Source organism: Puniceicoccus vermicola (assembly GCF_014230055.1).
Classification (GTDB): Bacteria; Verrucomicrobiota; Verrucomicrobiia; order Opitutales; family Puniceicoccaceae; genus Puniceicoccus; species Puniceicoccus vermicola.
The window spans coordinates 57,672-115,342 of the sequence record NZ_JACHVA010000102.1 but is presented as its reverse complement, the minus strand read 5'-3'; the positions used below and the strand labels follow the sequence as shown (position 1 = coordinate 115,342).

The window sequence follows — 57,671 nt, the reverse complement described above, 5'->3', positions numbered from 1 at the left end:
GCCCTTTTTGCGGAGTTCGCGCAAGGGGGCGAGGGCATTGCGGGTGGGGGAAATGATGATACCGGCGACTTTCTCTTGGAGCATTTGATCGAGGTAGTGGGCTTCCTTTTCGGGGTCTTCATCCGTATTGCAGATGAAGACATTGAGACCTTGGGAATGGGAGTGTTTTTCGATGGCGCGGGAAAGCTTTCCAAAAAACGGGTTTTGGATGTCGGAGACAATGAGGGCGAGAATGCGCGAGTGGCGTTCGCGGAGTCGTTGGGCGACCCGGTTGGGGCGGTAGTCCAGATCGTCGACGGCCTTCTGGACCCGGGCCCGGGTGGCTTCGCTGATGTAGCCTTTATTGGCCATCATGCGTGATACGGTTGCGGTCGAGACGCCCGCGCGTTGGGCGACATCCTTGATACTGGCCATGTTGTTAAGGTTTTGGGGTTAGGTAATCGATTAAACCCCTGAATAGAAAATCTTTCATGGATTAAGTCTATGAAAAACAAGGGGATGGTATCTCTATTGATTTGGTTTTTTCGGAAAATTGTCAATAAATCCTTGCAATATATGTAAACGATTACATGTTTAGTTTTGTAATTTTCGTATAACCCCAACTGACTACCCCCATGCTTGAAATTGCACCCTCGGATATTCGCCTCGGTCAAACTTTTGCCTCCAAGGAGGAGGCTGTGCGCGCTGTGGCCTCTTTTCTCGCCGAACTAGGAGCGGTTGAGGAAGAGTACGCGAACAGCATGCTGGCCCGTGAAAAGGCAGCGAACACGTACTTGGAGAATGGAGTGGCGATCCCGCATGGTCGACCCGAGGAAGCGAACCTGATCAAACAGACGCGAGTGGTTCTCCTGCAGGTGCCGGAGGGGGTGAAGTGGAAAGGTCGCGAGAAAGCACGTCTCATTTTTGGGATTGCCGCTCGAAGCGACGAGCACATTGGACTCCTCGGGCAGCTGACCTCGGTGACGGCGGACGATGAGCTGGCTGATCGGCTGGCACGATCCACGGATGCGAACGAGATTGCGGAAGAGCTGAAGAAGAAGCCGGAGGATCTCGATGCAAATGCGGCGGAAGACTTTACGGGTTTGCGGAAGGTGGTGGAGTTCACCAACCCCAGAGGATTTCACCTCCGTCCCGCAACCCAGTTGGCCGACGCGACTGAATGCATGGATGGGAAACTCTCCTTCGTTGTCGATGGCAAGGAGGCGGATGCCCGGCGCGCCATGAGCATTGTCGGTCTCGGGATTGGCCCGGGGAGTCAGATCGAGATTCGATCTGATTCGGTTTACGCCGAAGATCACTTGGACCAGTTGAGTCGCTTGGTGGAGTTGATCAACGAGGAGCCGGAGGAGGTGAAAGAACGCTCGGAGCGGCGGCTGAATTGGCAGCCTATTCAAACCGAGCATTCGGAGATCATTGACGGTGCGACGGCGGCCCCGGGGATTGCACTGGGCCCGGTCGTTCGATGGGAAGAAGCCCTTTCCACTCCCAAGGAGCGGCAGCGGGGCGATGATGAATCGGAACGGGAAGCACTCCGCCTGGCGGTGGACAGTGCGGTGCAGACGCTCCGGGAGCTGGCGGTGGACGAGCAGATGAATCAAGTGCAGTGCGATCTCCTCAATGCCCATGCCGGATTGATCTCAGACGAAGCTCTTCTCGCGGAGGCCATGGATCAAATCGGTCCAGATACCGATGCCTTGGCCGCTTGGGATGCTGTGGTGGACGGCAAAGTTACGCAGATGGCGGCTTTGAAGGAGGCCAATTTAGCTCAGCGGGCGGTTGATCTCAAGGATGCGGGTTCCCGAGTGAGCCGGATTTTGATGGGCGAGAGTCACGAAATCTTGTCGGGAGTGACGGAACCCTCGATCCTCATCGGGAAGGATCTCGAGCCTTCGGACGCCGCTCAGCTGAATCAGTCGAAGGTCTGTGGAATCTGCCTGGAAGAGGGGAGCCCGAATGCCCACGCGGCCATCGTTGCCCGTTCTCTGGGGATTCCGATGCTTGTGGCGGCCGGAGCGGGGATTGAGTCGGCGAACACCGGAGATTCCGTTATTCTCGACGCAGATGGTGGGCGCTTGATTTTGAAGCCATCCTGCGAGGATCAGGAATCGGCCTGTAAGGCGCTGAAGGAGATCGATCTTCACCGGAAGCATGCATGGACCGACCGCTTCAAGCCGGCCATCACGATGGATGGTCATCGCGTTGAGGTCGTTGGCAACATTTCCCGCGTGGTGGAAGCGGAGGACGCCTTGAAAAGTGGCGCCGAAGGTGTCGGGCTGGTCCGGACTGAATTCTTGTTCCTCGACCGCGATGAGCCTCCCACTGAGGACGAGCAATACGAGAGCTACAAGGCGATGGTCGAGTCTCTCGACGGACTGCCAATGGTGTTGCGAACGATCGATATCGGCGGAGACAAACCGGTAGACTATCTCGGGTTGAATCAGCGGGATCTCTCATTCCTGGGCCTGCGAGGGATTCGTATCGGTTTGGCGCGACCGGATCTGGTGACAACCCAGCTGAGGGCGGTTTATCGGGCGGCCTCTCATGGGCCGATCAAATTGCTCTTTCCGATGATCGCGACCTCCAACGATTTTCGGAGGATCCGTCATCTGGCAGAAACGGTTCGCCAGGAAGTTGGCGGGCCCCGCCTCGATCTCGGGGTGATGATTGAAGTCCCCTCGGCGGCCATCATGGCTGCGGATCTGGCCCGGGTGGCAGACTTCTTCTCGGTCGGGACCGATGATCTTACCCAGTACGCTCTGGCGGTCGACCGGACTCATCCCTTGTTGGCCAAGCGGGCCGATGCTCTTCATCCCGTAGTGTTGCGGTTGATTGACCAGGCCACTCGGGCCGCGCATGAGGCGGGGAAATGGATTGGAGTCTGCGGTGGAGTTGCGGCAGATCCCAAAGGGGCGCAAATTCTCACCGGGCTGGGCGTTGATGAGTTGAGCATGCCCCCGTCGGTCGTTCCCGGGATTAAGGAAAAGATCCGGAATTCGCATTTTGAAGAACTGCAAGAGTTGGCGCGTCGCGCCCTGGAACAAGAAGACGCGACAGCGGTTCGGCTCCTCCCTCTATAAAAATCTCTGCCAAGGAAACCTATGAAAACCATCGACTTTACGACCATCACTCTCAATCCCGCGGTCGACCATACCCTGTTTGTGGATGGAATGACATTGGGGAGTGTAAATCGAGCGATTGACTTCCAGCGGCAGGCGGGGGGCAAAGGAATTAACGTGGCAACCATGCTGGCCCTGGGTGGCGCTACAGTCGCGGTCTCCGGGTTTCTCGGGAGAAACAATCCTTCGATTTTCGATCGGCATTTTCGGGATCACGGTCTCTTGGATCATTTTATTCGCGTCGGTGGAGAAACCCGAACGGGAATCAAGATCGTGGATACGAAGACGGATGAGACGACTGATATCAACTTGAATGGGCCGGCGGCAGCGGAATCCCAGCAGGCGGAGCTCCTTGCCAAGGTGAAGGAGTTGGTTCGCCCGGGGAAATGGGTCGTGATCGCCGGAAGTATGCCAAAGGGGGTTGCCCCCGAGTTCATCGGAGAGCTGATCCGGGTCGTCCATTCCGGGGAGGGGCTGGTGGCAGTCGATTCCAGTGGTGCAGCTTTAAAAGCGGCGATGGATGCGGGTGCCGATCTGGCCAAGCCGAACGAGCATGAGCTCGCCGAATATTTTAATAAGGATCTCCGTGATTTTGATGATCTGGTGCATGCGGCTCGCTCTTTGCAGAAAGAGAAAGTTGCAAACCTTGTAGTCTCTCTCGGAAGTGAGGGCGTTCTGTTTTTGACCCCGGAGTCCGAGTGGAAGGCTTCGGCTCCGAATGTGAAAGTGGTTTCTACCGTAGGAGCTGGAGATTCGATGATGGCGGGATTCCTTCGAGGCCTCGCCGATGGAGAGACCCCCGAGGACTGTGCAAGAATGGGCACGGTCTACGCGTGGAATCGCTTGGAGAGTCTCCTTCCGAAACTTCCTTCCGGCAATGTGTTGAAGTCGCAAATGCGGCAAATCGCAGTTCAGCCGCTGACGGAGGCCGAGGCCGAAGTTTCCTCATTATCGGGCGGTGGCCCACGGCAAAACTGATTTTTTATCTCTTCAGAAATTCTAACCCCAAACCCCAGCTATGAAATCGTTACTCGTCTTGATTCAATCTTCGGAGAATGCCCCGGTGGCACAGCTCGCGAAGGCCGCTCTATCAGCGGAGTTATCCACAAAGGAAATTGATTATTCAGTCATCTGTGAAGAAGACATCGATTTTCTCTTGAACTGGAAAAAGTTCGGAGAGGAAAGAAGTGCTCTGATTCTTGCGGCACCCTTAGCTCCGGAGAAACCGAGCGAAGTGGAAGTGCCTGTTTGCACGGTCGCGTTGCCGAGGCTCGCAAGGGAAACCCGTTCGGTTTTGGGGCAGCTCTTCCCCAAGGAAATGGGAGTGAAAGAGGAGGATAAAGCCACCGACTCTGGAGGAACATTTCTCGTCGGAGTTACCTCCTGCCCCACGGGGATTGCGCACACGTTCATGGCGGCTGAGGCGCTGCAGCGCGCAGCCAAGGCGATGGGGTATGAGATGAAGGTGGAGACCCGAGGATCCGTCGGGGCCAAAAACGAGCTCACCGAGGAAGAAATCGAGCGGGCCGATGCCGTGGTGGTCGCCGCCGACGCCAACGTCGAAACCACTCGATTTGCTGGGAAGAAGCTTTTGGAGACCGGAACGAAAGCCGCGATCCACGATGCGAAGGGGTTGATCAATCAGGCGCTGGCCCTCGAGGTGGAGCCGGCTGGCGCGAAATCTTCCATGCCCGGAGGACTCAAGCGTCCTCCGAAAAAGGCGCGGACCGGAGCCTACAAGCACCTGATGACCGGGGTTTCCCACATGCTCCCTCTCATTGTCGCCGGAGGTCTTTTGATCGCTTTGGCTTTTGCAGTCGGAGGAATCTACGCGGGAGAAGAAGAAGGCACCCTGGGTGCAGCGCTGATGCAGATCGGTGCAAAATCAGCCTTTGCCTTATTCGTTCCCGTCCTGGCCGGCTATATCGCCTACTCGATTGCGGATCGCCCGGGGCTGACTCCCGGTCTGGTCGGCGGAATGCTGGCCGTGCAGTTGGGCTCTGGATTCTTGGGAGGGCTCGCGGCAGGGTTCCTCGCCGGTTACCTGGCCCTTTGGTTGAATCGAGCCATCAAGCTCCCCGACTCGCTTCAGGGGCTGAAGCCGGTTCTGATTCTTCCGCTCCTCTCAACACTGATCGTCGGGTTGGCTATGATCTATGTCGTCGGACCTCCGGTGAAGGTCGTTCTCGAAGCTTTGTCGGGATGGTTGAGCAACATGCAAGAGGGCAGTGCGATTACCCTGGGGCTGATTCTCGGTGGAATGATGGCCTTCGATATGGGTGGGCCGGTGAATAAGGCGGCCTACACCTTTAGTATCGGTCTCTTGGCGACGGACATTTACGGACCTATGGCCGCGGTCATGGCGGGCGGAATGGTGCCACCTCTGGCCTGTGCGGCCGCCGCTAACATTGCTCGAAGCCGATTCACTCCCGAGGAACGTCAAGCCTCCAAGGCGACCGCAGTGCTCGGGCTCTCTTTCATCACGGAGGGAGCGATTCCCTTTGCGGCCGCGGATCCATTGCGGGTGATTCCCTGCATGGTCCTTGGGTCGGCGGTAACCGGAGGGCTCTCCATGTATTTCGGATGCGAACTGGTCGTCCCCCATGGAGGAATCTTCGTCATGCTCATCCCGAATGCGATCACGAATGGTCTCGCCTACCTAGGGGCCATCGCCGCCGGATGTGTGGTTTCCACCGTAGCGCTTTGTTTTGCCAAGAAACCCTTGAAAGCGGAGAAAAGCGTTTCCGCCTCGAGTGTGCCCTCAGCGGCTTAGTTCCCCATCTGTCTCCCATCGTTTCTCCATAAACTCTTCGGCCTCGTCCCAAGAGCGTGGGGGGACCTTCGAAAAATTTCACCGGGGCTGCTGTCCCTGACCCTCAAAATATCTCGTAAAACCTACTATATCCCATGAATGCAAAACCTACTTGTTCCCTAATCCTATCCGCTTTGCTTCTCGCGGCCTCGGCCTCGATGGGCTATGAGAATTATGATCCCTACGAAGACGAGCCTTACAGTGACCGATTGACGGGTGACTGGGGAGGCTATCGCTCGAAATTAGTCGATGAAGGCGTGGAGGTCTTCGCTTACTTTAACGCCATTTATGCCGGGAACGTTTCCGGTGGATTGGAGAAAACCAGTGATTTCGCGAGTGACAGCTTTTTCGGCGCGGAGTTCGATCTCGAGAAGTTGATCGGCTGGGAGGATACCGAGTTTGTCGTGTCGGGAATCTACCGACAGGGTGACGATCTTACCGAAGCGATCGGGAGCCAATACAGCGTCATGCAACTGGTCGGCGGTCAGACGATCTTCCTCTACAACGTGACGCTGGAAAAGCTCTTTCGGGACGGGGATATCTCCGTGAAAGGCGGGCGGATGACGGCGACCGATGACTTTGTCGGTTCTCCTTACTATGGCTATTCGCTGAACAATGCGGTGAACGGGCAGATCCGGGCGGTTCTCTTTGACGGGGTCATGACCTCTTATCCTTATGCCGTTTGGGGTGGACGCGTTCGGGTAAATCTTCCCCAGGATAGCAAAGTTCAGGTCGGGGTTTTCCAACTATCTCCGGATATGTTTGATCCCGATAAGCATGGGGTGGATTTGAACATTGGCAGTGACGACGGAGTCTCGATCTTCACTCAGTATGATTGGACGCCGGAGCTCGCCGGGAAACCTTTCCGGTTCTATGCGGGGGTGAACCAAACCTTCGGATATGACATCGACGAGTTCAATTCCGACAGCACGACCGATGCTTTTACCCGGTTCTACATGGGCACGGATTATCAGGTTTATCGGGAGAGGGAAGAGAGTGATGAAGGACTGGTCCTTCTCGCAACCTTCGCCTATACCGCCCAGCAGGAAGTCGCCATTGTGCCAATTCAAAGCAGTGTGGGCGCCAACTACAAAGGTCTGCTTCCCGGACGTCCCGATGACCAAGCGGTTCTGTTCTTCACCTATGGTCAATTCAGTGACGACTATTCGGATCAATTGGTCGCCGCCGGGGGCGCGAGTGTGGACAATGAAATGGTGCTCGAAACCGGATATCGGGTTGCCATCACCGACTACATTTATGCCCAACCAGATGTCCAGTATATCATCAATCCGGGCGGCACCGGCGATATCGATAACGCCGTCGTCCTAGGAGTTCAGTTCGGCGCAAGGTTCTAGTCAGGAAGTCATCATCATTGAAGGGCTCTGGATCGAAAGATTCAGGGCCCTTCTTTTTGGGGGAACTGTCATCGACGAGGCGCCGATGCTAGCGGATCCGCCGTAGCATCGAGCCTTGCTCGATGACCGACAGTTCGTTGGCGTCATGAGATGTGGCGATGATGAGGCTTTTGGTTATCGGAAGATGAGGAAGACTCCCATGAGTCTGAGGAAGGAGAATGCGGGGCGTACCCGACGGGGTTGGCTAGTTTTCCACCTTTTTGGGCTGGTGGCTCTCGGGGGAATGGGGAGTGAGCGATCGCTTTAACTCTCGCGGGGTGAGTCCGGTTTCGCGACGAATGAAGCGGGTGAAAACGGAGAGGGAATGGAAGCCGCAACGTTCGGCGATCTGGCTGAGGTTGTCGGAGGAGCCGTTCATAAGTTCCATGGCGCGGTGGACTTGGTAGTTGGCGCGGTAGCGGCGGAGGCTGACTCCCGTTTGTTCTTGGAAAAGAGTTCGCAGGCGTCGTCCGGAGAGGTTGAGTTGTTCGGCAATCTGCTCGACGGACCCGTTGTTGTGGATCGATTGGATGAGCAGCTGCTCCACCTGGGTGATCCATGAGGACTTTCCGGAGGTCGGCGTGGAGATCGGGCGGATCTGGTTCTCTTGGACCAGCTGCATGAGGAGGAGATCCAGCATGGGGAGAGCCGTGGCCCGTCTGGCCGAGTCGGGTGAGGTCCAAGTGTTCGCGATATCGGACCAGAGTTGAAGGGTGGTGGGCTTGGGATTGAGAACTCGATAGTCGAGCCCGGGCAGTTGGGTCCCTCCAGCTCCTAGGTCGAAGGTGATGAAGAGCCAGCAGAGACGAGTTTTCTCCAAGTTGATGTAATGGTGAAACTGGAAGGGGCGAACGAGAAGACCTTGACCCGGTTTGAGTGATAACTCCGTGCTGTCGACGATGACGGATCCGGCGGTCTCGATCGATAGCATCAAGACGTGGCGGTGGTGGGATTGATTGGAAAAGTTGTTCTGTTGGAGACTCTTGTCGCGGTTTCGAAGGAAAACGATGAGGTTGCGGGTGCGCGGGCGGTAGGGGGCGTCGAGTCCTCGATAGAGGTTATCCGGTTCCTGTATGGAACGTGGAAAGGTGTCTAAATTCATCGTTCTAAGGATCGAATTTCCGAATATGTCAAAAATTTGCCGTAATTGGCAAATTTTTATTCCTTTTGATTCGGTATAGTAGGAATCACTGAACGACCATGAACGAATTTACCGAAAGAGAGCAGATCACGACGAACATCTATGAGGATGCGGACCGGGCTTGTGGGTTCGTTGCTGACGCCATTGAGCGTTTGCTGCGCGAGCGGCAATCCCAGGGAAAGTCAGCAGTTCTCGGTCTGGCGACCGGGTCGACTCCGGTGCGGTTGTACCGGGAGCTGATTCGACGTCATCGCGAAGAGGGCCTGAGCTTTGCCAATGTGGTTACGTTCAATCTGGACGAGTATTACGGTCTCGAGGGAACTCATCCCGAGAGTTATCGCCGTTTTATGCAGGATCAGCTTTTTGATCATGTGGATCTGGATCCTGAGAAGACCCACGTGCCGGATGGGACTGTGGAGCGGGAGGACGTTTTTGCCTCCTGCAGGCGCTACGAGGAGAAGATTGAAGAGGTTGGGGGCATCGATATCCAGATTCTTGGAATCGGGCGGACCGGGCATATTGGGTTCAATGAGCCAGGCTCAGGACCGGAGTCGAGAACTCGGTTGGTGACTCTGGATACTTTGACCCGTCGGGATGCCGCCCGGGACTTCCTGGGGGAGGAAAATGTTCCGCGGCACGCGATTACCATGGGGGTCGGGACGATTCTCGATGCGCGGGTGGTTTACCTCTTGGCTTGGGGGGATTCCAAGGCTGGCGTGATTTCCGAATCCGTCGAAGGGCAGCCGAGTGCGAGCATTCCGGCCAGTTTTCTTCAGCTGCACAAAGATTGTGTTTTCTGTGTCGACGGCGGCGCTGCAAGTCAATTGACGCGAGTGCGCTACCCTTGGCTGGTCGGTCCGGTCGAGTGGAGTCCTTCTCTCGTGCGTAAGGCCGTCACTTGGCTCGCACAGAAGGTGCAGAAACCTGTCTTGAAGCTGGTCGATGAGGATTATTCGGAGAATGGGATGGCGGACCTGCTTACTGAGAGGGGATCGTCCTACGAGCTGAATATCGATTTGTTCAATCAGACCCAGCACACCATTACGGGGTGGCCGGGAGGTAAGCCCGGGGCCGATGATACCAATCGCCCGGAGAGTGCGAGTCCGTATCCGAAGCGGGTCTTGGTCTTGAGCCCGGAGCCGCTCGATGATGTCAGCTGCATGGGAGGGACGCTTCACCGTCTGGCGAATCAGGGGCACGAGGTCACGGTGGCTTATATGACCTCTGGAAATCTTGCTGTTCCCGATACTGAAGTCCGCCGAACGATTGAGTTGATTATCGAGTTGGGCGAAGGTCATGAAGATCAGGCAGAAGTTTCATTTGCTCGCTGCGTGCAGAGACAGCTCGAAGAGAAGGGGCAATTTGGGTTGGATACCGCGGAAATCCGGCGTTTGAAGGGGTTGATTCGACGGGGTGAAGTTCGCTCCTCGGCTCTCATGCTTGGGCTCACCGTGGACCATCTTACCTTTTTGGACCTCCCGTTTTACGAGGAGGGGCGGTATCGTCGCTTCAATGTCGGGGAGGAAGATGTGAATCGAATGCATGCTTTGCTGGAAGAAGTGCAGCCTCATCAGATTTTCGTCACGGGTGAGAATCATGATCCCCTTTCGATTCCGGCTCTCTGCTTTGGGGTTCTTCGGGATGCTATGGAGAAATCCTCCGATTCCGAATGGCGTGCGAGTTGCAATGTCTGGCTCTATCGTGGGCCGGGAGGAGAGTGGGAGGCTCATGAAATTGATATGGCGGTTCCGCTTTCTCCTTCCGAGTTTGAGAACAAAATTCAGGGCATTTACCAGCATCAGTCTCAGCGGAGTCAGTCTCCTAGTCTTGCAAAAAATGGTGCCGGGAATACCTGGAACGTTGCGAGTGAGCTGAATCACTCCACCGCGCAAGTTTACGATCAGTTGGGCCTTCCGGAATACGAGGCGATCGAGGGATTTAAAAAGTGGAGCCTTAATCGATAGGAAATTAGATGTTGATAGTAGAGCCAAAGTTTAAGCCCGAGTTGGATACGAAGTTCTTGCCGGCTTCATTGTGGAACCGGGAGTTTCGTCGGTTGGTCGACGAATGTGTCGGGAAGCGAATGGTTACCCTGCAGGTTACGCGCCCAGACCAGACCTCGTATGAACGGACGGAAATGATTCTGCCGGACGAGGAAAAGTTTCGGGAATTGAACTGGCGCTTCTGCGAGCGACTCGTGAAGTCCTTGTTGTGGATCTGGGGCGGAAGCCGGATTCGCATTGCGGGCGCTCCAGAAATTATGGAGCGTTTGAAGGCGTGTTACTCTCCCGGAGGAGAGAGAGCTTTTGATGCAGAGTTCATGGGGATGTCGGTATTTCGGGAGCCCTTTGAGGTGTCTTCCAATCTCTTGGTCTCGGGGAACGATCAGGAATCTCCCTCTTCAGTGAGTCGGGTCCGTGGAGGTTGTCGGATCGGATTCGATCTCGGTGGAAGTGACCGCAAATGTGCGGCCCTGATTGATGGCGAGGTGGTTTTCTCTGAGGAGGTAGCGTGGGATCCGTATTTTCAGACAGATCCGAATTATCATTTGGAGGGGATCGCCGATAGTCTTGAGCGGGCGGCCCGCCATTTGCCCCGGGTGGATGCGATTGGCGGAAGCGCGGCGGGAGTCTATATCGATAATGAGCCTCGCCTTGGCTCGTTGTTTCGGGGTGTTGCGAAAAAGGACTTTGAGGCGAAGGTTCGTCCTGTCTTTCATGAGCTCCAGAAAAAGTGGGGCGGGATCCCTTTCGTGGTTGCGAACGATGGCGATGTGACGGCTCTGGCCGGCGCCATCTCTCTCGGGCGAAATCGGGTTTTGGGTCTTTCGTTTGGCACCAGTGAAGCAGCGGGTTATGTGGATCGTTCTGGAAGAATCACCGGATGGTTGAACGAGCTTGCATTTGTTCCGGTCGATTATCGCAAGATCGCCCCGACCGATGAGTGGAGTGGCGATCGAGGGTGCGGGGTGCAGTATCTTTCGCAGCAGGGAGTCGGACGACTTCTGCCCGAAACCGGAATTCCGGTGAAGGAAGGAACTTCTCTGCCGGATCGTTTAGTCCGTGTCCAGGAATGCATGGAAAAAGGGGACGATCGGGCGGCTGCAGTCTATCGCACGCTCGGGGTCTATCTTGGGTATTCGGTTGCTCATTACGCTGATTTCTATGATATCGAGAAATTGATCATGGTGGGGCGAGTGACCTCCGGTGAGGGTGGTCAAGTTATGCAGGCGCATGCGGAGAAGGTTCTCGAGACCGAGTTTCCTCAATTAGCGCGCAAGATTTCCATCTCGATGCCGGATGAGAAAATGAAACGACACGGGCAGGCCGTCGCCGCGGCTAGCCTTCCCGTAGTTGAAGGCGTTTTATTGTAGTTTTTTTTGATTCTGACTAAATTGGTATCAAAATAGCTGTTACATATCTTCTTGGTTTGATTTGTAGAAGATAGTTATTGTTGTTCATGTTTTGAGGTTGTTTTGCCTGATTTGCCGCCTCTTCCATTTCTGCAGACGAGGATACCCGGGGGGGTAGAGTCGTTTCCCTGAGAGGGGTGTGGGAGAGGCGGTTCATCGGCAAAACATCACTCTGGTTCTTCGGGCCACATATCTGCATGGGGGTGAAGTTACTCTTATGCAGATATGTGGCCCGTTTTTTTGAGAAGGGTTATTCTGACTTTTGAGCCGGTTTGAAACCTGGTCGGGCCCTGCCGACCTTTCATGGATGCCGAAAGGACGAAATAGGAATCGGTTTGTTTCAAAATTTTCCCCACTGGAGTTGCCCCGCTGAGGGCGCTCTAAAATAAGACTTTCTCTCCCGTACCTATTTGTTAGGGTTATTGAGTATGATGTCTGCCCTGACCCGATTTCTCCCTTTTATGACCATCCTTCTGCTCTGTGCCTGCAGGGACGATCGCTCTGATTTCGAGAATCATCCGGGCCGCGATCCGGATCGGGCCTTGGAGTCCTCGCATGGAAATCGAGGCGGTCCGGTCGAGCATATTGATGCGAATGAGCGAAGGGAGGCTGCTTTGCTGGAGCAGCGGCTGGGGCCTGTTCAGCGCGAGATTCGGCTCTACCGGGCCGATATCCGATCGGCTTTCGAGGAAGAGAATTTTGAGTTTTTGGAAGAACAAGCCCAAGAGGCCCGCGAGAGTAGGTCCGTTTTCGGAGATGGTTCCTTCCAAATTTCCCAGTTCTATGAAGGGCTGGCGGATCGCTTCGGGAGGAGCGATGATCAGTTGATTCTCGATAGCGAACGGTTGGATCGATGGCTGGAAGAAATGCCGTATTCGGATACGGCAAAGATTGCCTACGGGCGACTTTTGACGGACTGGGCGTGGTATGTCCGAGGCTCGGGATTTTCGAGGACGGTGAGCAATCGCCAATGGAAGCAATTTTATCAGCTACTGGCGGCTGCCCGCAGTCGGGTGGGCCCGCTGGTCAATGAAGATTTGGAGGATCCTTACGCAGGTATGGTCATGCTCCGGGTTGCTCTCGGGCAAGGTTGGTCTCCCTCCGAATATGCTGAGCTTATGGCGCTACTCGAAGAAAAGTTTCCAGATTATTGGGGTTTTTATGTGCAACGCGCCTATTCTCTCCTGCCGCGTTGGAATGGCGAGGAGGGAGATTGGGAGGCCTACGCTTTAGAGATTGCGAATTCCCGCGGCGAGTTTGGGAAAGAAGCCTACGTGCGGATCCTTTTCAACCTGGTGGGATTTTATGGAAATATCTTTCGGGACTCCGGGGCGCAGTGGCCTCCGGCGCAGGAGGGTCTCCATGATCTGCTGGAGGATTATCCGGAATCTCTCGAACTCCTCTCTTCGTCGGCCCGACTGGCAACCTTGGGCCGTGATCGCAAATTGGCGGAACAACTCTTCGAGAAGCTGGGTGACTCCTATACGGAGGAGAGTTGGTTGAATCCCGAGCAGTTCGTGCATTTCCGCACTTGGGCTCGAACGGGACAGTGGTAGCCCGGTCTTTCACGGGTGCAGTTGTAGGCCGAGATGAAGGACGGCGGTGAAGACGAGCCAGACGATCGGGATGATGACGAGAAGCCACCGGATTGGGGATCCCTGAGTGATGAGGAGGATTCCCAAAGTTCCAAGGGCGGTTTCGGTTGGCCCCCATCCCCATAGGGTGGTCGCATTGAAGGGATTGCCGAGAAGGATCCCGATGGGAAGAATGCTGGCGAGAGCGTAAAGTCCGCATCCGGTCCAGAATCGTGGGGAATTCTGGCGGGTGATCTGCAGATTGCCGGGGCCGAGGGCGGGGATCAGGCAGGCAGTTCCTTGGATGACAAAGAGGGCCGAGGCCCATTGCGCTTGGGGTAGGATCTGAAGCAGATATTGTTGGAGGTAGACGAGGCCCGTCCACCACCAGGCAAAGGCGAGAAAGATTCCGGGGAGGAGGAAGTTTCGCTTGGAGCGAACGGCGATAGAAATGAGAAGGACGGCCGCTACCGCGAGAAACAGAATTTGAAGGGGCCAGATCTGCTCATTGTAGTAGGCAATTAGCGATTCGTAGACCTCTCGGGAGAAGGGAATGAAATCCGAGAGAGCGTAGGTCTGGAGCTCGGAAATCACAGGTCTGCGACGTATCGCGCCATCCGCTCGCGTTGCGATGGGTCCGGGAGAGGCCCGTAGCAGGCGCCCATATTTTCTCGCATGTGGGACACTTTTGAGGTGGCGGGAATGGCGCAGGTTATCGCGGGGTGGGAGACAATGAACTTGAGTAAAAACTCCGCCCAGTTGCGGACTCCGACTTCTTTCGCCCATGGAGGGAGGTTTCCTTGGCGCTGAACCTGATTGATGAGGGCACCGCCGCCGAAGGGTCGGTTGGCGATGACGGCGATCCCCCTCTCTTGTGCGAGAGGAAGGAGGCGCTCTTCGGCTTCGCGGCGCTGAATATTGTAGGTCAGTTGAATGAAATCGAGAGGTTCATTCTTCATGATCGTCTCAATTTCGTTGTGGCGTCGGCCATGAGAAGTGGTGATTCCCACATAGCGAATGGTGCCTTCATCTTTAAGCCTTCTGAGGGTTTTTAGATGACCTTGCCAGTTTACGAGGTTGTGGACTTGTTCGAGGTCGAGCCGTGGCTCTCCCCATAGCCGCATCGAGTCACGCACTTGTTTCAACCCATCATCGGTCGAAGAGGTCCAGACTTTCGTCGCTGAAAACAGGTTCTTGGGGGTGCCGAGATTTTCGAGGCATTGACCCACCACTTTTTCGGCCGAGCCGTACATGGGAGAGGAGTCGATCATGGCACCTCCGTGGGCGAAAAACTCTTTCAAGATCTCTATTCGTGTCTGGATGAGCGAAGGGATCGGGCCGACGTTGAAGGTGATCCAGGTTCCCATCCCGATGACAGGCAGCTTGCCCCCGCTACTAGGGATGAGGCGGGTGATCAAATTTTGATACGCTTCGGAAGCAAAGAGCGAACGAGGGCGTAGGGCGATGAGTCCGGTTCCTGCCAGAATGGATTGCAGGAATTTACGTCTTTCCATGGGGAGAGCATAGTCGCTTTCGCCCTCCACACAAACGGAGGACTGATTTTGCCGGATGGAGTTTTCTTGACTAGGTGATCCAGAGGATACCGGCGATTAGGATTCCACTGATGATTGCCGACACGGTTGTGAGTCGCATCGTTTTGGAAATGTCGGTCGCTTCCGCGGGATGGCCTTCGGCGTTGAGCCATGGTTTGTCGACAGTTCCGTATGGGTAGGGGGTTGGTCCACCGAGGGCAATGTCGAGGGCCCCGGCGACGGTGCTCTCTCCATGGGCGGAATTCGGTGACGGGTGGTTTTTGCGGTCCCGGCATCCGGTCCGTATGGCCTTTCGAGCATCATTTCCGGAGATAAGGGCGGCCAGGCTGATCAACGGAATCGAAAGGCGGGCGGGAATAAAGTTCAGGAGATCGTCGCAGCGCGCGGAGGCGCATCCCAGCTTCCGGTATCGTTCATTGCGGTAGCCGACCATGGCGTCGAGGGTGTTCGCAACCCGGTGGACCAGAATCGCCAGACCGCCTCCGAGTAGAGGATCTCCACCGGTATGAGCGAAGAGTATGGCTCCGCAGCCAAACCAGAAAACGGGAGCTAAGAAAGCATCGACGAAGTTTTCGGCAACACTCTCAATGGCGGCCCGGGCGATTCCGGATTCGTACAGCTGGGAAACGTCCCGGCCGACGATCCAGGAAACCCGTTCTCGGGCAAGCGGGAGGTCGTGGCGTTCTAGTGCTTTTGCGATGGGTCGGGCATGGCGAATGAGATCTCCCATCCCGAGACAAGAGTAGACGAGGAATATCGTCCAGAGTTCGGGGAGCCAGTTGATGTCAGAGAATAGGAAATACAGAGAGCTCCAAGTCGACACCGGAATCACCGTGGAGAGGATGAGTAGCAGACCTCCTCCAATATAGGAATCGAGTCCGAGGCGCCGAAGGATCTTTTCCAGAAGGTGAATGAGATGCCCGATCAACCGCACCGGATGCAGGGGATAGCGCGGGTCGCCAATGATCAGGTCGAGAGAAATCGCGACAAGAAGAATCGTAGCGGACACCGCGGTCATGAGGGGATAGGGGCAGCTTGAAGGCTCGATTTCAAGGCGTGGAGGAACTTTTGGTTACGCTCGGGAGTGTCGAGACAGATTCGAAAGTGCCCTTCCGATAGCCCTTCGAAGTTTCGGCAGCAACGCACGTGAAAGCCTCTTTGCAGGAGTTCTCGAAGCACGGAATCGTAGCGATCAGGAGACGTTAGGCGAAGGAGACGGAAATTCGTTTGAGAAGGGTAGGAATGTACACTGGGGATCCGAGCGATCTTACGGTCGAAGGAAGTGCAGGCGGTGCGGAGCCATTGATGAGTCCGGCTTTCGTAGTCGCGATCCTCGAGGAGGATTTGCGCACAGCGTTCGGCAAGCCCATTGACCAGCCATGGGGGGCGTTGGCGCTGCAATTTTTGAATAATACTGGGGACGGCGATCACTGCGCCGAGGCGGAGGCCGGCGAGGGCATAGAATTTGGTTAGGGAGGAGAAAACGATCAGATTGGGGAGAAGGCTGTCGTTTCGAAGGAGGGAGTAGCGTTCCTCATCGAGAAATTGAACAAAAGCCTGATCGACAAAAAACAAAGTGTCGGGATTGGATCGGCACACATGCAGAAGCGTTTCGCGGGGGACCGCTTGCCCGTCGGGATTATTTGGGCTTCCGAGAAAAACCGAGTCCACCGTAGTCAGCGCCTTCTGGAAGCACTCGCCGGTCAGGAACTCGTCAACGGGTTCTTCGAGGTTGCGCGGAATGGGAAGCACCTCTCCGCCGCTCGTCCTCACGGCTTGCTCATAGTCGTGGAAAGAGGGGGTGAGGATCAAGGTGCGGCGGGGGCGGAGCGTTTGTGTGGCCGCATACATCAATTCGATCGAACCGTTTCCGGGTAGAATTCTGTCCGGGCTGAGCGCGAAGCGTTCTTGGTAAAAACGGCGGATTCCTTCCCCGTCAGAGGACGGGTAGGGAGTTAGGGATTCGATGAGTTGAGGCCAAGCCTTTCGAATGGAGTCAGGGATCCCGAGAGGGTTCAGGTTGACGCTGAGATCCACGACATCTCTCTCGGCAAGGCCATAGCGCGCGAAGAGATTTCCGGGCTTTCCCCCGTGGGCGTGGGAGGCCGGCATTTTTGCTTCTGGCTCAGCAGATTTCACAGTGAAGTTTTCCGATTGCGATGAGTTTCTCCACATCGATGCATTTCTCGATATGGTCTCCGAGGCGGTCGTATTGCCGGGCTTTGAAATTCTCGAAGTCTTCCCCAGGAGCGAGGTGTAAGGGGTTCTGCTGAGCGGGAGGCTGCCAGTCGGGACGAAGATTGGAAAGGAACTCTTGCCGAAAGGGTCCAGAGTCGAAGAGCCCGTGCAGATAGGTGCCCCAGATTTTGCCATCGGGCGTCGACAGGCCGTCGGAATTGGCCTCCGCGGTCGCGCTCTCGGCGCTCCATGCAATTGCGGGTCGCAGTTCTTCGGAAGAACTACGGGTGCGGCCCATATGAATCTCGTATCCATGGACCGGGCGACGGTTGCCAATCCAGGTGCCGTGGTTGCGGGTCAGTCGCTTCTCGGGAGCGAGAACCGTTTCGGTGGGGAGTAAGCCGAGTCCCGACTCAGCTCCGGGAGATCCTTCGACCCCGTGAGGGTCTTGGATGGATTGGCCCATCATTTGGTAACCACCGCAGATTCCGCCAATACTTCCTCCAGACTGTGCGAAGGCGTTGATCCTTTCTTCCCAGCCATTCTTCCTCATCCACTCAAGATCACTGCGCACGTTTTTGGAACCGGGAAGGATGAGGAGGTCATAGCCGACGAGGGACTTGGGACGGGTCAGAAAATGAACCTCCACGCCCGGTTCACATTGGAGCGCGGCGAGGTCCGTGTGATTCGAGATACGGGGAAAAAGTATGGTCGCGATGTTGATCTTGTCGGGGTCCAGAGCGCCGGAGGGATTGATCTGGGTCTGCACATCCATTCCGTCTTCGGAGTCGATGAGTATCTCGCGGTTGTAGGAGATGACTCCGAGAACTGGGAGTCCCGTCCGCTCCTCGATCCAACGCACTCCGTCTTCGAAGAGAGAAATGTCCCCCCGGAAGCGATTGATGAGGATTCCGGCGATGCGGGCTCGATCTTCAGGGGGAATTACTTCGAGGGTCCCGACGATTTGAGCAAATACCCCGCCGCGGTCGATGTCGGCGATGAGGATGACCGGGGCATCCGTTTCATGGGCAGGTCGGAAGTTAACGATATCTCGACTCCGTAGGTTGACCTCTGAGCAAGAGCCCGCCCCCTCCATGACGATGACATCGTGACGCTCACGGAGTCGGTTCAGCGACTCCATCGCCTTGGCAAAGAGGGCATCCGTTTGCTTGTAATAATCCTTCGCATGGCGTGAGCCAACGACCTTTCCCTGGAGGACGACTTGCGAGCGGCAGTCTCCCGACGGTTTGAGGAGGACCGGGTTCATATCGACCTCCGGTTCGATTCCCGAGGCTTCCGCCTGAACTACTTGTGCCCGTCCCATTTCCAAGCCGTCTAAAGTGACGAAGGAGTTGTTGGACATGTTTTGCGCCTTGAACGGGGCGACGGAGAAGCCTCGGTTCTTGAGGGCTCGACAGATTCCCGCGACGACAAAGCTTTTTCCGACGTCCGAGCCGGTTCCGAGGAAGGAGAGACAGGTTGCGTGTTTCATCGTGGTGTCAGAGTAATGCGATGACGAGAAGACCTCCGAGTTCCGAGAGTTCGCAGGCAGCTCCGAAAACGTCACCGGTAACTCCTTGGATGCGCGAGCGGGCGAGGAATCCCAGGCTTACCGCAATCAAGAGGCCGACAAAGAATATCGGCAGAACTGCGAGAGGTGCGTAAATCCCGAGGAGGAGGGTGAGAGCGGTCGCTCCCAGTAGATGCCGAAGGTGGGCGCCTTGGACGATGGTCGCAGCAGTTCCGACCTTGCGCGGGTAGCGAAAGCAAAGTGCCAAGACGGTGAGCGTGAAGCGGGAGACTGCGAATGCGAGGGGGATTAGCCAGTAATTCTCTTCGGTAAAGATCCGTGTGTAGAAGACTGATTTGGCAAGGAGGATGAGAATCAATGCGATGACCCCGAACGCGCCAGTCCTCGAGTCTTTCATGATCTCCAAGCGCCTTTCTGGGGTGTGCTCGCCCCAGAATCCATCCGCGCAGTCGGCCACCCCGTCGAGATGGAGGCCGCGGGTCACGATGACGGTGCAGGCGAGGGCGACAAACGCGGAGAGTTCCGGCCATTGGGGGACTACCAAGAGGATGGACCAGGAAACACCGGTTACCAGTGCGCCGAGAATGAAACCAGCGAGCGGATACCAATAAAGTCCGTCACAGAAGTTCCGTGCCTCCCGTCCGGGAATCGGCAGGATGCTTAGTAGACGCAGGGCTGTGACGAGGCCGGAAAGCATCGGGCGTGATTGGTGTTTTCGACTTTGAAGGAACTGAAGGTCGGCATCTCCGTATACATTTTCAGCGAGGCTTCGATGATGTTCATTGCGAGTGCGGCTCCAGTTCCCTCGCCGAGGCGCATGCCCAGTTGAAGGATGGGCTCGACTCCCAATTCACGGGCAAAGGTGTCGTGACCCGGTTCTGCTGAACGGTGCGAGTAGAAAAGGTAGTCGGCAACGCTGCTGCTGAGACGAAAAGCAACGAGAGCGGCAGCGGAAGCGATGAAGCCATCGATGACAACCGGCAGCCGCCGGGCTGCGGCTCCGAGGCAGAGTCCGGTGAGTGCGGCGATCTCCAGTCCGCCCACGGCGGCCAAAGTTTGGAAAGGATCCTGAAGCGCTTTTTGATGGAGGAGAAGCGCACGCTCGATGACCTCGATCTTGTGCTCCAGCGCTTCGTCATTCTTGAGCCCGGCCCCAGGGCCGGTCACTTCCCGGACGGAACTGGGGAGGAGGGCGGCCAGAATCGCAGAGGACGGAGTGGTGTTGCCGATACCCATCTCTCCGGTTCCCAAGAGTTGGATGCCGTCATCGGCAGCGGCATTGGCCCTTTCGATGCCCACTGCGATGGCACGTGCGCACTCATCCGAGGTCATCGCGGGCTCCCGGGCGAGATTACGGGTTCCAAGAGCGATCTTGCGCTGCAGGAGCTTCTTCATACCGCTGACGTCGGCGTTGATCCCCACGTCGACCACCTCCAGTTCGGATCCCACGTGCTGGCTGAAAATGCTGACTCCGGATTTTCCCTCAATCATGTTGCCAACGATCAGCGGCGTAAATTCGGATCCGGTAAAAGTGAGCCCTTCGTCGACCACTCCGTGATCGGCGGCGAAGACGCAGATCCGCTTTTTCTTGGCAGACGGATGCGGGTTCCCCGTGGCGAGGACGAATCGTTTGGCCAATCGCTCGAGCATCCCCAGGCTGCCCCGTGGTTTTATCAGGTCGTCGAGATGATTCTGAACCGCGGGTGCCAGAGTGGAATCAACCGGCTGAATTTTGGCGATGGTTTCTTGGATCATGGTTTGGCTATTTCAATTGAAGAGGTATCCCGCTCACAGTGACATAGGCTTCGCTCGCGACTGCGGCAACTCGTTGATTGAGGCGTCCGGCGACATCGCGAAAACGGCGAGCCAGTGCATTCTCAGGGACAATGCCCATTCCGAGTTCGTTGCTAACGAGGATGATCGAGCAGGGTGGGTCCTGAAGCAGCTTGAGAAGTGCATGGATCTCTTGGCAGTCTTCCGAGAAGTCTTCACCCCGATGGTGCATTAGGTTTCCGAGCCAGACCGTTAGGCAGTCAACGAGAGCAACGTTGGTTGCGGCGGGTAGTGAACGCAGAGCTTCGGCGAGGCGGACCGGGGCCTCGACCGTGTGGAATGCATTGCCGCGCTGCTCGCGGTGGAGGCGGACCCTCTCCCGCATTTCCTCGTCGAAGATCTCGGCGGTGGCGATATAGGCCCGTGGCGCAGCGAACTCGTTCGCGCGTGTTTCAGCATAGCGGCTCTTTCCGCTGCGGCAGCCTCCGGAAATGTAGATAACAGGATTCATCGGGTGACTTCTTTCGGTCGGAGTCGGTTCATCTCCGCAAGCATCGCATTCAAAGTTCTCACGGAGGATTCCCAGCGATCCCGGTGGAATAGTTCCAGGGTAAGGGTCCTGTTCGGGGGTCCTTCCGGGGAGCCGAAGATTTCCAGAACTTCTTGGAGTAGATGGGGGGGGAGTTCAGACAAAGGGTGATGATCCCTCCCCTCTTTGACCCCATGAAGATGGAGGACCCGGCAGTGCGGCAGCCATTGTCGCAGCTCTTGGAGCACAGGTTGATCACGAAGTATAGCGTGGCCGAGGTCGTAGCAGATCGAGGCTCCGCTATCTTGAAGCGCCGGTCGGAGAGTGTCGTGGGATTCGCGGACGTTCTCGACACAGATCCGGGAAGCATCTCCGCAGCATTCTCCCAGGCGGATGAGAGATCGGGAGAGGGCGGTGAGTTCAGATCGATTGAGAGGCTGTTCTGAATCCCCATCGGCATGGCAGACATAGGCCTTGGGTTGGAGTGGAGCCAGCATTCGCATGATGGTCTCACAGGAGGCTATCGCTTGGGCTCGAAGAGATTCCCGGGTCGATGCCAGGCGTATGTCGGCTGGCAGGTGCACCGTGAACGTTAAGTCATGGCGGTCTTGAAGGGTGCGGGCTTCTTCAAGCCAGCTCAGTTCAGTGTTCGGTTTGAGAGACTCGAAGAAGAGGAGGGCGATGTCCTCGGTCTTCCCCGCAAGGAACTGAATATTGGGTCCGTAGTCGGCCGGGATGATGAAGGAGGTCGTCCCCACGCGAAATGGTGGAGGCGCATTCATCGCTCAATTCCCTTTCGCGCCGGAACTCCGGCTTGATAGTAGTGCTTTAAGGGTTGGATCTCGGAGACCAGGTCTGCTCTCTCGATGAGCCAATCCGGGGCATAGCGTCCGGTAAATATTAGCTCGGCCCGGGTGCTGCAGGTATCCGCCAGGTGGAGCACCGCAGATGGGCTGATCAACTCGTATTTCAAAGCGATCAGGAGCTCGTCAGCGACGATCATTCGGTGCTCTTCGGCTTCGGCTACCTTTTGCAGTCTTTGCAAGCCGTTCACCGCTGCCTCGAGGTCTGCGGGCTCGGGCGCACGGCGGAGAAAGAAGCCTCTACCGAATTGTTCGACCGTCACCTCCGGAAAGCGCTCTCTCAATAAGGAGATCTCTCCGCTCGGGCTGTTCTTGATGAATTGGCCGAAAAATACCTTCCACCCTTGTGCGACCCCGCGCAGAACTAAACCGGAGGCAGCGGTTGTTTTGCCCTTACCGTTGCCCGTGTAGAGATGCAGGTAGTGACGTTTTGATTCCGCGCTCATACGGGGGCTTCGGTTCGGGATAAGGCTTCGACCCAAGCATCAAGCGCCTCCGGGTTGGAGGCGAAATGGGGATGAAAATAGGAGGCGGAGATCGAATCGTATTGAATTCCCACTTCCGGCTCCGGGATTCCCCGCGCGCTTTCGAGGTGGAAAAGAGGGTCGATGCCCGAATCAAGGATGACTTCCGACCAGTGGAAACGATGACCCCTCAATCGGGTGCCCATGGGGCCGAAGAGGCTCCCAGTCCGTGTCGTCGCTTGACTGTATCCGAGACGCTGGCGTTTCTCTCGCATCAAGCAGTCCCCTGGGATGATTCCCGAGAGAGGCCAGGTTGTTCCATCCGGCATCCGGATTTCCCGGCACAGGTACATAAACCCTCCACATTCGGCGAAGATGGGTCGATCCTGCTGGGCAAAATTTCGGATACTTTCCAGCATCGGCTGGTTGCTCGAGAGCTCCTGGGCAAACTGTTCGGGAAAGCCCCCGCCGAAGTAGAGACCATTCAAATCACGGGGGAGGGATCCATCTTGCAGGGGAGAAAACTCGATCAGTTCGACTCCCTTCGACCGGAGGGCATCGAGATTGTCTTCGTAGTAGAAGTGAAAGGCCGGATCACGGGCGAGACCGAGCCGGAGGTCGCGGGTAGGACGGGGCGGATGGGGATTCAGGAGGCTGGGCCTGCTTCCGCTTGTCGTGGAGAGAAGGAGATCGAGATCGATGTAACGCTCCATTGCCTTCGCGAGAACCTCGATTCGCTCTTGGAGGGAATTCGCCTCGGTGTCGGCAATCAATCCGAGGTGTCTTTCGGGCAGTGAAAACTGTGGATCACGAGGGAGCCATCCGAGCAGAGGAGGGAGACTTGAAGAAGCGAGGGCTTCACGAAGAAGCGAGGCATGGTGTTCGCTGCCGACTTGGTTAGCGATGACTCCGCAGATATTCACTCCCGGCTCGAAATGGGTGAAGCCCGCCACCAGAGCCGCGATTGATCGGGACATGGCCCGGGCGTTGACGACTAGGACGACCGGGGAATCGATCAGCTTGGCGATTTCTGCTGAGCTGCCACTGAGTTCGGTCGGGCTGGCCCCGTCGAAAAGACCCATGACCCCCTCACAGATTGCGACGTCTGCCTGGGTGCTCCCTCTGGCGAATGAATCTCTCACCGCTTTTGCGGGCATCATCCAGCTATCTAGATTGCGGGAACGCACCCCAGCGGCGTGGCGATGATGACCCGTGTCGATATAATCGGGGCCACATTTGAACGGTTGAACCCGAAATCCTCGTTTTCGCAGGGCGGCCATGAGCCCGAGAGAGACGGTAGTCTTTCCCGCACCGGATTGGGTGCCGGCGATGCAAAAACGATGGAAGGCCGGGGTCATGAATCAGTAACTTTCTTTTTTCTCGTATCCGCGGCGCGTGTAGAAGCGACCATTGCTGATGAGGGATTGCTCATTTCCGATCAGGACCATGGTGGTCATGTTGATTTCTTCGATTGGCATATCGCAAAGGGGGCCCACCCAGGACCACTCCTTCGGACGACCCGCATCGCGAACAATCGCGGTGGGTGTCTGCTCTCCGCGGGCGGCGGAGAACTTTGCCAAGACCTCGTCGAGGAGCGCTTGCCGTTTTCGACTGCGGGGATTGTAGAGAGCGCAGGCCATACCGGAAGTGACGACGGCATCGATACGCTTTTCGATGATTTCGCGGGGTGTTAGCAGATCGGAGAGACTCACCGTGGCGAAGTCATTCATCAACGGTGCTCCGACAGCTGCTGCTGCGGAACAGGAGGACGTCACTCCGGCGATGACTTCCACGTCGACTCTTTGAAGTTCGCCGAGAACCTCGACTCGTTCCAGAGCCAATCCGGCCATGCCATATACTCCAGCATCTCCGGAACAGATGAGGGCCACCGTCTTTCCGTCAGCGGCACGGCGAACGGCTTCATCACAACGTTCGATTTCCGAGCGCATGCCGGTCGAGAAGACATTTTCTTTGCCGGTGAGCCACTCGACTTGGCGGCAGTAAGAACTGTATCCGACAACGCAGTCGGCGTAGCGAATGGCATCTTCCGCTTCATGGGTCATACCCGCCCGCGTTCCTGGGCCGATTCCGATGGCCACGATCTTTCCTCGGGCGTCCGCCGAGTTGGATGCTGCGCCCTGGCGGAGGGTCAGTGGCCCCATTGTGCCGATCGAGATGGTAACGGGTCCCAGCTTTTGCTTGGGTGCGAGTAATCGACCTTGGCCGACTGCAAGGCACGCGGCTTCGGCAACGGATGGGGTCGATACGGTTTTCGCTACGAAGTTTGAAGGGTTTGGGGAAGCCTGCTTCTCGAGTTCGGAAGAGGGGAGGAAATGAGTTTTCCACCCGTTGGCCTCGGCGACTGCGAGGATCCCTGGTTCCTCCTTCTTGAGTTCGACGGAAGCCAACTGCTCGATTCGCGGCTCGTCCAGACCGTATCGGGCACAAGTTTCACGAATTGCCGATGCGATCATTTCGGAGGGGACTCCTTTTCGGCAGCCTACTCCAACGACCAAGGGTAGGCGGGTGAGGCGAAGGCAAGGGCCGGCAAAATCCGGGAGCGGTTCGGCATCCAGGGTGACCAGCGCGTCGACTTCGGCGAGCTGGGATTCCTCTGTGATCGGGTGGAGGTTCGATTGATCTTCGTAGACAGCTCTTTCTGACTCACTGAAACCAAGAAGTCCGATGGATTTTCCTTCGACGAGGGCCGAGTTAAGATCCTTGAGCGAATCCATGTTCTCAATACGCCATCCGCGGGTAGCGGAGAGCTCGTCAAATGCCGTGTGTCCGTGGACGTCGGATGCAGTAGATAAGACGGCCTGGGCTCCGGTGAGCTGGGAGATGTCCTGGCAGAGGCGGTTGGCTCCTCCGATATGCCCACTGACGAGGCTCTGCGCATAGGTCTTCTGCTCGTCGAGGACCACGACGGCGGGATCGGTCTCCTTGGATTCGAGGAGAGGGGCGATTTTCCGTACGACGATGCCCGAAGCCATAACACAGACGTGAGCATCAAAGCGTCGCCAATTCCGGGCAATCAGTGGGGCCAATCGGCGTGGGTCAAAGCAAATCTCGTTCTCCATCTCCTGGTAGTGCTTTTTGCTGGTAAAGGCGGTGGCATTCAGCAGGCGGGACAATGAGCGTGCGGTCTCGCATCCGGTTTCGGTGAGCCCGTAGAGAGCGATCCGCCCTCCGAAGCGAAGAAACGGGGTCACGAGGGAAGGGGAGAGCGAGACGGGCTCGCTGCTGCGGTTGCGATAGCCGTGGGCAAAATTCTTGGCGTAGAGAAGGGAATCCTCCCCCTGGCCGAGAAGAGCTGCACCGACGAGGATTATGGCTTGGCGTCGGATGCCCGCAGTTTGCACTTTTTCGGCAATATCGGCGAGGGTTCCACGGACGATGGTTTCATCCGGCCAGCTGGCCCGGTAGACGACAGCGGCGGGGGTCTCGGGAGTAAAGGCTCCGGGCGCGAGCAGGTCTTGGACTACTCCGGCCATGTCGCTGATGCTCAGATACAGAGCTAAGGAGGATCCGTGCGCGGCAAAAGAAGAGAGCTCCTCCCCGTCGGGGACGGGAGTGCGTCCGGCCCGGCGGGTGATAGTCATACTCTGGCTGATGCCCGGTTGGGTCAGTTCCACATTCAGTGCGGCGGCGGCGGCGAAGGCGGCGCTGACGCCGGGGATGGTTTCGTAAGTGATGCCGGCTTGATCGAGAATCCGCATTTGCTCGGCCGTCGCCCCGTAGATTGAGGGATCACCGGTATGGAGCCGAAGGACTTTTTTGCCCTCCTTCGCGGCGTTGATCATGAGATCAGTAATTTGCTCAAGATTCAGCGGAGCGCTGTCATGCTTTGCGCAGTCCGGCCGGGCGTGGGCCATGACCTCGGGGCTGACGAGAGAACCGGCGTAGACGATGAGGTCCGCTTCGGCGATAGCCGTGTGGACGCGAACGGTGAGCAGGTCGGGAGCGCCAGGGCCGGCTCCGGCGAAAGTAATGGTTCCAGGTTTCACGAGGCTATTGGTTTTTCGAAGACGAAGAGGTTAATGGGATTGTCGAGTTGCATGATCGAGCTGTGCGCCAGGGGCTTGGCTCGGCGGACGGAGACCTCGAGCCATTCGAGGCGAGAGTCCGGTAGGGTGGAAGAGAGTTGGGCAACGCTGTCGGCGAGGATTGCGGTGGCGACGATTCGCCCTCCGGGTTGCAGACGCTCAAATGCGGTTTCAACGAGATGACGAATCTCCCGTCCTCCGCCTCCGATAAAGACCGAGGAAGGGTCGGGGAGCTGGGGAAGGGCGACGCTGATCTTCTCATTCCATACCGTAAAGTCGCTCAAGCCCTGGGTGGTGCGGTTGGTCTCGATCATCGCCGTGCGTTGGGGATCTTTCTCAACGCTGTGAACCGAGAGTTGACCGACCAGGCCCGCGGCCTCCAATCCGACCGAACCACTTCCGGCGCCGAGATCCCAGAGGACTCCCGGTCGTAGCTGCAGTTTGGCTAAAGCAATAGCCCGAATCTCCGGGTGGGTGATCAGGTTGTTTTCGTGTTCGTAGGTTTCATCGGGGAGACCCAAGCTCAAGGGGGCGAATTGACGAGAGTTCTTTCCTTCGAGGATTAGCATCGATAGGCCCCTGGTTTCCTGCTCGGGGATCTTCCCGAGGGGGAGGCTGAGGATCCGTTCTGCGGGAGATCCCACATTCTCTGCGATATGTGCCTGCCGGTTGGCAGATTCGGGGTAGCGCCTGAGGAGCTCTTGGGCGATCCAGGACGGGGAGCGTTGGTTGTCGCCGTAGATCACGGCGAGGGGACTTTGTAGGATAGGCCTCCAGGGAAGAGGAATGTTCCGACCGTGAATGCTGAAAAATCGTGCCTGATGCCAATCGAGGGCCAGCCGGGAGGATGCGGCTTGCATCGCACTGATTCCGGGGTGGATGACAAGCTGATCGAGAGGAACGCTTGCGCGCAGTCGACTTGCGATTCCGAAGAAGAGGGAGTCTCCCGAAGCCAAAACGGCGATTGGGTGGTCCTCACTGAGGTCTCGCAGATCTTGTATCTCGGCGTCGAGGGATGCAGTCAGGGGGATCTTGCGAAAACCGGGTTCGTCGAACCAGTCCAGCAATCGCTTACCCCCATAGAGAATGTCACAGTGCCGGACGGCTTCGGCCGAAGCTTGAGTCAGATCTTCACGGCAGGTGCCGCAACTGATGATGTGGATGGGGTGTGCCATGGTCTCATGCGGCACAGGGCGCAAGGTTCCTCACGAACCGTCGCAGCGCGAGAGCTTCGAGAGTTTCCAGATCGAGAATCATCGGAGCCTCCGGGTTGGGAGAACGGGAGCCGCCGAGGTCGTGGAGACGATGGAGAACCTCGTCGGGGGCGTCGTCCGGAAGTTGAAATTTCTCTCCGGCAAGGGGGCCGAATTTGGGCCAAAGACCGTGGGTGACTCCCTCGCCAAGATAGACCAGTCCTGTCCGGCGGGGTAGTTGGTCGACGATGTCGGGGAGGGTCTCGACGGTTCCTTCGATGATCTCTTCGCTGGGGGTTCCGGCGTCGTAGATGATAGCGGCGGGGGTATGGGCCTTGAGGCCATTCTTGCGGAGATTCTCGATCGACTCGCGAACAATGTGAGAGGCCATGAAGAGGATGATGGGCAAATCCATCGAAGACGGGTTGAGTTCTCCGATTACTCCGCCCGCACATCGCGGGGTCATGACCGTGAATCCGCGGTGGCATCCTCGGCGGGTGAGGAGGAGACCGCTTCCCGTAGTCGCGACGGAGAGACTACTCACTGCCGGTTGGACGTGAAAGGGAAGTCCGTGGTCGGTCAGCGCGTCGGTTTCCTCGCAGAGGCGCCCGTAGATTCCCGGATCCCCCGCTTTGAGGCGGGCGACTCGAAGACCCATCCGCGCATGGTTGAGGATGAGGCGGTTGATGTCGGACTGACGCACCGCGTGTTTGCCACAGCGTTTGCCGACGTTGAAGAGGGTTGCCCCAGGTTTCAGCTTTCGAAGGATGCTCGGGTCGAAAAGGGTATCGTGGAGGCAGACATCGGCCTCCTCAATGGCTTCAATGGCTTCGAGAGTGCATTGTTTGAGACTGGGTGCTGCTCCGACGAAGGTTACGCAATGAACGAAGAGTTGGCGGAGGGCAATTCCGAGCGGATCCCCATGGCGAAAGCAGAGGGTGCCGTCCACAGCGATGAAGCCGTCGATTCCCTCTTTCCAGATTTGCGGATTGGGAGGGCTGTCCAGCAGGACGAGATCCGCTTCGTGGCGGATCAGGATGGTGCGTAGGCTGTCGTCCCATTCCGGTGCGCGGTGGAGCCGATGGGAATCGAGTGCGTTGAGTACGGTTTGGAGTTTCATGGAAGTTCTCTCTTTCCGGTGGTGTCGAGTACGTGCAGGTGGATACGCGAGGGGTGTGCCCAGGCCTGGAGTTGTTTCGCGGCGAGTGACTTTAAGATTTGAATGGCTTGACGGCGGTTTTCGGTCTCAAGCCCATCGAGGAGCTCGCGGACGCTACGGCAATCCGATGCGTGCTGGAGACTCTCTGACTCCATTCCCTCGCTGATGAGTAAATCGGCCACCCGGGTCGGGGATTGTGCGGCTTTATCGGCATGAGTGTTCGTGATGCCGAGAGCGTATTTGGCGAGTTTGCCGGCCATGCAAACGATCCGGATGCATGGGATTCCGTGGCGTTGGCAGATCGCGAGCGATTGTTCGATGAAATCACCAAAGCGAACGATGGCCGTGTCCTCGAAATCGGGATACTGGGTTTTGAGCCAGCGGTGACTGCGTCCTCCGGTGACCAGGGCGATTTCAGAAAAATGATTGAGGGCCGCCCCGCGGATGAGGATCTCGATGGTGGCCACATAGGCGGCATGGGAGCATGGGATCACTTGGCCGGAGGTGCCCAGTATCGATAGCCCTCCGACAACTCCGAGAGTTGGGTTTAAGGTCCTTCGAGCCACTTTCTCGCCGCCTTCAATGCTTACCTCGATCCAGACCGTCCGCCAGTTGCCATGGGGGAGCTCGGAAAGGTTCTCCAGCAGCATCTTTCGCGGTGTTGGATTGATGGCTGGCTTTCCGGGAGGAACGTCAAGCCCTTTGCGGGTAACGAGTCCGACTCCTTTTCCGCCTCGAAGGACGACGGTCAGGCTTCCGGTAACTTCTACGAAATCCGTTTCCCGGGTATCTTCGGGCCGGAGGGGCAACGTGCTGCGTTGAAGCTGGGAGCGGATGATCAGGCCATGGGTTTTATCCACATCCTCGCCGGCATCTTTCGCGGCCCAGGCTGCATGTCCATTTGCAGAGAGAGGTTCTTCTCCGTCGATGTTCACACTTCGTAACTCTCCATCGGGAAAGAGGATGGAGATCGAATCTTTGACAGCTCTCCCTTCGAGGCGCAGCCAGGCGGCCACCGCGGTCGCACTCAAATACGCGCCAGTGCTGAACCCTGTCCGAAGCCCAGGCCCGGGTGCGGTGGTCGGCAAGACCGGCGTTGGGAGGTTTTTGTTCACAGGCCGCTCTCCATGATCCCGTGCAGGGCGCTGACTGCGAGAGGGCTGCCCCCGAGTCGCCCGTGGAGAACGATGTGAGGGACATCCGTACGGGCCAGCCATCGTTTGGATTCGATGACGTTGACGAATCCAACGGGCATTCCAATGACGAGACGAGGCATGAGTTCGCCCGCCTCGATCATTCTGCAAATCCCAGCGAGGGCGAGGGGCGCATTCCCGATGAGCACGATCCCTCCGTCGATGATTGGACGACCTTTCTCAATGGCGGCCAAAGCACGGGTGGTGTTGTTTCGGGCGGCAAGGGAGGCTACCTCCGGGTCCGAAACGTAGCAATGGATGCTCTCCCGTTCGTAGTCCGAATTGAATTTCTTCAGCTTGGGGACGGAGATGCCCGAGCGAATCATGTTGGAGTCGCAATAAATGGAGGCACCGTCGCGGAGGGCGGTGAGAGCTGCGGGGACAGGGCTTCCGTGAAAGGACAGGTTTTCGACGAGACGGAAGTCGGTGCAGGTATGGATCATCCGGCGGCCGACCCGCCAGTGCTCGGGAGAGAGCCCGTGGTCGCCGATCTCCGCTTCGATGCGGCGAAAACTCTCTGCCTCGACCTGGGCCCCGGACCAGTTCCAGGTGATACTCTCTTCTCTCGTATTCATGAGGCGATGACCATGTAGGTTCCGACCATACTCACGGCGAGGAGGAGGCGAACTCCTTGGCTGACCCCGATGATCCAGAATCCGGTTGTGTCGGGAAAGATGCTGACGGCCGAGGGGAGGCTTCGGCGTAGAACTTTTACCGGAAGTGCGAGACAGTAGCCGGCGAGAAGGGTGAAGAACACTTGGGTGCCGCTGAGGGCTCCGCTTTCGAGAAGGCTTTTCGTCGTCGAGACGGCGGCAGTGGTTCCGGAAAGTTGAGCCACAATAATGCTCATGCTTTGAACCGGGAAGATCGCATCAACCCAGGAGGGGAGAATGCTGGCGATCCATTTGAATCCGCCTTCGGCCTGAATCCAGTCCACGGCTGCGTAAACGGGGATCGCGACGAGAAGGACGCGGAGGGTCATCTTCCACCAACGGTCCCACATCATCCGAGCGGCGATCTTCGGGGTTGGCCGAACGGAGACCGCCTTCAAGTCTTCGGCATCCACGGTGTTGATCGTTGGCGAGACCAGAAGGCGGGAGAGGATGACCGCGACCAGGAATACGAGAACTGCAGCCCCGATGACGAAACCAACATAGGCGGCCCCGACTGCGCCCAGAACACTGATCATGAGGGGTGCAAAAAACTTCAAATGCAAGAGGGTGCTGGGCAGCGAGTTGGCTACGGCGCTGAGAACTAGCTCTCGGCGTTGGATCTTTCCTCCCCGGTAGGCGGAGGCCAGCATGGCGTGGGCGGCTTTCGTCGATCCAAAGGACGCGACAAAGGCAGCGCCGGACTCGGGGGAAAATCGGCCGAGGGAGAGGAGGGGGCCTGCGTACTTGGCCAGTTTCTTAAGGCATCCGGATACTTCCAGAAGGACGCCGATGAAGACGCCCAGACTCAGGGTCAGGGTTAGGTCCCAGACTTGGGGGAGGACTTTCGTCCACAGGAGGTCAAAGGTCATGGTTGCGGCGTTTGGCGATGAAGAGAGAGAGGTAGGTGTCCGGGAGAGACTCGGCTTCGGACGGGTCCTGGGTCACGGCTTCGTCCGGTTGTTCAAGCCGGGTTGCGTAGAGGAAAGACTGAGTTTGGAGTGACTCATCGATCTCAGCAAAGAGGCTCGGCTTATTGCGCGAAGCCTTCAAAACGACAGCGGTATCCGTCCCTGGGAGGACTTGTTTTCGTTTCTCCGGAGAGGCGGTGGCCGGCATCAGAGTGAGGATCTCTTCGTTCTCCAAAAGGGTTTCTCCAGTGCGTGAGGCGGCGGCTTGAAAGGAGGTGATTCCCGGGATAGCGCGAATGCGAGCGGTGGGTTCGAGGGCGAGAACCGCCCTTCGCAGGTAGCCGAAGGTGCTGTAGATCAAGGGATCGCCAAGGGTGACGTAGGCGATCTTCTTTCCCTCGCGGAGCCAGTTGGCCGTCGTGCGTGCGTGCTTTTGCCAATTGACTTCACGCTTGGCGAGATCTCTCGACATCGGTGTGATGAAATGGACTCGCTCGCCGGGGCACTCTCCGAGTTCATCGATGACGCGCATCGAAACGCTTTCCGATGATTGAGCGCTGGCGATGTCGATGAGGATGTCCGCGTTGCGCAGGGCCTCGACGGCTTCAAGAGTCAAATACCGGACAGCCCCAGGGCCGATACCGACACCGGCTAGCTCTCCCGTGGCAGGGCTCTTAATGTCAGTGGGCTGCGACATGTTCGTTGGCTCCTAGTTGGTTCATGGCTTCGTCGAGGTGGCTGAGCCAGATTTCGACGATCTCGGGTGATTCGCCCATGCCTTGCAGCACGGCGGTACACTCGATTCCCCGGCTTTCCAGCTGGGATTTCCAGGAATCAGGTTCGTCGCCCGCCATGTCGTTGTGGGCGTGATCCCCCGCGACGGACATAAAGGGGAAGAGAGTGACGCTTTCCGGATTCTGTTCTTCGATTTTAGAAAGAACCTGATCAAAGGTGGGATGCCCTTCGACGGTTCCCAGGCAAGCCGTGGGATCTTGGGCACGGATGATAGCATTGGTGGCCACGTAGGTGATATCGGCAGGATGATCACCGGAACCGTGCCCCATGAGGATGAGCATGTCTCCGGGTTTGCGAAACTCTGCCGCATTCGCGAGGATCGCTTCGGAGGTTTTTTCAATGTCGGCTGCGCTGAACAGGAGAGGCCCGCCGATCTCGACTCGGCCGAATTGGAGATGGGTGGATTGAAAAGCGGCGACCGCATCCAGGATCTCCTCGTATTCTATTCCGGCGATCACGTGCAGCGATTGGATGGCCACTTCGTCGATGCCCGCATCCCTCATGCGTGAGAGAGCCGCCAGCGGCGAATCTAGTTCCACTCCCTGCCGGGCCATTTTCTTGCGGATGAAATCGCTGGTGTAGGCCCAGTAGATTGGAACCCCCGGAAAACGTTCGCGAGTCATCGTGGCAATATTCTCAAACGCAGCGAGGGCGTCTGGATCGCTCGTGCCGAAAGTTGCGAGAAGAATGCCCTGCTGGGGAGCGGCTTCCTTTTCCCCGGCAGAAGCACCGAAGACGCTCGTGATTGCGCAGATTGTTAAAGTAGTGAGTCTAATTATGTGTATTTTTAGCATTAGTAGAAGTTGGATTTTTGTCCGTAGTCTGCGAGTGGGGTAGGATTAGGCAATTTTCTTATTGGCAGTAGGTCGCCAATTGCAGAAACAGAAGATGGGTTAATGGAGGGGATAAGCCGCCCTTGGGAATTTGTTTGGGAACTCGGAATTTTCCCCAGTTGGACCCGATTCCGACGAGAATCCTGTGGGTTAAGGTTGCCACGATGGTCTCTGTCCCGAGGAAGAAGCCTCGGAAATTCTATCTAAGAGCCTGTGAAGCCTGACTGCGTCTGAAAAGTTGGGGGTTTGGTGTCCGCCGTCTTGAATGTCCTTCGAATGAGAGGCGTACAGATTGGCCATTTCGAGGGCGCTGGAAGGCAGATTGGACGGAGGGAGCCAGTTGTAGCGGTCCGGGATGGGAAGATCCTTCATCGGTTGTCCAGATCCTTGCGCTCCGAGAATGCGATTGTCCTCCTCGTTGTGAAAGGCCGCAGAGTTTAGAACCTGAAGATCGCCATTGGTTCCGGTGATGGATAACTCCAACCCGTATCCATTGCGCTTTCCTCCTTCGATCTGAATCGAGAGGGCGATCTCTTCGTCCAATTGTCCATGGAGGAGCAGTTCGTTGGGAGCGTCGGTTTCGACGGTCTCTCCTGTTTCGACGAGGGTGACCTGCTTGAACTGATTGATGAGGAGAGACGAGAATTCCTTTGGATGTCCGACGGCGGTGAACAGGGCGTCCATAAAGTGACCTCCGAACGTTGCGGCGACATGGGTGAAGTTCTCCGAGGGAATGGTGAAAGCGACCGCTTTGGACCTGAGGACGTAGTAATCCGGCTCGCTTACGCTCATCCGAATCGAGCGAATTGTTCCGACATAACCGTCGACTAAGAGGTCACGCAAGTAGCGAAAGCTCGGACTGAGCCGTCTTTGCAACCCCATGAGATGCCGAACTCCGGATTCTTCGGCGAGTCGAAGCAGTTCGAGGGATTGCTGGGTGCTCGGAGTTAGTGGCCATTCGCAGAATACGTCCTTTCCAGCTGAGATCGCCGCTCGAACGATTTTCTCGTGCTGAGGAGCGATCGTGAGGACAACGACGAGATCAACTTCCGAGTGTCGCACGAGTTCTTCGAAGTTTCCGAAGGCATGGGGAATTCCGTGCTCCCGGGCATAGGCTTCCGCGGTGTCTTGATGTCGGGTCGCAACGGCCGTAATCTCATACTCCGGGAGGAGCTTGAGGGCGGGAATGTGAGCGTAGGTCGCCCAATTGCCGACCCCAACGATTCCAACGCGAATTGGATGTTGGTGAGAGGTGGTTTTCTTGGTTTGGTTCTTCATAGGAACGGCACCTTGGGGGTTGACACAATGTTAAGGTCAAGGAACGTTTTTCGGCTTATGCTGATCGGTGAGTTATCGAAGCAAACGGGGGCGAGTGCCCGCTCCATCCGCCATTACGAAAAGTTAGGGATCATCGGATCGCATCGCGCAGAGAATGGCTACCGACGTTACTCCGAAGAGACGGTCGAGTGGGTGAAAGCAATCCGGTTTCTTCTTTGCGGCGGTTTATCCTTGAGCACGATCGCCAGGATCCTTCCCGCTCTGATGAACATAAACTGCAAGCTTGAAGATCCGGAAATTCGGAGAGTGATCGAAGAAGAAGCCATCAACGTGAAGTCTCGAATGGAGCAGTTGGATCAGAGCCATCGGATCCTGACTGCGGCCTTGGAGAAAGGCTATCTCCGTCGACCTTCCGAGTGACGATTCGCAGGGCAATTAGTCTCGATAGCGAAGACGGTAATCGTCGATAGCGCGGGCGAGGGCATCTTCCCGGCTCCCTTCTGGGGCTGTGTGCGTTGCCTTCTTACGAGCCCTTTCCCAGCCGTGGGGCATGGCGTAGGAGATGCCTGCCCATTCGAACATCGGGATGTCGTTTTCGCCGTCGCCAAACACGACTGCCGCACCCGGATCGATGCCCAATCGTTTGGAAAGCTGCGAAAGAGCTGCTCCCTTGCTGGTAGTGTGTGGCATAAACTCGCACATCGTCGAAAAAGTCTGAACGATTTGGGACTCGTGGGCTTGGGCGCGGTGATCCAGGAGAATTTGGTCGATTAGACTGGATTCTCCGATCCAAATGACTTTGAGAATATCTTCTCCTAGGAGCGCGTTGGCACTGACTTGCTTGGGCACGAGGCCCTCGAGATCGCTATAACTCTGAATATGAGAATCCATTTCCATATGGGTGATGGTCCCTTCAGCAGTATAGCAAACACTGGAGATTCCGTAGCATTCCCGCTCGCGGGCGATGCGCTGGAGCTCGCCGGGATGGATAAAGTTGCGATGGACGATTTCCTCGCGGTCACGGCTGCAAAGTTCTCCTCCTTGGGCGGAGATGACCCAGCGCACCATGGGCAAGGATTCGACGAATGGGTGCATAGACTGGTAGTGACGACCCGATGCGAGAACCACTTCGATCCCTTCTTCGGCAAGACTCTCCAGGGCTCGACGGTTGGTCGGAGAAATGGTGAGGTCCGGCCCTAGTAGGGTGCCGTCGAGGTCGATGGCTGCGAGGCGGACAGTATGCTTCGGGTTTTTTGTGCTCATGAGTTCAATCTTCAACGAAGAGTTCCGTTACTCCGCGCGCACTGCTTGCTGCAGATAAGGCCAGACGGTCTCGGCGATGATCTCCTGTCCTTTGGCGTTGGGGTGGATCTGGTCGCTCTGATTGAGGGCTGGGGCTCCGGCGACGTCTTTGAGGAGGAAAGGGATGAGGGTGACTCCGTTTTCCTCGGCGACTGTGGGATAAACCGCGGCAAAATTTTGCTGGTACTGCTTCCCCATCGAGGCGGGCATTTGCATGCCGGCGAGGAGGATTTGGATGTCGGGATATTTTGAGCGGGCGGTTTCGATGATAGCGGTCAGGTTTTCGGCCAAGGCTTCGGTCGGTTGTCCGCGAAGGCCGTCGTTGCCGCCGAGGGCGACGAGGAGGACGTCGGTCGGTTGGCTGAGGACCCAGTTGACTCGGCGAAGGCCTCCGGCGGACGTGTCGCCGCTAACGCCGGCGTTGACGACCGTGGCCTCGATCCCTTCGTCGCTGAGTCGCGACTCTAAGAGAGCCGGGTAGGCCTGCTCAGGGTCGAGTCCGTATCCGGCGGTGAGGCTGTCTCCGAGAAAAACAATCCGGGATTCCCCGCCTGCCGTACTTGTGAAAATCACAAAAAGGACCATTGCTGTCGAAAGGGCGCTTCGGCGAAGCGTTCGGCACAGCGTTTTTCGAAAGTATGAGCACAGACGATATTGAAACCCAAAAAGATCCATCACCCCTCCAGTCTGAGGGGGATGTCCCCGGCGTCAACCGACCCCTGCTCAAATTGAGTGGCGTGGGCAAGTCCTACCGGGTAGGGGATCATGACCTTTCTGTTTTGCGGGGCGTGAGTCTCGCCGTTGAGGAGGCCGAGACCTGTGCCATCGTCGGACCCTCGGGCAGCGGCAAGACGACCTTGCTCGGGTTGTGTGCCGGGCTCGATGATCCGACCGAGGGAGAGGTGGAATTGGTCGGGGAGCGTTTGCGGGATTTGAATCAGGACGACCGGGCGGATCTGCGGAGTCGCTCGGTCGGCTTCGTCTTCCAAAATTTCCAGCTGATCCCGACTCTGACGGCACTGGAAAACGTTCTCGTTCCCTTGGAGCTGCGGGGCGAGCGCTCGGGGAAGGCGCAGGCAATTGAACTTCTCAATCGAGTGGGTCTCGGGCACCGGGTGGATCATTACCCGACCCAATTGTCGGGAGGGGAGCAGCAGCGTGTGGCCTTGGCGCGGGCTTTTATCCATCGTCCGCGCATTCTTTTCGCTGACGAACCGACTGGGAATTTGGATGAGGAAACCAGCAAGCCGATTGTGGAAATGCTGTTTGAATTGAATCGGGAGCAGAACACGGCCTTGGTCTTGGTCACTCACGATCCGCAGTTGGCGGCTTTGGCGGGGCGGGTCATTTCCATGCGGGGCGGTTCGGTGGTGCAGGATGAGAAACCCGCGTAAGCCCATGTCCGCTTCTGGCTCTTCTTCGGGGTTACCCCGAAACCTGTTTCGCGCCCTTTTGCATCCTTGGGTGTGGAGGGTCGCTTGGCGCGATAGCCGAGTGGAGGCTCGGAGGCTCCTCGTCTTCGCCTCGGCGGTGATCACGGGCGTTGCGGCCCTCGCGACTATTCACGGCCTGCGGGGAAGCCTCGATACCGGGATTGAACGTCAATCCCGGGGGCTACTGGGGGCGGATATTCAGGTCTCCTCGCGCGGCGGGTTTTCGGCCTCGGATCAGGAGGCGATCGCGGCGATGGCTGAGGAGGTGGCTTCTGAGGTTTCCTTTTCGACGATGCTTTACTGGGTTGATCAGGATGCGGGGCGGTTGGTCCAGGTCCGGGCGATCCAGGGAGGCTATCCTTTCTATAGCAATATTGTCACCGATCCGGCGACGTCTCCGGACGAGCGGAGCGAGGGGCAGGGGATCTTTGTTGAACCGGCGTTACTCGAGCAGTTCGCCGAGAGTGTTGGAAGTCAGGTGCGGCTGGGGCAGGCAGAGGTGCCCGTCCTGGGGACGATCACCGAGCCGGCACCCCGGAGTGGACGCTTCGCTGGAATTGCTCCCGAGGTATATACGAGTGAGGCCGTCATTGAAGCGAGCGGGTTGCTCGAGTCGACTTCTCTCGCGCGGTATTACCTCTATCTGCGTTTAGCCGAGGATGCCGATTCGATGGCGATCCAAGAAAGGATTCGCGCTATGAACCCCGACGAGAGCTGGCGGATCCAGACGCCGGAAAGCCGTAAGGAGAGAATCGGTAAGGTCCTGGACCGATTTGAGCAATTTCTGGGATTGATTGCGCTGGCGGCCTTGGTGCTGGGGGCGATTGGAGTAGCGGGGGCGGTTCATGCCCAAGTGAGGCGGAGGAGGGATACGATTGCCGTCTTCCGTTGTCTCGGGGTGCCGACCGCTTCGGCTTTTGCGGTTTTTCTCGTCCAGGCCTGTCTCATCGGTGGGGTGGGAGCGATTCTCGGCGGGCTGTTCGGGGCGCTCCTCCACGCAGGGTTGATTCTCGGTTTCGGGGCTGCCTTTCCCGTCGACCTTCCGACTTGGCCGCGTCTTTGGACTTTGGTCAACACGACCTTTGCCGGGTTTGCGGTATGCTGCGGATTCGCCCTCTTGCCACTCATGGGGATTCGCGACATCCCCCCGGCTGCAGCCTTGGGCGGCGGGGAATCGGCGGATCGGGTCGGGAAGGGGCGTCGTTTCCTCCGCGCTCTTCCGATTTATCTCTTTCTTTTTGCGATCCTTTGCCTGCTCTCGCTGATGAACAGCGCCAGTGTTGGGCGGGCGGTGCAGATGACGGTCGCGCTCCTCATCGCTTTCCTCGTCCTTACGGGATTGGCTTGGGTGATTGTCCGATTGGCAAGGAAGATCGTGCGCCCCAGTTGGCCCTACGAGTTTAGGCAGGGGGTGGCGAATCTCTATCGCCCCCGGAATCAGACGTTGCTCTTTTTGCTGTCGTTGGGGCTGGGGGTATTTTTGATCCTCTCGGTCCTCCTCGCCCGGAATCTTCTGCTCGAGCAGATCCGGATCTCGGAGGCCGAGACCATGCCGAATGTTTACCTGGTCGACGTGCAGCCGGATCAGGTGGATGGCGTCCGGGAGGTCGTCGAGTCCGAGGGGCTGCCTTTTCTGGAGAGTGCACCGATGGTCACCATGCGCCTTCAAGCGGTGAATGGAGAGCCTGCGAGCCAGTTGCGGGAAGAAGGGAAGTTGCCCGATTGGGTCGTGCGGCGGGAATATCGCTCGACCTATCGCAACACCCTCAATGAAACGGAGACGACCTTGGCGGGAACTTGGCCGGTCGAGGTGGGTCAAGGTCCGGTGCCCGTGAGTGTGGAAGAGGACATGGCCAGTGATATGGGCATGCAGTTGGGCGATACCTTTACGATGAACATCCAAGGGGTTCCGATGGAGGCCCGGGTTGCGCACCTCCGTCTCGTGGATTGGAGTCGGTTCAACCTGAACTTCTTCATGGTTTTCCCGGAAGGCGTGCTGGAAGGCGCTCCCGGATTTCATGTCGCGACGACCCGGATTCCCGACGGTGCCTCTTCGGGCGGGCTCCAGCGAGTCCTCGCCGAGCAGTTTCCCAACGTCTCCGCGATCGACTTGACTCTCATCCTCGAGATGGTGCGCGAGATGCTCGGGCGGGTGAGCCAGGCGGTGGAACTCTTGGCGATCTTTACCTTGATCTCCGGTGTCTCGATTCTGATTGGAGCCCTCCTACACGGGAGAGAGCAGCGGATGCAGGAAAGCGTTCTTCTCCGGACCTTGGGAGCCTCCAGTTGGCAGGTCCGCCGGATCCTGCTCTGGGAGTACGCCACACTCGGATTTCTCGCGGCGATCGCGGGCGCACTCCTCGCAGTCGGTGGGAACGTCCTCCTCGCAATCTACGCATTCGAGGCAGAGGCCCAATTCTTCCCCGGATTCGTTTTTGCCGCAGTCTTCGGGGCGATCGGTCTTTCGGTCTTGGCGGGGAGTCTGGTGAGTCGAGGCGTCTGCAATGCGCCTCCGTTGGAGGTCCTGCGAAGAATTTAGAAGGAGACTTAAGGGGGGCTCTTCCTGTGGGTGGGTCGCTTCAGCGCCCACCGGGGGATTGCGGGATGGAGCCGTTGATTCGGGATGTGCGCGGATTGGCCGGAAGGGGGCGTTGCGGGAAGCTCGCGGGCAAGGCTGAAGCCGTGCCCCACAGTGGGAGGGTCGCTTCAGCGCCCACCGGGGGGGGGGTGCGGGATGGAGCCGTGATTCGGGATGTGTGGGGTTTGGGCGGAAGGGGACGTTGCGGCGAGTTCGCGGGCAAGGCTGAAGCCGTGCCCCACAGTGGGTGGGTCGCTTCAGCGCCCGCCGGGGGATTGCGGGATGGAACCGTTGATTCGGGATTTGTGGGGATTGGGCGAAAGGGGAGGTTGCGGGGAGTTCGCGGGCAAGGCTGAAGCCATGCCTCCCTTTTTGAGAAAAGTCGCTTCAGCGCCCACTTGGGCATTTACGGAAGCTCCCCTGTTCGCGGGAAAAATCCTTTTGATCAGGCTCTTGCGAATCCTGTGCGATCCGCTCAGTTGAACATTGTAGGCTGCTCGATTTTGCCTAATGCTCCTCTCCGTGGAAAACAAATTACAGATTCTCGAGCGGCACGTCTATCTGCAATACCAAAGCATTCTCCAACCCCTGGCGGATAGTTATCACTACGACCTTCCCCCTTTTCCCAAAGCTACGGATGGCAAACCGTCCGTCATTCTTTTGGGAAATCACTCATCCGGGAAGAGTACTTTTATCAACCACCTCCTCGGAGGCACTCTTCAGAAAACCGGCGTAGCTCCCACTGATGACGGGTTCACCCTCATCGTTTCCGGAGATACGAATGAGGAGAGCCGCGGGCCGGGGGCGATCGAGCGTCGAGAATTTCCCTTCTCCGGAATGGAAAAGTTAGGGCCGGGTTTCCTCTCCCGCCTGCGTGTGAAATCCTCGACTTCGAATGTTCTCGAGCATGTGAATCTTATCGACAGTCCAGGGATGATCGACACGGCCGGGACTTCGGCCGAGCGCGGCTATGACTTTATGGCTTCCGTGCGTTTCTTCGCCGATAACGCCGACCTGATCCTCTTTTTCTTCGATCCGGAAAAACCGGGAACTACCGGAGAAACTCTTGCCGCCTTCACTCAGTCCCTGACGGGGATGGAGCACAAGATCCTCATCGTGCTCAATAAGGTGGATACCTTTTCAAATATCCGCGACTTCGCCCGCGATTATGGATCCCTTTGCTGGAATCTGGCCCGGGTTGTGCGGACGAAGGATCTCCCTCACATCTTTACGATGTATGTGCCGACCGATTCGGCCAATCGTCCTGCGAATGCGATCGCCCTTGAGGATTTCGATGCCGCTCGCAATGAGGTCGTCCACGAGATCCAGAATGCTCACATTCGCCGCGCCGACAATTTGGTCGGGAACCTCAAAGAGCAATCTCTCCGTCTCGAGCTCTTTATCCGAGTATGCAGCTATCTGCGGCGCAAGGACCTCGGTCTGCGTTTCCTGGTCGGTCTTCTCGCGGTGATTTTTGGCCTCGGGACCGCGGCGTATGCCTATTTTGTCAAAGTTGATCCACTCGTTATCGGTATTGGTGCCGGCCTTACGGTTGTGACCTGGTTCTTGGGAAGATTTGTGGTGAATAAGCTCAGAATCGCCCGCCGCGATGAGCTTGATGCCATCTTCAGCAAACTTTACGTGCGGGATCTGACGATTTCCCAACGGGACGATCTGACCGCCCGCTGGCATTTCATTAAGCCTCGAATCGAGAACCTCCTCGAGAATCTGGGAGAATTTGCTCTGCCGAAGAGATCCACTCGCTTCAACCGCAAGTTCAGAAAGCTGAAGAGCATTCGGAAATTTCGAAAAAACTGAGGGGTTCGTCTAGGTCCGGAGACGGACCAAAATCGACCGATTCGTCCAGCCCATGGAGGAGAGGGCTTCGTTCGCCCGGCCCTGTCGCTGAAGTAGAGAATTCGCTCCGGCCAATATTAAGGATAGCGGGGCGGCGGCTTTCCTGATTGGAATAGCGGATGGAGAAAAAGTTGTTCAGTGAGCTCGGGCTTTCGCCGGAGATACTCAAAGCCGTCGAGAAGATGGGCTTTGAAGAAGCGTCCCCCATTCAATCGGAGGCCATTCCCGCCTTGTTAGAGGGCGGTGACGTCGTCGGTCAGTCCCAAACCGGATCCGGAAAAACGGCGGCCTTTGCGATTCCGGCGATTGAGAAGGTGGACCCCTCATTGGCGGAAACGCAGGTTTTGATTCTTTGCCCAACTCGTGAGTTGGCGGTGCAGGTGGCCGAAGAAACTTCTAAACTCGCCTCCTTTAAGAAAGGCGTGCGGGAGTTGCCGATCTACGGTGGGCAATCCTACGATCGCCAGTTTCGCGGACTGAAGCAGGGCGCTCACATCGTCATTGGCACGCCCGGTCGTCTTCTGGACCATTTGGAGAAGGGTACCTTGAAGTTGGGGAATCTTCGTTCGATCATCATGGACGAGGCCGACCGGATGCTCGATATGGGCTTCCTTGATGATATCAAGACGATCCTTTCGCAGGCCCCGGACTCCCGGCAGACGGTTCTTTTCTCCGCAACGGTTCCCAAGCCGATTGCCACTTTGATCAAAACGTTTACCCGGAATCCTACCTGGGTGAAAATTGAGTCACAGTCCCTCACCGTGCCGGCGATCGAGCAGGTATGGTATGAGGTCCATGGGCGCACGAAGGTCGAGGTATTGTGCCGCCTGATTGATTTGGAGGATGTTCGGTACGCCATCATCTTCTGTGCAACGAAAGTGATGGTGGATGGCTTGGTCGAGCACCTGTTGGCCCGCGGCTATATGGCGGACAAGCTACACGGGGATATGACCCAGGTCATGCGAGAGCGGGTGATGGATCGATTCCGCCGCCGCTCGATTGAGTTTCTGGTCGCCACCGACGTCGCGGCACGTGGACTCGACGTCAAAGACATTGAGGTCGTCTTCAACTACGATCTCCCCAACGACGGGGAAGACTACGTCCACCGGATTGGCCGAACGGGCCGTGCGGGGAGCAAGGGCAAGGCGATCACATTTGTTGGAGGTCGTGAGGTCTACAAGCTGCAGAATATTATGCGCTTCACGAAGGGCCAAATCCGCCGCGAGCGGGTGCCCACTCTCGAGCAAGTCGAGGCCCGTCGGGAGAACCTCTTTTTCGACACGCTCCGCAGCACTCTCGAGGAAGGATCCTTTAAACGCTACGAAGACTTCACGGACCGCTTGCTGAATCAGGGCTACACGCCGACCGATATCATCTCGGCTTTGATGGACCTCCGTGAGAAAGAGAATCCCAAGGCCTCCGGCGAGGAGATTCAAATCATCGAAGAATCCAGCTCCCCTCGGGGAGGAGGTCCCAAGGGCAAAGGGGCGCCGTGGAAGAAGGGGAAGCGTCCCTATAAGAAAAAGGGTGGCTCTTCCCGCAAGGGAGGCGACCGCGACGATTTCTACAAGCGGAAGAAAAAGAAGTAAGCGGCCCCGAGTTCTGATCTCAGAGTTCGTGAAATTCGTGGATGGACGCTTCGGTGCCGCCCGCGGACTTTCGGGAGAGGCGCACGTCCGAAAGGGGACGTTTCCGCAGTCTCGCGGGCAAGGCTGAAGCCATGCCCCACAGTGGGTGGGTTGCTTCAGCGCGCACCTGAGACATTCTGTTTGGAGCCTTTCTGCTGGGATTGTATCGGTCGTTTTCGAAGGTGACGTTTCAACGATTTCGCGGGCAAGGCTGAAGCCATGCCCCACAGTGGGTGGGTTGCTTCAGCACCCACCTAAGACTTTCTGTTTGGAGCCTTCCTGCTGGGACTGTCTCGGTTGTTTTCGAAGGTGACGTTTCAACGATTTTGCGGGCAAGGCATGAAGCCATGCCCCCCAGTGGGTGGGTTGCTTCAGCGCCCACCTGAGACTTTTTGGTTGGAGCCTTCCTGCTGGGACTGTATCTGTCGTTTTCGACGGTGACGTTTCAGCGATTTCGCGGGCAAGGCTGAAGCCATGCCCTGCAGTGGGTGGGTTGCTTCAGCGCCCACCTGAGACTTTCTGGGTTTTGGCTTTCTGCTGGGATTGTCTCGGTCGTTTTCGAAGGTGATGTTTCAGCGAGTTCGCGGGCAAGGCTGAAGCCATGCCCCACAATGGGTGTGTTGCTTCAGCGCCCACCTGAGACTTTCTGGTTGGAGCCTCCCTGCTGGGACTGTCTCGGTCGTTTTCGAAGGTGACGTTTCAACGATTTCGCGGGCAAGGCATGAAGCGATGCCCCGCAGTGGGTGGGTTGCTTCAGCACCCACCTCTTTCCCTTCGTTTGTCGAGGGATATCTATTGAGAGGAAAACGGAAGGAGATGTGAGTCCCAAAAGAACTCCATGGCCGAGTTGTTTTCTTTCTCCTTGTTGGGAAAAAAGCTTGGTGGAGCCGAACGGGATCGAACCGTCGACCTCGTCATTGCGAACGACGCGCTCTTCCAACTGAGCTACGGCCCCCCGAGGTTGAAGCTGAAATTGTTAATCCTTGAGCGAGTGGGGCTCAAGGAAATTTGCCCTGATCCGGGTCCGGATAGCGTGTTTACTGAGCGGCTTCCGCTTCCTTGCGAACTTGATCGGCATATTGCCGAAGGAGTGTTTCCGCGTCCCATCCCTTTTGGTCGCAGAGAGCGGCGAGGTGGAAGAGAGTCTTGCCCATTTCCTTCTCGTCGGCTGTTGGGAGTTGCTCTGGGTCGTAGGAGGGTACGGGGCCTAGTTCCTTTTTGCGGATCTGTTTGGCGGTCGCTCCGGCGTAATTGAGAGCGGGAAGCCGAGGAGGAAGATCCTTGAAGAGAGGCATGGTCGTGATGCCTTTAGCCGCTTTCTCTTCGGCTTTGATCTTTTCCCATTGAACGAGGATCTCTTCGGTTCCCATCTTGCCGGCATTGGGGCCGAAGACGTGAGGGTGGCGGCGGATCAGCTTTTCGTTCACTCCTCGGGCGACGTCGTCGAGATCGAATCGATCCGTTTCCGAGGCGATCTCGGCGTGCATGAGAATGCTGAGGAGGAGGTCGCCGAGTTCTTCTTCGAGAAGGGGATCGTCCTTTTCCTCAATCGCCTCGATCACTTCCGAACATTCTTCAATGAGGCAAGAGATGAGGGACTCGTGCGTTTGTTCGCGGTCCCAAGAGCACCCGTCTGGAGCCCGTAGCTTCTTGACCGTTTTCCTGAGTTCTTCGATAGGACTCATTTCCGGACCTCTCCTTTGCCGTGCACTTCATATTTGTAGGTGCAAAGTTCTTCGAGGCCCATGGGGCCGCGGGCGTGTAGACGGTCGGTGGAAATCCCGATCTCGGCGCCGAGGCCGAATTCGTAGCCATCGGTGAAGCGGGTGCTGGCGTTCCAGTAAACCGTCGACGAATCGACGGCACGAAGGAAACGGCGGGCCGTGGCTTCATTGGTGGTGATGATGGAGTCGCTGTGCTGGGAACCGTAGCGGTTGATGAAGGAGATGGCTTCGTCGGCGCTGGAAACCACGCGTATTGATAGAATAAGGTCGAGATATTCCGTCGACCAATCTTCTTCGGCCGCGGTGCGGTAGCCGATTCCGGCGCGGTGTAGGATGGCACCGGCTTCCACGTCGGCGCGAAGCTCGACTCCTTCATTTGCCAGTGCCTGAGCGATCTCGGCCAGGTGAGCCGCGGCGAAGCTGCGGTGGACCACGAGATTCTCAATGGCGTTGCAAACCCCCGGGCGCTGACACTTGGCATTGACTGCGATTTCGCGGGCCATCTGAAGATCTGCTTCGGAGTCCAGGTAAAGGCTGCAAATCCCTTCGAAGTGCTTGATGACGGGAATATTGGAGTTCTCAACCACGTAGCGGATCAGGCCCTCGCCGCCGCGGGGTACGATGCAGTGCACGTACTGGTCCTGCTTGAGAAGGAAGCCGAGAGCGGTGCGGTCGGTGGTCGGGATGAGTTGCACTGCGTTGCTGTCCATCCCTTCCTCTTCGAGCGCTTGACGGACCAGGGCCGCGAGAGCTTGATTCGAGTGAAAGGCTTCCCGTCCCCCGCGAAGAATGCAGGCATTGCCGGATTTGAGGCAGAGAGCGGCGCAGTCGACCGTGACGTTTGGACGGGATTCGTAAATGATGCCGACGACTCCGATGGGCACTCGGACTTTGCGGATGTCGATCCCGCTGTCGGGTTTCAACTGGCCGATTTCTGTCCCTACTGGATCGGGAAGGGAGGCAACTTGGCGGACGCCTTCGGCCATGGAGGCAATCCGCTCCGGCGTCAGGGCCAAGCGGTCAAGAAGGGCCTTGGAGAGACCTTGCTCCCGTCCGACGGCTAGATCCTTCTCGTTGGCGGCGCCCAAATCCTCAGCGGAGGATTCGATGAGGGTGGCGAGGCGAGAGAGGACAGCATTCTTGTGCTCGGTTTTAGCCACAGCGACGCCATAGGAGGCCTCGCGAGCCTGCCGGGCGATGCGCTGAACCAGATGGTCCAGAGATTCGGGTTCTTCAAACATGATGAATGTTCACTTTGTTCCAGAAGTGCCGTTGGTTCAATCCGGGAAGTGAGAAGTTCGGGGGAGAGGTTTGGAGGTTGAGAAGTTTGGAAGTTTAGAGGTTGGGAAGTTCCTAGGTTGGGAGAAGACGGGGTAGAGGCTTTCCTTTGTCCAGCATAGGGAAGGGGGGCGGTTATTTCTCTGTCCCTCTCAGTCCGAGAAGCCTTCGTTCACTACAACTTCTAAACCTCACAACTTCCAAACCTCCAAACGCCGCCTTTTTTTTAGCGCAAAAAAAAAAGGCGGCACCTCGCGGTGCCGCCTTGATCAAATGTTTTTCGACAATCTGGAACTTAGACGGTGCCGAAAATCGTCTTGCCGGTCGCGCAGAGGTCTTCTGCGGCCTGCATGAGGCGATCGCACATGTTCTTTTCAGCCTTTTTGAGGTAGCTGCGTGGGTCGTAGTTCTTTTTGTTGCCCACTTCTCCGTCGATCTTGAGCACACCTTCGATGTTTTCGCAGATGTGGGTAACGATCGGGCGGGTGAAGGCGTATTGCGTATCGGTATCGATGTTCATCTTCACGACGCCATATTCGAGAGTTTCACGAATGTCGCTGAGCTCCGAACCGGATCCGCCGTGGAAGACGAGGTCCATCATCGCTTCTTCACCGTACTTGTCGGTGACCGCCTTCTGTCCATCGCGAAGAATGGTGGGCTTGAGCTTAACCGCGCCGGGCTTGTAAGCACCGTGAACGTTTCCGAAAGTCGCTGCGAAGAGGAACGGTCCAATCGGGTTGAGCGCTTCGTACACTTCGACCATGTCGCCGGGAGTGGTGTAGAGCTTGTCGATCGGAAGACCGGAGGTGTCGTGGCCGTCTTCTTCTCCGCCGACGCATCCAGCTTCGACTTCAAGGATGATCTCGAGCTCGGCGCACTCCTTGAGGAGTTGCTTGGAGATCTCGAGGTTTTCCTTCAGATCGATGACGGATCCGTCAAACATGTGAGATTGGAAGAGGGGACCCTTACCTTCTGCGACGCGCTTGCGGGAAGCTTCGAGCAATGGCTTCAGGAATCCGTCGACCTTCTCCGGGTGACAGTGGTCGGTGTGAAGTCCGACGAGGATGTCATACTTCTCCGCCAAAAGGTGAGTTGCTTCTGCAAGAACGATCGCACCGAAAGCGGCGTCGCTTACGTTCAGGCCCGAGGCGAATTGACCACCGCCCGTCGAGACTTGGATGATGCCGTCGCACTTGGCGTCCGCGAAGGCCTTCAGTGCCGCGTTGATGGTGGTGATGGAGGTGACGTTGACCGCAGGGTAGGCGTAGTTGCCCTTCTGCGCGGCGTCGATCATAGCCCGGTATTGTTTCGGTGTTGCTACTGGCATGTTATTTTCCGGTTTGTTTTTGGATTAGGAAATGTGATTTTGGATTTGTTGACTAAAAGAAGCTTTAATCGGCTTCTCGCATTTGTCAATCAAGCTGGAATCGGACCTATTTCTTCGACTTGCCCTGATTGGCAACCGCATCCATAGCCTTCTTTACCTCCTCGGGATCGCCGAGGTAGTAGCTCTTGAGAGGCTTGAGATCGTCATCGAGTTCATAGACAAGCGGCATCCCGGTCGGGATGTTGAGCTTCAGGATCTCTTCTTCCGACATGTCGTCGAGATACTTGACCAAGGCCCGGAGAGAATTCCCGTGGGCGGCGATGATGATGTTCTTTCCGGAGCGAATTTCCGGAGCAATCGACTCGTGCCAATAGGGAAGGAAGCGATCGACCGTGTCCTTCAGGCACTCGGTCAAAGGCAGTTGTTCCGGATCCAGATTCGCATAGCGCGGATCGTTGCCAGCATAGCGCTCGTCGTCCTTCTCCAGCGGAGGAGGGGGGACGTCATAGCTGCGGCGCCAGATCAGAACTTGCTCGTCGCCGTATTTCTCGGCCGTCTCTGCCTTGTTCAGTCCTTGAAGGCTGCCATAATGACGCTCATTGAGCTGCCAGGCCCGGCGGACGGGAACCCAGAGCAGGTCCATCTCATCCATGGCAATCCACAGAGTGCGCATGGCGCGCTTGAGAACGGAGGTGAAAGCGAGATCGAAGGTGAATCCTTCTTTCTTTAGATAATAACCAGCGGACTTCGCCTGTTCGCGACCGGTGTCGGTAAGATCGACATCAGTCCAACCGGTGAAACGGTTATCCAAGTTCCATTGGCTCTCGCCATGACGCAGAAGTACAAGTTTGTGCATATGTCAGGTTCCTTTACGTGGTTCCGCTCCGCAGAATGGGATAAGGGGCCGATACCTCGCAAGCATCAAGTATCCGAGCGAGGCAAAAGAACAAATATTAGACAGGCCTAAAAATCTTGACGACAGCTTGCGCACTAGCCGCTGTGGTCGATCAGATCGGGGATTTCGAAGGCGTTGCTATGTCGGGCGAGGCGGTTTTCGCAAATTCTTCGGAAGAGTCCTTTTGCTTCAAAGTTTCGGCGGTTTCCGCTCCAGCGAACCTCGCTCGGGTCGATTGGCACTAACGGAATCCAGCCTCGCTTCGCCAAATTCGGTATAGATTCGTTTCAGTTCTGCGCTCAACTGCTTTGGCCGGATCCTTTGAGGGGATTGCGATAGGTTGGAAACTGGCGGTAGTTCCTCATATCGATTTTTTCGCCGGAAGTTGCCCATGGGATTCCGATTTCGCTGAACAGTTTTCCTTGTTGGTATGCCTGCTCGATGTGTGATTGAAGGTCGTTGATGGCGATTTGAGATTCTCCGTTCGGAAATTTCTGTGTGCTCAGGAATTGAGAGGGGATCGTGTGAATTGCGGATGATTCATGAGCCCCGTTTACGCATAGGGTGTGCGCCTCTGCGATATCGAGTCCGCAAAGGGGAGTCTCACCCTCTTCCGAATGAGAGTGAATGGCTGAACCGATGTACCGAAGTAGATCAGGAAAACTTCCACAGCGGACGGATTGGAGGGGTTCGCCTTCGGGCTGAAAGCTGGCCTCGGTGAGACTCCAGCTCGCGACTCCTGATTCGCCGATAATTTCGATGATTGGGTCCTGCTTCTCGATGCAACTGTGGCTGGCAAAATAGTGGAGTGAAATTTCATTCTCCGTGATGATGCGCAGGCAGGCGGTGTCTGCGCTCTCAATGTCCATTGCACGGTAGAGCTCGGCTTGAACAGTGGCTGGCCGAGAGGACGAGTTTACCTCGTCGCCGGCCAAGAAACACATCATATTGAGTTGATGGGCGAGAGCGTTGTTAAAGGGAGAGTCGAGGACCCATTGATCACCTGCTTTCAGGTGGCCCGCCCAATTATTTCGCAGGTAATATGTGGTGGGCCGTGGCCACATGGCGCGTGAACGGATGGAACGAATTTTGCCGATAGCGCCATGGAGAAGGGCATTTTTCAGCCATCTCGTGGCGGGATCATAGATGCTCTGGAAGCCGACAGCGACAAAACGACCGGTTTCCTTTGCGCATTGGCGGATCTCGGCCACCTCCTGAATCGTAGCCGCAATGGGTTTTTCGACCATCACATTTGCGCCCGCCTTCAGGGCTGCAATGGTCATGGGGGCGTGGTGATGGATGCCCGTGGGGATGAAGCAGATGTCTAGCTGGCCTGCCAACTGGCTGATCATCGAGTCGAAGTCATCATAGAGCGCACCGCCCATGGCTTCGATTTCCCGACAGCGTTCTGGCTCATCCGCTTGGTTGATGACGGCAGCGCCGACTAAACGATAGAGGCCTTGCCTCGAGGCGATGCTGATTAGCTTGAAATGCGCTTTTGAGTAACCGGAAGCTCCGACTAGGGCCACGCGCAAAGGTTTGCGACGAACGCCTATAGGTTCGGGCTCAAAGTCGAACAGAGGAGAGTCCGCTTTGACGGAAGATGGTTTGGTGAGAGGCATCGGGAAAACGATTCAAAGAGGAAAAGGTCACTTTTGAGCCAGAGGGACCGGTGCGTCTTCCGGGGAAACCGGGCTTTGGCTGACCACGATTTTGGCGATCTCGGTCTCACCCTCTCTTCCCCAGATGGTGAGCGTATGTGAGCCTTGGGTGAGGTGGATCTTCTGCGGATACTCTTCCTTGAACTTGTCGACGATTTGCCAGTGCCACATGCCAGGTGCTGTTTTGCGGAAAGGCCAGTAGGTGATTTCTCCATCATCGATCTGGAAGCGCATACTATCGTGGGTCGCTGCGCCTGGGCCTGGCACGAAGGTTAAAGCATGTAGGTAGTAGACTCCCGGTTCGGTAATGTTGACCGGGAACTTGATGTAAGAGTCTTTGGCCTCCATACGCGTGGAGGGGGCCTTCAATATCGACGGGACGGGTGCGTCTTGTTTCTGGACTACGGTGAAGCCGGCGTGTTCCAGATCGACTGCATTTGCGGCAAATATTTGAGGAGAAGGCGGATGGGCGATGCCCTTGATGAAAACGGTTCGATTGTAGCCGGCGTCGGAGCGGATCGTGATGGCCCCTTCCATCGGGCCGGCTTGAGGGTTGGCTTCATTAAAGCGAACGGTGAGCGTATGGCTTTGGTCATCGCATGGGCCGGATTGGGGCGAGGTTTGGATCCACGGAGAGTTTGCGATGACTTTCCAATTCTCGCCCAACGTGCTCGGAACGATTACGTTGATTTCTGCGGTCTTAGTGGGTCCTTCGCCCAAGATCATTTCGATGTTGGCGACCATGGGGAGGGCCGAAATTCCGCCTGGTCGAACAGGGAAGAGCGGATCGCTGTTGGCGGGGAACGCTCCAAGGTCAGGGGCATCGCCAGTGTGCCCATCGTTGATCATCGGCAGGCTTTGCCCTTGATCGAGGGCTGACGAATTGGCTGATAAGCGATAATCACCCGCATCGCGATTGCGAAATTTCTCACCACTGACCACGCCGTTCTGCTGCCATTCGTCTCGCTCTGGATCCATGGATCCAGGCAACATCATGTCATAGTCGAAGTCTGCCATCGCAATTTGTGGATAGAGGATGTCGCCGAGTGCGAAGACATTGTTGCGGGTCTTGAGTGGCGTTGGGCCTTTGCCCCAATTGCCGCCACGTAACGCTTTGCTTTGGCTGTATACTGTGTTGTGGAAAATGTAGTTGATGCCCGCTTCGGGAGTGCGGTTCCCCCCGACTTTGAAGGCAAAGTTTGTATTCCCGCGTTCTTCCCCTTCGAGCACGATCAGATTGCGATAAAGGTAGGACGGGCCATAGATCGTAGGCGCTGTGCTAATGCCGCAGAGACTACTCTGGATCCAGTTGTTGAACATGCGGATGTTCATTTGACCGCCATCCAACTCGATGCCATCATCGTTGCTGAAGAACATGATATTGCCTTGGATATCTGTGTCGCGGTAGGGACCGCCTTGGACCTTATTGTTGTAGGCGGACTCAATGGTATCATTGAAGCGATGGTCTTCGGAGCCGATCAAATCGTTGTTGCGGATGACGTGGTTCCCGTCGGACATCGCCATGATGATGGATGTAGGTCCGAGCGGGTGGCCGTACTGCCAACTATTCGCGTGTCCACGAGGAGCATGGATGAAGCAATTCTCGACGACGACGCGATTGGCGCCATGATTGATGCGGACGCCAGCCTGCAGGTTGATGCGATTGCCTTCCTCGTCTAAATAGAAAAACCTTTTTTTCCCTTTGTAACTGGTGCTTTCTTGGAATGTGCCGGGTTGTCCCCAGTTTGAAATGTCGCAACGACGAATGCGGATATTACTCGAGTCCTCGATGACGACTGCGTCTTTGATGCTGCCTTGAATTTTCAGGTTCTCAACAATGATGTATTCAGAGTTGATGATTTTGATCGCGTTGATGCTTTTGTTTTGGACGTCCAGCGTAGAGGGTGAATCGGGAGCTCGAGTAATTAATACCCATGCGTCGGGTGTCCCCTTTTCGGTGATTTCCAGGGCGGTGGTGGAGAGGCCTGGGTCCAAGTGGATCGTTTTGCCGATTTTCGGGTGACTGTTCCAGGTGGTGCAGGCGATGACTTTAGGTTCAGTTTCGAGTTCGAGGGTTTCGTCCGTCATCCACACCTTGGCTTCGTATTCGGTATTTTCGGTCAGATTGAGAAGGCTGCCGCGCATTTGTTTCGTCTCGCCATGCCATACGACGCCGAGAGTGTCGCGCCATTCTGCTTCTCCTTTGGCTCGGTATTGCATGTGGCCTTCGGTGGTCGCGCTCATGTCTCCCTCAACATCTGCATAGACGCCGATTGAGTTGAAGGTGGGGACTGCATTCAATTGGCTGATCTGAGGCGTCTCGCGAACGCGCTCACTGGCTGGGATTAAGGAAATGTTTGCGAACCAAACTGAGTCGCCCACATTCCGTTCGCCCTGGTTGTAACGAAGTAGAACGGCGGCCTGAGTGGAACCAGCAGTGTCTATTTCTTTGCCGACTTTGACCCAGTCTTTGCCCGATTCCCGAATACTGATTCGCTTAAACTCTTTTCCGTTTTTGTAGAGCTTTACTTGAATATAACCCCGGGAACTTTTGGGTGAATTTACCCAGCCTTCGAGGTAATACAATCCGGCCTCGGGCAACTTGAGTTTTTGGATGACTTGGCCTTGGCCCTTTTTGGTGCCCGTGCAGGTTACTTTCAGACTGCCCAGGGCATCGGTTGGTTTGTTGCTCGTGTCATACTCAAGCGAAACGGTGCCGTCGGATGGCGCGAACCAGTCGGTCGGCTTGTCTCCTGAGAAGGACTGGAAATCTCCGTTGGAAATGAGGTTGGTTGCGTTGGCGACGGTTGCTGCCAGTAAGGCGATGGCTGTCAGTATGGGCTTGTGGTGGATAAATATTGGGATGCGCATGGTTGGGTTTTGTGTATGAATCTGAGAGTTTGACTGAGTCAGTGGCTGGGTAAGGGTTGGTCTGTTGTTGGGTATTTGAGATGTTTAAAGTTCGCGAGTCGGCACGTAAAAACGCCGAACCTTTATTTGGTTTTTGCGTCCTTCTTGGTCGGATATAAAAACCAAACTGCTGCGCCCCTGGCGGTAGGGCCAGAAGGCTTTGTAGACGAGTTGCCATTCCCCGTTCTCTTGGGAATCCATCTGAATCGCCATCATGACCCCAAAGCTGGCTTGATCGGTTCCAGGTGCCGGGATGATGAGCGGTTTATTCGGTTCGAGAGCTATTTTTTGATCATTGAACTTTGCGACGATGTCGTGGCTGGAAATGTTGTAGAGCTGATAGATTTCTTCGGGGGTCGTCTGAGTCTCGTTGACGATGGGTGCAATGTAGTAGCTGTCGGTTTGGTCATTTCTTTTGAAGAAGATCAGTAGGAGGGGATCGTCTGCCCTGTCTATGTTGATACTTACCAAAGGATTGCCGATAGGGTTGCCCGCTTCATCGATCTGGCCAGTGTCACGGTAGAAAACGAGGGGCTTGTCGATTGGTGCTTCAAAGGTTGGGGAAGGCGCTCCATTCGGGATGTTGAGGTTGATGCGTTCTTCGTCGTCCCAATAATAGAGGCCTTTGATGGTCTGGTCCCAGGCCAACGTGCTAAACTTTGCTTTAGCGGGCTCTTCAACGGATTGCGCGTCCAGGCGAATGATGCTGGATAACGCGAAGAAGCAGAAGCTGAACTTATAGAAATTTTTGGACATGAGTTGTGGTTAAATTTCGTTCTCGGAAAGCCAGCGGAAACTCACGAGTTTGAATTCCCTTCCGAATGGACTGCTTGGGTTAATCGTTTCCTCTACAGGATTAGTGGGGTCAGGTTCGATGGGTTCTACGGTTCGCTGAACGATTACTTCGCACCAGGTTTCGGACAGGGTTTCGCCCGTTTGCTGGTTGATATTTTCTCCATAGGCACGGATGCGAAAAGTGTCACCGCGGACAGTGATGATGGGGCCGAGTCGTTGGAGAATGTCGCCTTGCAGAACGTAGCCTGGGAAACCAGCGGCTTGCATGTTGGAGTCCGGGAAGACGTTGTAGAACCCGGAGCCCGGAATGCTGCTGGCTGCAGCAGCGGAAAATGGCGAGAGTTTGCTTTGCCGGTTGAGCCCTAGAGTCGAGTCGTCTAATGCGGCCTGGAGTGCTCCGGATTTGCCGGTGTCATCATTGTTCAATGAGCGGTTGACGAATTGACTCAGTGAGAGAAATGGACCGCGCAGCTTTACTTGTTTCACGATTGAACGGGCCAGGTCGTTCAGCTCATCTTCACTAATTTCGCGAACGCCCTTCCAAAAGTTTTCGGGACTATTTCCGTTATCGAGGTTGGTCGTTCCACTGTAGGGCCACGTGAAGCGGGAGATGATTATGCCACCGTTCTCAGTCTGTAGGTTTCCATCGTAGTAGGGGACTCTATCTTGCGTAAGTCCGCCGAGGACTGCTTTCCAAGCATCGACCGAGGTAGAGTTTACGTTAAACGCGCCCACGACTTGGAGGTAGGCCGCAATTCTCTGAAATAATGCATCGTTGTTGACTCTGTCCGCAAGGTTGCTGAAGGAGAGATTGTCATCGTGCGGATTATACCGATAGCGTTGGTTCGCGGCTTGAGAATTGCCGCTGGTGAAATCGTCAAACATGTTCTGGTCCCAATCGGCGGTGATTCCCGAAAAGTAATAGCGGTCCCAGAGCTTCTCGTTGACCAGATAGGAGGTGTCGAAAATTTTGAAGTTCCCGTAGCTGTTGGGGTTGTCTTCATCATTAAAATAGACCCACGCTTGATGCTCCTCGTTCACCGTTTCGTCCAAAGGAATACGAACATTAGCGTAGGAATTACCTGCCATGTAGGTTGGGTCGAAGTTGTAGCGCCCTAGATTGGCATGTTGGAGATTGCCGAGTGAAAGCAGCGGTGTGCGCGGGCGATCAAAAAGGGTTACTCGGGTTTGGCCGTTGACGCCGATGCTGTTCCCCCAAAAACCATCGGCGCGACCGAGGTCATTGAGCTGGATATCGGCGGCAGAATTACTGAGTACTCCATAGGATCCGTTGGGATCCTCGGTCGCATAGGTGCTCATCACTTTGTAGCCGTTATTTCTGTCGAACCCATCCCATTCGCTGTTGGCAGAGATTGCCCGCAAGTTGGAATCAATCAGAATGCGCCACGGTTCGTTGTTTTCCTGCGTTGTTTTCAGCCAGAAACCGACGGAGAGAATTTGGTCCTGATTCGAGGCAGCTTGGAGCGAGGAGAAATATCGGTCGACACCGACTGACGTTTGGTTTGGATCGATATCGGAGAAGATCTTGTTGATGCCAAATAAGTCAACGGAGCTCGCATGGCTTAGGCTATAGCCGGAGCCGAAATCGGTCTCCAGGGCGATCTTAAAATTGAAACCTCTGTGAGTGGGCTTTGTGGGGTCGTCTGGATCCGACGATGAGTCATCCTCCGTGAGTTTTTTTAGGTCGTCCCATTCTTCCGGGGTGAAGTTCCAGTCGCGACTTTGAGTGGGCTTAACTCCGTAGTTTCCATCGAGGTGGCGGTCTAGTTGAGTGACGCCGTTGATTGTCGGCCGGTGGCTGGCGCTCTTGTTCTGATTGCGATAATAGGACAACTCCAGCGGTGCAATGAAACCGCCTCCGCCGGGCTCGTAGTTTGTCATGCGCACCTTGTCTTGATTCTGAGAAACATCAACCTTTCCGTTTTCATCAAACACCAGGTCTCCGTTTGCGTCGAGGTCGGCCCACATTAAGTAGACGCCCGCGCTGGGGCCGGATCCCGAGCGACGGTCGTCGTAATCGGAATGCATTACGTCGGGTCCGAAGTAGCGTGTTTCGCCGGCCTTGATTGTCACGTATTTGTTTGCCGCATCATCTTCGCTGTAAAGGCGATAGGCTAGCCGACCTTGGTTGTTGGTGGGCATGACTTCGCGCAGGCCGAAGGACACGGGCTCGGTGAGCTCTCGACCATCGACATCGATGGTTATGATCGGGTTTAGGTTCCAGTATAACGCGGATAGATTGCCCTCGATGGTGATGTCGGTATTGTAAGGGTTGTAGAGAGCCAGAATTGGTTTGATCACGAGCTCGAGGCCGTACTTGCCCTCTTGAAGGCCAAAACTTAACTGCATGCGGGAGATGACCGGACTCACCCAGCTTTGGAGTTGATAGTTGTCCGAAACCGGGGCAATCCGCTTGGACTTGAGGTTGCCTTCTTGTCCCAGATCGCTGGGAACAGTCTGGTAAGGTTTTCCAGCTGGACCGGGGCGAAATGAGTAATCGGGGGAGTAGTGATACCAGCCAGAGTATTTGCGATAGGAGGTGATGGTATTGTTGGTCAGTTCTGATTCGTATTGGAAGAATGGCTGGAGGTAGGGAGGGGTGTCCTCTAGAAGCTCGTTGTACTCATCATAGTCCATCGAATAGAGCAGGTTGGCCTCTTCACCGGTTTCCGTTTCTTGGTTCTTGTTGAATTTGGGGTTTCTCGAACCGGGACGGTACTGACGATAATAGGATCGGAGGATGCTCCAGTTTGGTCCGCTGGTCGTGATGTTTGAATCGTTCAGCCCATTGGCGGTCAGGGCGGGGTCTTCGAGGAAGTAGAGATTTTCGACATAGTCAGCGGGGCTTACTGGCTCGCCGCCATCCCCGGTATTTCGGGTGTCGGTTTCGTCAAAGGGGACAAAATGTTTGTCGAAGATATGCCGATACTCAAAGGCTTGCGTTAAGTCGCGTTTCAGGCCGCCGTGTTTTACGTCTACGAGCAGGCCTGAGGAAAAAGAAGTGAGTGTGTGAAAATTTTTGTCGGTTAAATCAGCGCTACTTTGTTGGGGATCGCTTTGAGAGATGGCGATTGCGATTGGGATATCGATGAATTGCTGGGTTTGCTCCTCGTTGATCGGGTAGTTCGCCAAGGCGTCTAGATATTCGACGCCTGATCGATTGGTTCCCTGAAACGCTAGGGTTTGTTCGAAGTGATCGGTGCTTGAGGCGAACTCGTCAACGATGTCGATGCGCGCTTTTTGGTTCTCATCGGTGATCCAGTAGGCATAGCGATCGTCGCCGCTGGTAATCCGATCTTTGATCGCGATCACTTCATCGGGGGTGGAGCTGCTGGCATTGTGGACCAGGGTTACCTTGTCCTCATCTGGGATCTTTCCCAGATCGAGATTGGGTGAGATTGTGCCGGAAGCGTTCGCATAAGTGTTTCCGCTTACCAACCAGGCGGACTTGTCTATTCGTTGGCTGGGAGTGAGTCCGGTCCAGTTGGAGATGCTTGTATCCCATGCGCCAAGCCAATATGGTGAACTGATGTTGTTGACCTGATTGGAGAAAATATCAGCTGTCGCTGTGACTCTTTGGTCGGGGCCAGCTGATTTTTGTAAATTCCCCAGGGCGACCTGTAGGGCGAGGTGAGCATTCAAGCGCGCCAAGGTTTGCGGTTGCTGCAGGTTTTGGTTCGATAATTCAATCCGTACAAGGATCGTGATCGATAGCAATAGCATCAATATCAGCGCCATGAGCGAGAGCGCTATCACGAGTGCAAATCCGCGTTGGTTTGTGCGCTGTATGGGGGCATGCAGCATAGTTGTCTTTGGGGTGTTGATGATAGTGGGGGCGATCGTCGAAGAAATACCTACGGCGGA

46 protein-coding genes and 1 tRNA gene (1 of these 47 only partly in view) are annotated in these 57,671 nt (G+C 56.4%); 14 read left to right on the top strand and 33 right to left on the bottom strand.

Annotated elements, in window-relative coordinates:
• Positions 1 to 414: the 5' portion of a LacI family DNA-binding transcriptional regulator gene (locus tag H5P30_RS14030; RefSeq protein WP_185693564.1), read on the bottom strand. The gene continues 570 nt to the left of window position 1, outside the view; only the first 414 of its 984 coding nucleotides appear in the window; the start codon lies at positions 412 to 414; its stop codon lies off the left edge, out of view.
• A gap of 200 nt (positions 415 to 614) precedes the next feature.
• Between H5P30_RS14030 and ptsP the strand changes: the two genes are divergently transcribed.
• From ptsP to H5P30_RS14010, 4 genes are all read left to right on the top strand, one after another.
• Positions 615 to 3,077 (top strand): phosphoenolpyruvate--protein phosphotransferase, encoded by a 2,463-nt coding sequence (gene ptsP / locus H5P30_RS14025; protein WP_185693563.1) that lies wholly within the window; start codon positions 615 to 617, stop codon positions 3,075 to 3,077.
• A gap of 21 nt (positions 3,078 to 3,098) precedes the next feature.
• Complete coding sequence (gene pfkB / locus H5P30_RS14020; RefSeq protein ID WP_185693562.1) at positions 3,099 to 4,094, top strand: 1-phosphofructokinase; 996 nt, start codon at positions 3,099 to 3,101, stop codon at positions 4,092 to 4,094.
• Positions 4,095 to 4,134: 40 nt separating this feature from the next.
• A complete protein-coding gene (locus H5P30_RS14015; RefSeq protein WP_185693561.1) occupies positions 4,135 to 5,889 on the top strand; it encodes a PTS fructose transporter subunit IIC in 1,755 nt (584 codons plus the stop codon).
• A gap of 134 nt (positions 5,890 to 6,023) precedes the next feature.
• Positions 6,024 to 7,283 carry a carbohydrate porin gene (locus tag H5P30_RS14010; RefSeq protein WP_185693560.1) on the top strand — a complete coding sequence of 420 codons (1,260 nt, stop codon included), beginning with the start codon at positions 6,024 to 6,026 and terminating at the stop codon, positions 7,281 to 7,283.
• Between the two features lie 244 nt (positions 7,284 to 7,527).
• On the opposite strand, the gene H5P30_RS14005 is transcribed toward H5P30_RS14010, so the two are convergent.
• Positions 7,528 to 8,424 carry a helix-turn-helix domain-containing protein gene (locus H5P30_RS14005; RefSeq protein WP_185693559.1) on the bottom strand — a complete coding sequence of 299 codons (897 nt, stop codon included), beginning with the start codon at positions 8,422 to 8,424 and terminating at the stop codon, positions 7,528 to 7,530.
• A 98-nt stretch (positions 8,425 to 8,522) separates the two neighbouring features.
• Here H5P30_RS14005 and nagB point away from each other — a divergent pair, with 98 nt between their 5' ends.
• The 3 genes from nagB (at position 8,523) to H5P30_RS13990 (ending at position 13,431) form a co-directional block, all read left to right on the top strand.
• On the top strand, positions 8,523 to 10,427 hold the full coding sequence (gene nagB, locus H5P30_RS14000) for a glucosamine-6-phosphate deaminase (RefSeq protein ID WP_185693558.1): 1,905 nt from the start codon (positions 8,523 to 8,525) through the stop codon (positions 10,425 to 10,427).
• A gap of 8 nt (positions 10,428 to 10,435) precedes the next feature.
• Positions 10,436 to 11,836 carry an ROK family protein gene (locus H5P30_RS13995; RefSeq protein WP_185693557.1) on the top strand — a complete coding sequence of 467 codons (1,401 nt, stop codon included), beginning with the start codon at positions 10,436 to 10,438 and terminating at the stop codon, positions 11,834 to 11,836.
• A gap of 500 nt (positions 11,837 to 12,336) precedes the next feature.
• Positions 12,337 to 13,431 carry a DUF4034 domain-containing protein gene (locus tag H5P30_RS13990; protein WP_185693556.1) on the top strand — a complete coding sequence of 365 codons (1,095 nt, stop codon included), beginning with the start codon at positions 12,337 to 12,339 and terminating at the stop codon, positions 13,429 to 13,431.
• A gap of 9 nt (positions 13,432 to 13,440) precedes the next feature.
• On the opposite strand, the gene H5P30_RS13985 is transcribed toward H5P30_RS13990, so the two are convergent.
• The 20 genes from H5P30_RS13985 to H5P30_RS13890 all read right to left on the bottom strand — a co-directional run bounded on the left by H5P30_RS13985 (position 13,441) and on the right by H5P30_RS13890 (position 34,398).
• Positions 13,441 to 14,043, bottom strand: coding sequence for a DUF6064 family protein (locus H5P30_RS13985; RefSeq protein WP_185693555.1), 603 nt, complete (start codon positions 14,041 to 14,043; stop codon positions 13,441 to 13,443).
• Positions 14,040 to 14,963 (bottom strand): aldo/keto reductase, encoded by a 924-nt coding sequence (locus H5P30_RS13980; protein WP_185693554.1) that lies wholly within the window; start codon positions 14,961 to 14,963, stop codon positions 14,040 to 14,042. The genes H5P30_RS13985 and H5P30_RS13980 overlap by 4 nt, the downstream gene beginning before the upstream one ends.
• 70 nt (positions 14,964 to 15,033) lie before the next feature.
• Positions 15,034 to 16,020, bottom strand: a complete 987-nt coding sequence (gene cbiB, locus H5P30_RS13975) for an adenosylcobinamide-phosphate synthase CbiB (protein WP_185693553.1) — start codon at positions 16,018 to 16,020, stop codon at positions 15,034 to 15,036.
• Entirely contained in the window at positions 16,017 to 17,141 is a 1,125-nt protein-coding gene (cobD, locus tag H5P30_RS13970) for a threonine-phosphate decarboxylase CobD (RefSeq protein ID WP_185693552.1), read from the bottom strand. Before cobD ends, cbiB begins: the two co-directional genes overlap by 4 nt.
• Positions 17,128 to 18,672, bottom strand: a complete 1,545-nt coding sequence (locus tag H5P30_RS13965; RefSeq protein ID WP_185693551.1) for a cobyric acid synthase — start codon at positions 18,670 to 18,672, stop codon at positions 17,128 to 17,130. The genes cobD and H5P30_RS13965 overlap by 14 nt, the downstream gene beginning before the upstream one ends.
• Before the next feature lie 7 nt (positions 18,673 to 18,679).
• Positions 18,680 to 19,408 carry an adenosylcobinamide-GDP ribazoletransferase gene (gene cobS / locus H5P30_RS13960; protein WP_185693550.1) on the bottom strand — a complete coding sequence of 243 codons (729 nt, stop codon included), beginning with the start codon at positions 19,406 to 19,408 and terminating at the stop codon, positions 18,680 to 18,682.
• Positions 19,372 to 20,466, bottom strand: a complete 1,095-nt coding sequence (gene cobT, locus H5P30_RS13955) for a nicotinate-nucleotide--dimethylbenzimidazole phosphoribosyltransferase (RefSeq protein WP_185693549.1) — start codon at positions 20,464 to 20,466, stop codon at positions 19,372 to 19,374. Before cobT ends, cobS begins: the two co-directional genes overlap by 37 nt.
• Positions 20,467 to 20,473: 7 nt before the next feature.
• Positions 20,474 to 20,995, bottom strand: a complete 522-nt coding sequence (cobU, locus tag H5P30_RS13950) for a bifunctional adenosylcobinamide kinase/adenosylcobinamide-phosphate guanylyltransferase (protein ID WP_185693548.1) — start codon at positions 20,993 to 20,995, stop codon at positions 20,474 to 20,476.
• Complete coding sequence (cbiR, locus tag H5P30_RS13945) at positions 20,992 to 21,795, bottom strand: cobamide remodeling phosphodiesterase CbiR (protein ID WP_185693547.1); 804 nt, start codon at positions 21,793 to 21,795, stop codon at positions 20,992 to 20,994. Before cbiR ends, cobU begins: the two co-directional genes overlap by 4 nt.
• Positions 21,792 to 22,322, bottom strand: a complete 531-nt coding sequence (locus H5P30_RS13940; protein WP_185693546.1) for a cob(I)yrinic acid a,c-diamide adenosyltransferase — start codon at positions 22,320 to 22,322, stop codon at positions 21,792 to 21,794. Before H5P30_RS13940 ends, cbiR begins: the two co-directional genes overlap by 4 nt.
• The gene (locus H5P30_RS13935) at positions 22,319 to 23,698 is read right to left on the bottom strand and encodes a cobyrinic acid a,c-diamide synthase CobB (RefSeq protein WP_185693545.1); all 1,380 of its coding nucleotides are present in this window, start codon (positions 23,696 to 23,698) and stop codon (positions 22,319 to 22,321) included. The genes H5P30_RS13940 and H5P30_RS13935 overlap by 4 nt, the downstream gene beginning before the upstream one ends.
• Before the next feature lie 3 nt (positions 23,699 to 23,701).
• Positions 23,702 to 26,347, bottom strand: coding sequence for a precorrin-4 C(11)-methyltransferase (gene cobM, locus H5P30_RS13930; protein ID WP_185693544.1), 2,646 nt, complete (start codon positions 26,345 to 26,347; stop codon positions 23,702 to 23,704).
• A complete protein-coding gene (cbiE, locus tag H5P30_RS13925) occupies positions 26,344 to 27,561 on the bottom strand; it encodes a precorrin-6y C5,15-methyltransferase (decarboxylating) subunit CbiE (protein WP_185693543.1) in 1,218 nt (405 codons plus the stop codon). Before cbiE ends, cobM begins: the two co-directional genes overlap by 4 nt.
• 4 nt (positions 27,562 to 27,565) lie before the next feature.
• Positions 27,566 to 28,699 carry an SAM-dependent methyltransferase gene (locus H5P30_RS13920; protein WP_185693542.1) on the bottom strand — a complete coding sequence of 378 codons (1,134 nt, stop codon included), beginning with the start codon at positions 28,697 to 28,699 and terminating at the stop codon, positions 27,566 to 27,568.
• The gene (gene cbiD, locus H5P30_RS13915; RefSeq protein WP_185693541.1) at positions 28,696 to 29,853 is read right to left on the bottom strand and encodes a cobalt-precorrin-5B (C(1))-methyltransferase CbiD; all 1,158 of its coding nucleotides are present in this window, start codon (positions 29,851 to 29,853) and stop codon (positions 28,696 to 28,698) included. Before cbiD ends, H5P30_RS13920 begins: the two co-directional genes overlap by 4 nt.
• On the bottom strand, positions 29,850 to 30,506 hold the full coding sequence (locus tag H5P30_RS13910; RefSeq protein ID WP_185693540.1) for a precorrin-8X methylmutase: 657 nt from the start codon (positions 30,504 to 30,506) through the stop codon (positions 29,850 to 29,852). Before H5P30_RS13910 ends, cbiD begins: the two co-directional genes overlap by 4 nt.
• Entirely contained in the window at positions 30,503 to 31,453 is a 951-nt protein-coding gene (locus H5P30_RS13905) for a hypothetical protein (protein WP_185693539.1), read from the bottom strand. Before H5P30_RS13905 ends, H5P30_RS13910 begins: the two co-directional genes overlap by 4 nt.
• Entirely contained in the window at positions 31,443 to 32,189 is a 747-nt protein-coding gene (gene cobI / locus H5P30_RS13900; protein ID WP_185693538.1) for a precorrin-2 C(20)-methyltransferase, read from the bottom strand. Before cobI ends, H5P30_RS13905 begins: the two co-directional genes overlap by 11 nt.
• Positions 32,173 to 33,081 carry a sirohydrochlorin cobaltochelatase gene (locus H5P30_RS13895; RefSeq protein ID WP_185693537.1) on the bottom strand — a complete coding sequence of 303 codons (909 nt, stop codon included), beginning with the start codon at positions 33,079 to 33,081 and terminating at the stop codon, positions 32,173 to 32,175. Before H5P30_RS13895 ends, cobI begins: the two co-directional genes overlap by 17 nt.
• A 189-nt stretch (positions 33,082 to 33,270) precedes the next feature.
• Positions 33,271 to 34,398 (bottom strand): Gfo/Idh/MocA family protein, encoded by a 1,128-nt coding sequence (locus H5P30_RS13890; RefSeq protein ID WP_185693536.1) that lies wholly within the window; start codon positions 34,396 to 34,398, stop codon positions 33,271 to 33,273.
• Positions 34,399 to 34,455: 57 nt separating this feature from the next.
• On the opposite strand from H5P30_RS13890, the gene H5P30_RS13885 reads away from it, so the two are divergent.
• The gene (locus H5P30_RS13885) at positions 34,456 to 34,818 is read left to right on the top strand and encodes a MerR family transcriptional regulator (protein ID WP_185693535.1); all 363 of its coding nucleotides are present in this window, start codon (positions 34,456 to 34,458) and stop codon (positions 34,816 to 34,818) included.
• 15 nt (positions 34,819 to 34,833) lie between these two features.
• Here H5P30_RS13885 and H5P30_RS13880 read toward each other — a convergent pair whose 3' ends face one another.
• Both H5P30_RS13880 and H5P30_RS13875 read right to left on the bottom strand, forming a co-directional pair.
• A complete protein-coding gene (locus tag H5P30_RS13880) occupies positions 34,834 to 35,661 on the bottom strand; it encodes a Cof-type HAD-IIB family hydrolase (RefSeq protein WP_185693534.1) in 828 nt (275 codons plus the stop codon).
• Between the two features lie 27 nt (positions 35,662 to 35,688).
• Complete coding sequence (locus H5P30_RS13875; RefSeq protein WP_221774367.1) at positions 35,689 to 36,273, bottom strand: arylesterase; 585 nt, start codon at positions 36,271 to 36,273, stop codon at positions 35,689 to 35,691.
• Between the two features lie 65 nt (positions 36,274 to 36,338).
• On the opposite strand from H5P30_RS13875, the gene H5P30_RS13870 reads away from it, so the two are divergent.
• The 5 genes from H5P30_RS13870 (at position 36,339) to H5P30_RS13850 (ending at position 43,157) form a co-directional block, all read left to right on the top strand.
• Positions 36,339 to 37,094, top strand: a complete 756-nt coding sequence (locus H5P30_RS13870) for an ABC transporter ATP-binding protein (protein ID WP_185693532.1) — start codon at positions 36,339 to 36,341, stop codon at positions 37,092 to 37,094.
• 4 nt (positions 37,095 to 37,098) lie between these two features.
• Positions 37,099 to 39,672, top strand: a complete 2,574-nt coding sequence (locus H5P30_RS13865) for an ABC transporter permease (protein ID WP_185693531.1) — start codon at positions 37,099 to 37,101, stop codon at positions 39,670 to 39,672.
• 65 nt (positions 39,673 to 39,737) lie between these two features.
• A complete protein-coding gene (locus H5P30_RS13860; protein WP_185693530.1) occupies positions 39,738 to 40,067 on the top strand; it encodes a hypothetical protein in 330 nt (109 codons plus the stop codon).
• Between the two features lie 166 nt (positions 40,068 to 40,233).
• Positions 40,234 to 41,529 carry a dynamin family protein gene (locus H5P30_RS13855; RefSeq protein ID WP_185693529.1) on the top strand — a complete coding sequence of 432 codons (1,296 nt, stop codon included), beginning with the start codon at positions 40,234 to 40,236 and terminating at the stop codon, positions 41,527 to 41,529.
• A gap of 158 nt (positions 41,530 to 41,687) precedes the next feature.
• Positions 41,688 to 43,157: a DEAD/DEAH box helicase gene (locus tag H5P30_RS13850; protein WP_185693528.1), complete on the top strand. Its 1,470-nt coding sequence runs from the start codon at positions 41,688 to 41,690 to the stop codon at positions 43,155 to 43,157.
• Between the two features lie 918 nt (positions 43,158 to 44,075).
• On the opposite strand, the gene H5P30_RS13845 is transcribed toward H5P30_RS13850, so the two are convergent.
• From H5P30_RS13845 to gpmA, 5 genes are all read right to left on the bottom strand, one after another.
• Positions 44,076 to 44,151 (bottom strand) — tRNA-Ala (locus tag H5P30_RS13845).
• A gap of 82 nt (positions 44,152 to 44,233) precedes the next feature.
• On the bottom strand, positions 44,234 to 44,881 hold the full coding sequence (locus H5P30_RS13840) for a MazG family protein (RefSeq protein ID WP_185693527.1): 648 nt from the start codon (positions 44,879 to 44,881) through the stop codon (positions 44,234 to 44,236).
• Complete coding sequence (locus H5P30_RS13835; protein WP_185693526.1) at positions 44,878 to 46,161, bottom strand: glutamate-5-semialdehyde dehydrogenase; 1,284 nt, start codon at positions 46,159 to 46,161, stop codon at positions 44,878 to 44,880. The genes H5P30_RS13840 and H5P30_RS13835 overlap by 4 nt, the downstream gene beginning before the upstream one ends.
• Positions 46,162 to 46,493: 332 nt before the next feature.
• A complete protein-coding gene (gene fbaA / locus H5P30_RS13830) occupies positions 46,494 to 47,525 on the bottom strand; it encodes a class II fructose-bisphosphate aldolase (RefSeq protein WP_185693525.1) in 1,032 nt (343 codons plus the stop codon).
• A gap of 106 nt (positions 47,526 to 47,631) precedes the next feature.
• Positions 47,632 to 48,381, bottom strand: coding sequence for a 2,3-diphosphoglycerate-dependent phosphoglycerate mutase (gpmA, locus tag H5P30_RS13825; protein ID WP_185693524.1), 750 nt, complete (start codon positions 48,379 to 48,381; stop codon positions 47,632 to 47,634).
• 116 nt (positions 48,382 to 48,497) lie between these two features.
• On the opposite strand from gpmA, the gene H5P30_RS13820 reads away from it, so the two are divergent.
• Complete coding sequence (locus tag H5P30_RS13820) at positions 48,498 to 48,665, top strand: hypothetical protein (RefSeq protein WP_185693523.1); 168 nt, start codon at positions 48,498 to 48,500, stop codon at positions 48,663 to 48,665.
• A 54-nt stretch (positions 48,666 to 48,719) separates the two neighbouring features.
• Here H5P30_RS13820 and H5P30_RS13815 read toward each other — a convergent pair whose 3' ends face one another.
• From H5P30_RS13815 to H5P30_RS13800, 4 genes are all read right to left on the bottom strand, one after another.
• Positions 48,720 to 50,042 (bottom strand): Gfo/Idh/MocA family protein, encoded by a 1,323-nt coding sequence (locus H5P30_RS13815; protein ID WP_185693522.1) that lies wholly within the window; start codon positions 50,040 to 50,042, stop codon positions 48,720 to 48,722.
• A gap of 27 nt (positions 50,043 to 50,069) precedes the next feature.
• Complete coding sequence (locus tag H5P30_RS13810) at positions 50,070 to 52,952, bottom strand: right-handed parallel beta-helix repeat-containing protein (RefSeq protein ID WP_185693521.1); 2,883 nt, start codon at positions 52,950 to 52,952, stop codon at positions 50,070 to 50,072.
• Positions 52,953 to 53,036: 84 nt separating this feature from the next.
• The gene (locus H5P30_RS13805; RefSeq protein ID WP_185693520.1) at positions 53,037 to 53,747 is read right to left on the bottom strand and encodes a hypothetical protein; all 711 of its coding nucleotides are present in this window, start codon (positions 53,745 to 53,747) and stop codon (positions 53,037 to 53,039) included.
• 9 nt (positions 53,748 to 53,756) lie between these two features.
• Entirely contained in the window at positions 53,757 to 57,611 is a 3,855-nt protein-coding gene (locus tag H5P30_RS13800; protein WP_185693519.1) for a hypothetical protein, read from the bottom strand.
• Positions 57,612 to 57,671: the final 60 nt, after the last annotated feature.

Bases quoted from the DNA above. Each gene is read 5' to 3' on its own strand.
- H5P30_RS13940 (WP_185693546.1), bottom strand. From the start codon at position 22,322: ATGAGCGCGGAATCAAAACGTCACTACCTGCATCTCTACACGGGCAAC.
- H5P30_RS14015 (WP_185693561.1), top strand. From the start codon at position 4,135: ATGAAATCGTTACTCGTCTTGATTCAATCTTCGGAGAATGCCCCGGTG.
- H5P30_RS13980 (WP_185693554.1), bottom strand. From the start codon at position 14,963: ATGGAAAGACGTAAATTCCTGCAATCCATTCTGGCAGGAACCGGACTC.
- H5P30_RS13885 (WP_185693535.1), top strand. From the start codon at position 34,456: ATGCTGATCGGTGAGTTATCGAAGCAAACGGGGGCGAGTGCCCGCTCC.
- gpmA (WP_185693524.1), bottom strand. From the start codon at position 48,381: ATGCACAAACTTGTACTTCTGCGTCATGGCGAGAGCCAATGGAACTTG.
- cbiE (WP_185693543.1), bottom strand. From the start codon at position 27,561: ATGGCACACCCCATCCACATCATCAGTTGCGGCACCTGCCGTGAAGAT.
- H5P30_RS13920 (WP_185693542.1), bottom strand. From the start codon at position 28,699: ATGAAACTCCAAACCGTACTCAACGCACTCGATTCCCATCGGCTCCAC.
- H5P30_RS13840 (WP_185693527.1), bottom strand. From the start codon at position 44,881: ATGAGTCCTATCGAAGAACTCAGGAAAACGGTCAAGAAGCTACGGGCT.
- H5P30_RS14005 (WP_185693559.1), bottom strand. From the start codon at position 8,424: ATGAATTTAGACACCTTTCCACGTTCCATACAGGAACCGGATAACCTC.
- H5P30_RS13810 (WP_185693521.1), bottom strand. From the start codon at position 52,952: ATGCGCATCCCAATATTTATCCACCACAAGCCCATACTGACAGCCATC.
- pfkB (WP_185693562.1), top strand. From the start codon at position 3,099: ATGAAAACCATCGACTTTACGACCATCACTCTCAATCCCGCGGTCGAC.
- cobT (WP_185693549.1), bottom strand. From the start codon at position 20,466: ATGATCCAAGAAACCATCGCCAAAATTCAGCCGGTTGATTCCACTCTG.
- H5P30_RS13905 (WP_185693539.1), bottom strand. From the start codon at position 31,453: ATGACCTTTGACCTCCTGTGGACGAAAGTCCTCCCCCAAGTCTGGGAC.
- H5P30_RS13800 (WP_185693519.1), bottom strand. From the start codon at position 57,611: ATGCTGCATGCCCCCATACAGCGCACAAACCAACGCGGATTTGCACTC.
- H5P30_RS13850 (WP_185693528.1), top strand. From the start codon at position 41,688: ATGGAGAAAAAGTTGTTCAGTGAGCTCGGGCTTTCGCCGGAGATACTC.
- H5P30_RS14010 (WP_185693560.1), top strand. From the start codon at position 6,024: ATGAATGCAAAACCTACTTGTTCCCTAATCCTATCCGCTTTGCTTCTC.
- cbiR (WP_185693547.1), bottom strand. From the start codon at position 21,795: ATGAATGCGCCTCCACCATTTCGCGTGGGGACGACCTCCTTCATCATC.
- nagB (WP_185693558.1), top strand. From the start codon at position 8,523: ATGAACGAATTTACCGAAAGAGAGCAGATCACGACGAACATCTATGAG.
- H5P30_RS13865 (WP_185693531.1), top strand. From the start codon at position 37,099: ATGTCCGCTTCTGGCTCTTCTTCGGGGTTACCCCGAAACCTGTTTCGC.
- H5P30_RS13935 (WP_185693545.1), bottom strand. From the start codon at position 23,698: ATGACCCCGGCCTTCCATCGTTTTTGCATCGCCGGCACCCAATCCGGT.
- cbiB (WP_185693553.1), bottom strand. From the start codon at position 16,020: ATGACCGCGGTGTCCGCTACGATTCTTCTTGTCGCGATTTCTCTCGAC.
- cobU (WP_185693548.1), bottom strand. From the start codon at position 20,995: ATGAATCCTGTTATCTACATTTCCGGAGGCTGCCGCAGCGGAAAGAGC.
- H5P30_RS13965 (WP_185693551.1), bottom strand. From the start codon at position 18,672: ATGAAACACGCAACCTGTCTCTCCTTCCTCGGAACCGGCTCGGACGTC.
- H5P30_RS13835 (WP_185693526.1), bottom strand. From the start codon at position 46,161: ATGTTTGAAGAACCCGAATCTCTGGACCATCTGGTTCAGCGCATCGCC.
- H5P30_RS13880 (WP_185693534.1), bottom strand. From the start codon at position 35,661: ATGAGCACAAAAAACCCGAAGCATACTGTCCGCCTCGCAGCCATCGAC.
- fbaA (WP_185693525.1), bottom strand. From the start codon at position 47,525: ATGCCAGTAGCAACACCGAAACAATACCGGGCTATGATCGACGCCGCG.
- H5P30_RS13860 (WP_185693530.1), top strand. From the start codon at position 39,738: ATGGAGCCGTTGATTCGGGATGTGCGCGGATTGGCCGGAAGGGGGCGT.
- H5P30_RS13870 (WP_185693532.1), top strand. From the start codon at position 36,339: ATGAGCACAGACGATATTGAAACCCAAAAAGATCCATCACCCCTCCAG.
- ptsP (WP_185693563.1), top strand. From the start codon at position 615: ATGCTTGAAATTGCACCCTCGGATATTCGCCTCGGTCAAACTTTTGCC.
- H5P30_RS13805 (WP_185693520.1), bottom strand. From the start codon at position 53,747: ATGTCCAAAAATTTCTATAAGTTCAGCTTCTGCTTCTTCGCGTTATCC.
- H5P30_RS13910 (WP_185693540.1), bottom strand. From the start codon at position 30,506: ATGAATACGAGAGAAGAGAGTATCACCTGGAACTGGTCCGGGGCCCAG.
- cobS (WP_185693550.1), bottom strand. From the start codon at position 19,408: ATGCTTTCCGGCCTCGTCACAGCCCTGCGTCTACTAAGCATCCTGCCG.
- H5P30_RS13995 (WP_185693557.1), top strand. From the start codon at position 10,436: ATGTTGATAGTAGAGCCAAAGTTTAAGCCCGAGTTGGATACGAAGTTC.
- H5P30_RS13895 (WP_185693537.1), bottom strand. From the start codon at position 33,081: ATGCTAAAAATACACATAATTAGACTCACTACTTTAACAATCTGCGCA.
- H5P30_RS13990 (WP_185693556.1), top strand. From the start codon at position 12,337: ATGACCATCCTTCTGCTCTGTGCCTGCAGGGACGATCGCTCTGATTTC.
- H5P30_RS13815 (WP_185693522.1), bottom strand. From the start codon at position 50,042: ATGCCTCTCACCAAACCATCTTCCGTCAAAGCGGACTCTCCTCTGTTC.
- H5P30_RS13890 (WP_185693536.1), bottom strand. From the start codon at position 34,398: ATGAAGAACCAAACCAAGAAAACCACCTCTCACCAACATCCAATTCGC.
- cobI (WP_185693538.1), bottom strand. From the start codon at position 32,189: ATGTCGCAGCCCACTGACATTAAGAGCCCTGCCACGGGAGAGCTAGCC.